Genomic DNA, 55,223 nt, shown 5'->3' on the forward strand with positions numbered 1-55,223 from the left:
TGCCGTTGGCCCGTGAGGATCCACCCCTCTTTACCCTCACGTGCGTGGGTGGGACGCGTTCATTTCATTCTCCTTCGCGATGTATCGTTCGCGCATGGTAGCCGACTCCACGACGCTTACGCGTCCAGGCGAGTCACCCGCACGCGCTTCGTACATCGCCGTCCGCGCGATGCGCATCCGCCCGGCCATGCGGCCGGGCGCAACACGACAATGCGATGCGGCCCGACGATCGTGCCGCAGCCGCCGGCTCAATCGCCGAGCGCGTCCATCACGCGCGCCGAATAGACGAGCGCCGCGCCTGCATTCAACGCAATCGCGACGCCGAGCGCTTCCGCCACTTCCTCCTTGGTCGCGCCATGCTTGGCCGCTTCGGCCGTATGCACGGCGATACAGCCGTCGCAGCGCGTCGTGACGGCCACCGCGAGTGCGATCAGTTCGCGTGTCTTCGCGTCGAGATGGCCGGTCTTGGCGCCTGCGCCGGACAGCGCCTTGTAGCCGGCTAGCGTATCGGGCGACAGCTTGGCGATGTCGCCGATACGCGTCGAGAGTTCCTTCCGGTATTCGTTCCAGTTCAGCATGATGCGTCCTTGTCGAGAAGAGTGAGGAGGGCGGCGGGTGCCGCGATCTCGTGCGATGCAAGGCTATTCTGATCGCTCCCGCTGATAGTTTCGATACGCTAGAGTGTCGATTTTTAGCGCGATCGTCTCATGGATGCAATGAGTCAACTGCTGTCGCTCGGTCGCAGCCATGTCGAGCTCGACGTGCGCTGCCTGCTCGACGGCCCGTTCGCGATGCCGCACGACCCGCTGCCGCCCGGCGAGGCGGCGTTCCATCTGGTGCTGGCCGGAACCTGTCGGCTGCGTGCCGCCGACGGGCGCACGCTGGAACTCGCGGACGGCGATTTCGTACTGCTGCCCGCCGGCGGCGCGCACGACCTGCTCGACGCGGCGGGCAGCCGGTCGAAGCCGCTCGTGCCGCTGCGCGATTCGAGTGCCGGCGACGGCGCGGTGCTGCCGGTCAAGTCGAATCTCGATCCGGCCGACCCGGGCAGCGCGAGCGTGGATCTGCTCTGCGGACGGTTCGTCTATGCGCGCGGCGCGGGCGAACTGCTGATGCGCACGCTGCCGCAGGTGTTGCACGTCGGCTTGCGCGACGCATCGGGCGCCGCGCCGCTTCAACTGCTGACGAGCGTGCTGCGTACCGAGGCGTCGAACATGCAGCCGGGTGCCGGCGCGATCGTGAACGCGCTCGGGCAGACGCTACTCGCGTATGCACTGCGTGCATACGGCCGCGGCGCGCGCGTGCCGTCCGGCTGGCTCGCGCTGGCGGCCGATGCGCGCCTCGGCCCGTCGGTCCGGGCCGTGCTGCAGGCGCCGGCGCAACAGTGGACGGTCGAATCGCTCGGCGCCGCGGCGGCGATGTCGCGCGCGACCTATGCGAGGCATTTCCGCGAGAAGGCCGGGATGAGCGTCGGCGCATTCGTCGCGCAGATCAGGATGATGCATGCGTGCGCGCTGCTGCAGGACACGCAGCGCGGGCAGGCGGAAATCGGGCAGGCGGTCGGTTACCAGTCCGAGGCCGCATTCGGCAAGGCGTTTCGCGCGGTGCTCGGCACGACGCCGGGGCGCTGGCGGCGCGCGCGGCGCGAAACGTGAACTTGCGAGCGCGCGCATCGTGACGCGCGCCAAAGCTGCTACCATGCGCAAAACGCAGTTCAACGAAAACGATTTCGAACAACAAGAAAGAGAGGGCAAAGCAATGAACCAGACCACCATCCAGCAACCGTCGTTCGCGTTCGTGGCCGCCTCGTGGGCCGCGCTGCTCGCCGGTTTCGCGGCATTCCTGATCGGGCTCTGGAACGCCGGCATGCAGCTCAACGAGAAGGGCTACTACTTCACCGTGCTGGTGTTCGGCCTCTATGCGGCGATCTCGCTGCAGAAAAGCGTGCGCGACCGCGCGGAAGGCATTCCCGTCACCGGCATCTACTACGGTCTCAGCTGGATCGCGCTGCTGCTGTCGATCGCGCTGCTGATCGTGGGCCTTTTCAACGCGACGCTTCAATTAAGCGAGAAGGGCTTTTACGCGATGTCGTTCGTACTCGCGCTGTTCGGCTCGGTGGCCGTGCAGAAGAACACGCGCGATTTGCAGAACGCGAAGCCGCGCTATACCGACGCCGATTCTTCATCATCCATTCAGGAGTGACGGCGCGTACGGCAGGTACCTGACCAGACTGCCTGCTATGCGACGAGGTTCGCGGCGGCCCGCTTTCATGGGCACGCCATAGACCTCGTTCCCGTCGTGTCAATCATATCGTCGCGCATGACGGTGGAGATATTCCGGGCCGAACTTCAACGAAACCGAACCCCGTACGTGCGCGGCTGCTCATTCCGCGGCGGCGAACGTCGCGCCCGTGCCGAAGACGAACCCCCGCGCGGCCCTCGCGCAGGCTGTCGACAGCCTGAAGCACCTCGTGTCGACGCTGTCGAAACAGGCCGTGCCGGCGGCAGCGCTGGCGTAGTGGATCATCTACGCACGATGGCGTGCCGCCGATGCGTGCGCTGAAATCATCGTGCTGTCCGGCCACCAGTCGACTTCGTTGAGATCGGCACGGCAACGCTGGCAGGCGACTGACTGATGGTTGCTGGGGCGTTCGCAGTTGGATCGTGATGCCGTATTCGTTCGGGTACGCGTGTGCAGCGATTGTGATCGCGCGCAGCCAGCTTGCGCTTGCGGTCATGGTGCACGAAGGCGCGCATGGATAGCTGGAGCGAAACCCGCGCGTTAACGACGTGTTCGGGAAACTGCTCTCGGCCGGTCCGCTGTGGTTACCGCTGCGCACATTTCGTGCGTGCCATCTGAAGCGCCATCGCGCGCCGATGCAGCCCGGACGACTCCGTCGCGCTGCTGTTTGGCGTGGACGGCTATTCAGTCAGGCTCGAGCAGTTGTCGGCCGCTTGCGCGCCTATGCGTGTGGGATCGGCTATGTAACGAGCGTCGTGAAGCTTGCACGCGGCAAGTTCGCTCATGCCTTGCCGAAGATCGAGAAATCGTGCGCGTATACGGCGAGGGAGGTCGCGTCGATGCTGGCCTGCAACGGCCTGCTGTTCGGCATGCTCGCGTTTGCCGGACATCTGCTGCTATATGTCTCATTGTGGATCGTGCCGTCCGTCACGCTGCTGCCACTTGCCGGGCAGGCGATCTTCGAGCGCGCGGGGCTGCTGGGTCGTGAGGACTGGAGCCGCAACGCGCGCACGATCGTTCGGCGTTCGTGGCGGACGTTTCTGTTCGGTCCGCGCGTGATTCATTTTCATATCGAACAGCACCCGTTCGAGCGGATGCCGTTTCATAGCCTGCTGATCGTGCACCGGCAACTCGCGCAGCGCCGTTTGCCGACCGAAGGCAATCTGCACTTCGGATATGGAGCGGTACTACCGGACGTGAGTGTGCGCCGATAGGTCGTTCGATCTGGCGAGCAGATTTTTGGGGAGCGGACACGAAAGTGATTTCACATAGACGACGTACTGGTGAATGATAGGTGCACGGTCGCACTGAGCATCTATGCCAACTTGAGTCAGTCGGCGAGATTGGAAAGACATTGATCAGCGATCCAACTCGACGGACGGGTTGCTGATTTGGTCCACTTGCGGGTCCGACTTAGATTCCGCGCGATGACTATTGTGCGCATTTTCATGCCGTAACCTCATGAGGCCGTGTTGCGGTATCGGATTGGGACTCAACGCTCGTATTGGCATCTGCAACACAAAATCTGCGATATCCATTGCCATTGTGCGATCTTCTGATGCATCAGAGTGTGCCAATGCTTTTGCGATCTCGTGCCAGGCGATAAGAGATCCTAAATGTATATTCCATAAGAATTGTTGAGTCTCTTCATTCGGCGCTGAAAGTGGAAATCGCAGGGGAGTTCCTTGTCGCACCATCCAGACAGCTCCGCGTTTCGGAAAGCGCTGAGTCTGACCGCGAGCCATCCTCGGCGTAGCGTTCGCGTCGACGCCGTATTCTCGCAGTCGTCGCGCGAATGTTTCTCGCCAATCGCGTAAGTCTTGATTGCGTGGATTGAGTCTTCGACCGTCCGGGCCACGTGTGTGGACACTCAGATGTACATGGGGATGTGCTTCGTCATCGTGTTCAGCGAAGACATAAAGGCGGCCATCACCAAAGATCTCATGAGCAAAGGCCCTGGCCGCATCTCGTACTGCTTGGCGATTGGTACCCGGTGGCATAGACAGCAGCACGTTAAGGGTCTCTCTGCGTTTGCTATCCTGGGGAATTCCCCAGCCACTCAAGTGCCATTGTTCAAGTAGGTCATTCAGCTCCAATTTACCGGCAATCATGTGCCCGTCCTGGTCCTCTAGCTCGACATTTCCGTTGCGCGAAATGTATTGAAGATGGCGACGAACAGTCCCCATCCCCTGCGCGCCTGTTGCTTTGTTGCTGATCTTAACCATCACCTCAGGCGCACGTCGAAGCGTCAAACCCAGCTTCTCGCGCAAAAGGGATGCATGCTGAGGCAATATTCCGCGTGCAAGCTGCGGTGCGCTGACATGCCTCAGCGGTTCACGAAATAGTCGATCGCCCCAGTTCACCAAAAGCGCGTCGACGTAAGTTTTGGCGAATGGCATTTCAGCGGCTCCATCGATCAAGGTTACTCTGTAGGAGCGTCGTTACGGTGCGCAGGTGTGTGTCAATCAAGGCGCGGGTGTGCTCCCAATCGAATCCTTCCAGGCGCTCGCTACAATTTGGCCCCCTTGCGAGTTCACCGAGCAACGTCCGAATCGTTGCTAGTTGTCGATTCGACTCCGCGAGAAGTGTCATTTCTCGGTTCCCAAGCTGTGGTTCGCGCGTAAGCCGCGCTCGAATTTGAGCGACGATCCATCTGTTAGCGGTGAAGCCGTTCATATAGGCGACGCCTCTGACGCCGTCGAGTTCGGCCTGAGTGAGTCCGATCTGGATTCGCACACATGGCCCGCTGCGGACCGGCAGTGATTGTTGCGAATTCGGACGATCCGCTGCAACTTCAACAGCTTCAACCACTAACTTCCGCAGCGCTTCGCTCGGCGTCACACCGCGTTGTGTGCACCACGACTCCCACTTTGACTTTAGTGCCCCTAAGTCGACACTCAGTCGGGACCGGGATTGCCCATTTGTTTGTCGTCGTACGCTCATCATCGTCGATGGACCTTTGCTATTCGTAAAGTCTGATACTTCGCCGTGAGGCGAGTACAGGGTGCTACGTCCGAGCTTTACTTTCTCGAATGGCATCGTCTCAAGTTTCGCGCTATCGGTGCGCCTAAAAGTAGTGTCGACCGCAGCAACCGACAGCTAAGTCGAAGCGCCAAAGTGAACGACGCCACAAATACGGTGTCCTTAGTAACTAGGTCGTGCGTGTGCAGCAGCTTGAGGCTGAACTATAGGTTGCAATCTAAGCCGGCGTCGAGAATGCGGCAACTCCCTAGGTAAGGGAGGGTGACTGGCGTTCGCAATCTCGTCATACTAATTGGTTGCGAGCCGTAAAAATGGGTGTCGGATGCTGTTGGTGGATACGGGCGTGCTCTGGTGCGCCAGTGGAAAGCAACGTTGGCGTTGTCCCAGATTTTAGTCTCTACCGGGGCAGTTCTATTACGCTAGCCCAAGGAAGACAAGGAGTGCGCGGTTCACAGTGACCATCGCCTCCTCTTCCAGCCGGCCGATGGTCTGGCCGATCTTTTCGCGCCGCACGGTGAACATTTTGTCGACAGCGACCTGCGACAGCGCGCGTAAGCCGTTCAGTTTTGACGGGGCTATAGTTATGCGGATCAAGGGGGCATCAACAATTTCGCTCGACATGAGTAGCAACGCGACACTCGGGTGATCGGCGAATAGATCGGTCTGTACCACGAGCGCTGGACGCGCTTTGCCAAAGTCACCCTGGAGTGCAACGGTGACGATGCTTCCGCGCTTCACAGTGGGGTGCCGACATCGGCGGCTTGTTCGATGAAATCGAGCAGGTCGTCTTCGTGAAGGCTCTCGCGAATCACGCCGGACTGTCGTACACATTCGCTTGCAAAGCCTGGCTGCCGGGTATCAGGTACCCAGATTTGGATCGGTCTTAGTCCAGCCGCACGCAGGTTTTCCCGATAGATTCGGACACGCTCCGAAGTTGTCGTTGCCATCATAACCTCCCGTTACATGTAACGAGCGTAGCACGTTACATGTAACGATTCAATTGAGTATTATCTTTAGGGTCAGGATTTTTGTGCTTCAGGTGACTCAATCGAGACGCACATAAGCGGCGCGCCATGTGTGGGAGAGTCGGGGGCTTCGATACGAAGAATGAAGTCGAAGTATCGATTCGACAGTTTCGCCAGTTGCTCTTGTACGGCTCCCAAGTGAATGAGGCATTGGGCATCCCAGTTCATTCCTACGATAAGTTCGCCCACTGTGCCATTCCAATCGCTAAGAAGAATGGCGGCAACGCGGGCATTTTCTTCAGCGAACCGCTCGATGCGCTGTTCGATATAGCGCACATCGTCGCGCATGAGCATTCCCGCCACGCGCAGAGAAACGGTATGCGCTACCTTGTCGTGTTTCAGATGTACCGTTGCGATTCCTGCCAGATGTCGTGACACACGATCGAGTTGCTCCTGTTCCAGATCGTCGTGAACCGACAAAGCTCCTGACAAAACATAATTTGCAGGTTCGAGCATCGCAATTCTCCTATGGCTCAATCCACAAAATGTTCACAGCGGTGAACTTCGCTATGCGGGCGCACTCCCTGTAACGGGGGTCTCACTAGAATCCGCAAGTTCTGATGCCGTTCTGCTTCTGGTCGTTGGTCAAGTCGTGATGGCCAGTTCGGTGAGCGATTTGATGTGTTCAGGCGGTCCAAGAAGAACGATCGACGCTTCTCCATAGCGACCGCGCCCGAAGACCGCTCCGCTTCGAGCCCATTTCTGGGAAAATTCTTTCAAGGTGTCCTCGATTGCTTCAACTTCGTCATCGCCCAGCGCCCCGCGAATCCGGATGAGGAGGGATCGAGTAATAGTGTCCACCGCGAAATAGATTCGCGCGGGTGGCGCGATGCAGCGAGCGAAGTTCCTAGCGTGGATATGGCGAAATCCGTTCAGGACGGGTAAGGCGCCGGAAATTTCATAAGTGAACGACATAACACCTCACACATTGCGGATTCGTGGTGAGCCGGGTGGCTATACAGCACCGCTGTGCTGCCAGCCACGTGTATCAAACAGATACCTTTACGGTTGATTGTAGATTCACATGATAGATTGTCAAGGGAAAAACATATCAAATGAATGATTTCGAGAGCCGCCTGAGAAGCGAGCGACTGCGTTTAGGGTTGAGCCAGGTCGAGTTTGCGACTGCAGGCGGTGTTCAAAAGCACGCACAATTCCAATATGAGAAGGGGATGAGGCGACCTAACTCGGACTACCTGAGCGCAATTGCCGCCGCTGGTGTCGATTTACACTATCTGTTGACCGGCGAGGTCGCCGCTCGGGTGACTGGCGAGGATGAGCGGAGGGTGCTTTCCGGATATAGGGCATTGGATGTGCGACAGCGCGCGGCAGTCGTGGCCCTAATCGAAGCACTCATTGATTCGGCCGCTCCTCAAGTGAAGGAGCGGCAGCCATCTCAGCCCGAGGGGAATGTCGATCCGCTTGAATGATTGAACGGGTGCAACGTAGGTCAATGTGCGGTGGGTGCCCGGCCTGGAGCGGCGGGTACTAGCTGGTTGGATGTCTGTGGAGGACGTGGCTACAAGAGCGTGGCCACGGCGGGGCGAGTATTCGTGGCCGCATCGATCTGCGGTGCGTAGTCGACCGACGAGCCGGCAAGGGCACCGGATGCTTTCATGCGCGGCCGGCAAGATGACGTCGAAATCCCGAATGCGGCAGACGCAAAAAAGCCTCCGCGAGGGAGGCTTTTTGCACTATCGAAGATAGTTGGTAGGGTGGGAGGGACTCGAACCCTCGACTCTCTGATTAAAAGTCAGATACTCTAACCAACTGAGTTACCACCCCACGTTCTTGAAACCTGTCGGTTCGTTGCTTCAGCAACTTGAGCAACGACCTAAAGAGCAAAAGATTATAGCGACGGGTTGCAGGGCTGTCAACAACCCGTCACGATAATTATTTGATCGTTTCGAGCTTGCCCTGCGCCGTCTGCGCCGCGTTCGACCCGGCGTACTGCGACACGACCTGCTCGAACGTCTTCTTCGCGGCCGCTTTCTGGCCTTGCTCGAGCTGGTTCGTGCCGATCGCCACGAGGGCGTCGGCCGCGCGCGGGTGCTGCGGGAACTTGCTGACGATCCCTTGCCACGTCGCCGTCGAACCGCGGTAGTCGCGTAGCGCGTATTGCGCGTTGCCGTACCAGTACTGCGCGGTCGGCTGATAGGGGCTCTGCGGATACTTCGCGATGAACGCGCGGAACGAAGCCGCCGCCGCCTTGAAGTTGCCGTTGCGGAACTGCTGCTGCGCCGCGCTGAGCGCATCCGTTTCACCCGGCTGCACGGTGCCTTCGACACCATCGATCGTCGCCTGCTGCGGCTCGAACTTCTTGAGCCGCGTGTCGAGATCCTGGTAGTACTCCTTCTGCTGCCGCTCGAGCGTCGTCAGCCGGTTCGTCAGATCCTCGTTCTCGCCGCGCAGCGTCGCGACCTGCTGATTCAGCTGGTCGATACGGCCGGATTGATCGAGGATCGTACGCTGGGCGGCCGACAACTGGCTCGACAGGTTGTCGCTCTTGCTGCGCAGATCGAGTACGGCACGGCGCGCTTCGTTGTCGTCGAACATGCCGGCGTGCGCCGGCGCGGCCGACCACGCCGCGCCCGCGACGCAGAATGCTGCGGCAACGCGCAGCCAGGTTAAACGGTGCGTCATACGGCGATTCTTCCGTTACTTACTGTTGGTAGACGAGGTCGGCGCGGCGGTTCTGCGCCCACGATGCTTCGTCGTGACCCGTTGCCTGCGGCTTTTCCTTGCCGAGACTCACGGCTTCCATTTGCGAATCGTTCACGCCGAGCAGGGCCATCGCACGGCGGACGGCTTCCGCACGCTTCTGGCCCAGCGCGAGGTTGTACTCGCTCGTGCCGCGTTCGTCGGTGTTGCCCTGGATCAGCACGTGGCGTTGCGGGTGGCTCTTCAGGTACTGCGCGTGCTGCTGCATCAGCGGCTGGTACTCGTCCTTCACCGAATAGCTGTCGAAGTCGAAGTAGATGCTGCGCTTCGCGAGCGGGCTGTTCGGGTCGTTCAGCGGATCGACGTTCACTTGCGCGACGTTGTCGGCGCTCGGCTGCGTGCTGACTGCGCCCGCGTTGTTTGCCTTGTCGTCGAGCTTCACGCCCGACTTGCACGCTGCGAGCGCGCTGATCATCATCACGGCCAGGGCCAGACGAGCTTTATTCGACATCATGGTTACTCTCCTTGTGGTCATTGCATGAAGGGCCCCCACGACGGCTCGCGAACGGAGCCGCCCTGGACGGACAGGATCTGCGGCGGCGCGCTGCCGTCGGAGGGCACTGCAGCCAGAACATTGCGACCGCCCGACTGGGTCGCGTACAGAAGGTACTGGCCGTTTGCCGCGAAGCTCGGCGATTCGTCGCGATTGGTATTCGTGATGGCGTTCGCCGCGCCGGTCTGCAGATCCTGAACGTACAGCTTGAAGCCCCCACCCGTGCGGGAGATGTATGCGAGCAGCTTGCCGTCCGGACTCACGCGCGGGCTCGTGTTGTAGCTGCCGGTGAAGGTCACGCGCTGTGCGGCGCCGGCGCTTTCACCCTGTGCGGGCATCCGGTAGATTTGCGGCGCGCCGCCACGGTCGCTCGTGAAGTAGATCCAGCGGCCGTCCGGCGAGTAGAACGGTTCGGTATCGATCGAGCTGCTCTGCGTGAGACGGCGCAGGCCGCCGCCGTTCGCGTTGACCGTATAGATTTGCGTATTGCCCGTCAGCGACAGCGCGACGGCGAGCGTGTTGCTGTCCGGCGACCACGCCGGTGCGCTGTTGTTGCCCTTCTGGTCGGAGACCATGTAGCGTTTGCCGGTCGGCAGGTCATGGATGTAGACGATCGGCTTCTTGCGCTCGAACGACACGTACGCGACCTTCGTACCGCTCGGCGACCAGGCCGGCGAGATGATCGGTTCGGTGCTCGACAGCGCGATGCGCGCGTTCTGGCCGTCCGAATCCGAAATCTGCAGCTGGTAGCGGTTACCGGTCTTGATCACGTACGACAGCCGCGTGGCGAACACACCGCGCACGCCGAGCAGCTTCTGGTAGATGTAGTCGGCGATCTTGTGGCCGGCCGTGCGCAGCGTGGTGTCGGTGGCCGTCAGCGACAGGCCGCCGAGGCTTTGCTGCTTCACGGTGTCGTACAGGATGAAGTTGACCTTGTACTGGCCGTTTGCGTCGCGGTTCACGCTGCCGGCGACGAACGCGTTCGCGCCCTTGGCCTTCCATGCGCCGAGATCGACCGATGCGGTCTCGGGCACGGGCGTGCTGCCGGCGTCGATGTTGGTGAATTTGCCACTGCGCGCGAGGTCGGCGCGAACGATCGACGTGACCTGTTGCGGCAGGTTCGCCTCGTTCGTGAAATTCGCGGTGGCGATGGGGAACTGGGTCGACCCGACACCGGTGATCAGCACGTTGACCTGGGCGTTAGCGGCGCTGCCGGCCGTAATCAGACACGAGGCCACGAGTGCCCTGAAACCTAGCTTTGTCATCAAACTCATGCTTCTTGCTTCCCGTATGGCTTGGATCGCTGCGCAACGGCAGAGACAGTAAAAATACCCGATTCGTTCCCATCTGACAGCGACGCCCGGAGTGTAAGCGCATTTCGTTTCACTCTGCCGCCTTGAAGGTGATCGTAATGTCAGACGGGGTACGACCGTTAGAATCGGGCGGCAACGGGACCGACGCGTGGATCGCGTTGACCACGGCTTGATCCCACCCCGGATTCCCGCTCGAGCGGGAGACCGATGCGTTCAATACGTCACCGGATGGCGTGCACCGAATCTTGACGACGGTGGTCAGGCCCGCCCGCTCGCCGCCCCAAACGATGTTCGGCTTGACGCGGCGGCGCACCTTGTCGGCATAGCCGGGCGTCGCGGCATTGCCGCCGGAGCCCGTGCCCGTGCCGCTTTTCGCGAGGCCTTCGCCGCCGCCTTCGCCGGCGCCGGACAGCCCCTGCAGCTGCGCGAGGCGCGCACTGCGCTCGCGGTCGAGCTTCGCGTTCGCCGCCGCATTGGCCTTCGCGCGCGCCGCGGCTTCGGCCTTCGCCTTGGCCTGCGCTTCCGCCTTTGCCTTCGCGGCTGCGTCGGCCTTCGCCTTCGCCGCCTGCTGCGCTTCGAGCTGAGCCTGCTTTTGCTGCTGGAGTTTCTGCTGTTCGAGCTTTTGCTGCTCGGCGAGTTGCTGTTGCCTAAGCTTGTCGGCCTGCTTCTGTTTGTCGCGTTCCGCGGCCCGCTGTGCGGCGAGCGCGGCGGCCTGTTGCGCGGCGAGCTGCGCGCGACGTGCCTCCTCTTCCTGCTGGGCCTTCAGTTGCTGCGCGCGGCGTTGCTGCTCGAGCTGCGCTTCGCGCGCGGCCGCTTCCTGCTGACGTTTCTTCTGCTGCAGCGCGATGTCGGCCTGTTCGTCGTGCACCGGGGGAGGGGGCGGCGCGACCTTCGCGGGCGGCGTGGGCGTGACCACGGGCCGTGGCGCGGGGACGTCGGGCACTTCGGTCCACAGCTCGGCTTCGGCGCCGGCCGGCGTGCTGTTCTGCCACTGCACGCCGTGATAGAGGAACAGCGCGAGCAGCACGTGCATCAGCGCGGCGAGCGCGAACGCGCGCCATGTTCCACGCTCGCGGGGAGGCTGGAGCGGGTACGCGGATCTGCGCGTGGATTGCTGCCGGTTCATTGCGATTTGACGAGGAGGCCGACGCGCTTGACGCCGCGCGCCTTCAGATCGGACATCACGGTCATGACGGCATCGTACTGCACGGTCTTGTCGGCTGCGATCACGACCGGCTGGTCAGGGTGATCGGCCTGCCGGGCCGAGATGAAGCTGTCGAGCTCGGCCTTCGTCATCGTGTCTTCCTGGGTCGCGCCCGAGTCGCCCTTGTACTTGACGCTCATCGTGCGGTCGGCCTTGATGTTGACGACGACGGGCGGCGTCTGCTCCTGCGGCGCGGCGTTGCCGACGGTCGGCAGGTTGATGATCGACGGCGCGACGAGCGGTGCGGTGACCATGAAGATCACGAGCAGCACCAGCATCACGTCGATGTACGGCACGACGTTGATGTCGGCCATCGCGCGGCGCGAACGGCCGCCGCGCATGCTGGATCGGATAGGGCTTCCTGCCATGGCGCGCTCCTTACTGGGCCTGACGCTGCAGGATGTTCGAGAACTCTTCGATGAAGGTCTCGAAGCGGATCGCGAGGCGGTCGATGTCGTGCGCGTAGCGGTTGTACGCGACCACCGCCGGAATCGCGGCGAACAGGCCGATCGCGGTGGCGACGAGCGCTTCGGCGATACCGGGCGCGACGTTCGCGAGCGTGGCCTGCTGCACGTTCGCGAGGCCGCGGAACGAGTTCATGATCCCCCAGACCGTGCCGAACAGACCGATGTACGGGCTGACCGAGCCGACCGACGCGAGGAACGCGAGGTTGGCTTCGAGCACGTCCATTTCACGCTGGAACGACGCACGCATCGCGCGGCGCGCACCGTCGAGCACGAGGCCCGGATCGCTGAGGCGTTTTTCCTTCGCCTTGAGGAATTCGCGCATCCCCGATTCGAAGATCCGCTCGAGTGCGCCGATCGTGTGGCGGTTGTTGGCTGCGCTCTGATACAGCGCCTGCAGGTCGCCGCCCGACCAGAAATCCTTCTCGAAGCGTTCGGTTTGCGCGCGCGCGCGACGGATCGCAAACCACTTGCGGAAGATGAAGGTCCACGACATCAGCGATAGCAGCAGCAGCAGTCCCATCACGGCCTGGGCCAGCACGCTCGCGTTGAGGACGAGGGAAATGATCGACAGGTCTTGAGCAGTATTCATAGAGGTTTGAGTAACGTCCCTTCGGGAGTGCCCGGCAAGGGCGTCCGGTGTGCGTGCGGCGCGGCGCGCCGGCCATGCCTGACGCCGAACCTTGCTTAGTATCGAATCAGAACGGCAAGTTCATAGGCTGTGTCTAAACGGCGCTCATGCGAGCTTCGTTGACAGGTCAGGCTGCCCGGCGTCGTCGATGACGGGCCCGCGTTGCAGCGCGTCGAGCACGGCCGGCGGGATGGCCGCGGGCCGGATGCCGTGACGGTCGACGCAGCCGAGGCGGATGTGCCCGGCCACGAGCAGCGTGTCGCCACACCAAGCTTCCTGCGTGAATTCCACCGACGCGCGGCCGATGCGTCCGGGCCGGCTCGTGATCGTCAGCGTGTCGTCGAGTCGCGCCGGCGCGCGGTAGTCGAGCGACGTGCTGCGCACGATGAAGATCGCGCCGGTATCGTCGGCGAGCCGGCGCTGGTCGACGCCGCATGCGCGAAGCCACTCGGTGCGGGCGCGCTCGAAGAACTTCAGGTAGTTGGCATAGAAGACGATGCCGCCTGCATCGGTATCCTCGTAGTACACGCGCACCGGCCAGGTAAAGCCGGACGGCGCTTCCGGGGAGCGGGTGGGCTGAGTCATGGCGCGCATTCTACCGGAACGCAGGAACCGGATTCGTAACGGTTTCGTAACGGAATGTAGTACGACGCGGCACGCCGCGGGCCGGCCGGAGGCCGCCGCGGCGGTGCGCGATGCGTCAGCCGCGATGGATCGCGAGGCCGGCCGGCGCCTGCGCGACCGGCATCATCTCGATCGTATTGATGTTCACGTGCGCCGGGCGCGTCGCGATCCAGTAGATCGTGTCGGCGATGTCCTCGGCCGTGAGCGGCTGGACGTTCTGGTACACGTTCGCCGCCTTCGCGTCGTCGCCGCGGAAGCGGACGTTCGAGAATTCCGTGCCGCCGCACAGGCCCGGCTCGATGTCGGTCACGCGCAACGGCGTGCCGATCAGATCGGCGCGCAGGTTCAGGCTGAATTGTCGGACAAAAGCCTTGGTTGCGCCGTATACGTTCCCGCCCGGATACGGATAGGTGCCGGCAACCGAGCCGAGATTGAAGATATGGCCACGGCCGCGCTCGATCATGCCGGGCAGCAGCGCATGCGTGACGGTCACGAGGCCCGAGCAGTTCGTGTCGATCATGGTCTGCCATTCGTCGAGGCTGGCCTTATGGGCAGGCTCGACGCCAAGCGCGAGGCCGGCGTTGTTCACGAGCACGTCGAGCGCCGCGAATTCGGCGGGAAGGGCGGCCGGCACGGCTTCGACGGCCGCGCGGTCGCGCACGTCGAGCTCGAGCGGCAGAAGGGCGTCGCCGAGCTCGGCGGCGAGCGCATCGAGACGATCCTTGCGGCGCGCGGTCGCGACCACGCGGTGGCCTCCCTTGACGAAGGCACGGGAGATGGCGGCGCCGAAACCGGCGGACGCGCCTGTGACGAACACGATCATTGCTGCTCCTGGTCGGTGACGTGATAGCGGGTGGAATCCCGCAAGCCTACTGAGAATGCCGCACCGCGGCAAGGCGACGAAGCGTTTCGGCACGGGCGCGTAAAACCTGGCCCCAATTGATTCGGGCGCCCCGCCGTGCGGTTGCCTATTCATGACGCATCCAATACACTAATGCGCTCATCACCCCTGCGTGACTGGCGATAGAACCCTTCGGGTTCAAGGTGGAGCATCCCACCGTGAAGCGCGGGGCGCTGTTTTTGCCGTTCGCCTGGGCAGCCGTTGTGCGCCGTCGCGTGCATCGCCGGTGGCTGTCCTGCCTCGCGTCATACGGATTCTTCCGCCACGTCGAGCTGGTCTCGCCAGCAGCGCACCGTACTTGGCCACTCCGGTCAACCTGTACACACTTAACGGAAACCGTATGTTTGACAGAGCCCAAAGCACCATCGCGAACGTCGATCCCGAAATCTTTGCAGCGATCGAGCAGGAAAACCGCCGCCAGGAAGATCACATCGAGCTGATCGCGTCGGAAAACTACACGAGCCCGGCCGTGATGGCCGCGCAGGGCTCGCAGCTCACGAACAAGTACGCGGAAGGGTATCCGGGCAAGCGCTACTACGGCGGCTGCGAGTACGTCGACGTGGTCGAGCAGCTGGCGATCGACCGTGTGAAGCAACTGTTCGGCGCGGAAGCGGCGAACGTGCAGCCGAACTCCGGTTCGCAGGCGAACCAGGGCGTGTTCTTCGCGATGCTCAAGCCGGGCGACACGATCATGGGCATGAGCCTCGCGCATGGCGGCCACCTGACGCACGGCTCGCCGGTGAACATGTCGGGCAAGTGGTTCAACGTAGTGAGCTACGGCCTGAACGAAAACGAAGACATCGACTATGACGCGGCCGAGCAGCTCGCGCAGGAACACAAGCCGAAGCTGATCGTCGCGGGCGCGTCGGCGTTTGCGCTGAAGATCGATTTCGAGCGTCTGGCGAAGATCGCGAAGTCGGTGGGCGCGTACCTGATGGTCGACATGGCGCACTACGCAGGCCTGATCGCGGCGGGCGTGTACCCGAACCCGGTGCCGCACGCCGATTTCGTGACGACGACGACGCACAAGAGCCTGCGCGGCCCGCGCGGCGGCGTGATCCTGATGAAGTCCGAGTACGAGAAGCCGATCAACTCGGCGATCTTCCCGGGGATCCAGGGCGGCCCGCTGATGCACGTGATCGCGGCGAAAGCCGTGGCGTTCAAGGAAGCGCTGTCGCCGGAGTTCAAGGAATACCAGCAGAAGGTCGTCGAGAACGCGCGCGTGCTGGCCGAAACGCTGGTGAAGCGCGGCCTGCGCATCGTGTCGGGCCGTACGGAAAGCCACGTGATGCTGGTCGATCTGCGCGCGAAGAACATCACGGGCAAGGCCGCGGAAGCGGCGCTCGGCGCGGCGCACATCACGGTGAACAAGAACGCGATCCCGAACGACCCGGAAAAGCCGTTCGTGACGAGCGGCATCCGTCTCGGTTCGCCGGCGATGACGACGCGCGGCTTCGGGCCGGCGGAAGCCGAGCAGGTGGGCAACCTGATTGCCGACGTGCTGGAGAACCCGGAAGACGCAGCGACGATCGAGCGCGTACGCGCGCAGGTCGCCGAGCTGACCAAGCGTTTCCCGGTCTACCGCTGATCGCCGATGCGCTGCCCGTTCTGCCGGCATGACGACACGCAGGTCGTTGACTCGCGCGTGTCCGAAGATGGCGCCGCGATTCGGCGGCGCCGTCGCTGCTCGGCTTGCGACAAGCGTTTCACGACGTACGAGCGGGTCGAGTTGTCCCTGCCGTTCGTCGTGAAGAAGGACGGCAGTCGCACGGAATTCGACCGTCGCAAGATCGTCGCCAGCATGCAACTCGCGCTGCGCAAGCGGCCGGTTGCCGCCGACGCGATTGACGCGGCGGTCGCCCGTATCGAATATCAACTGCTCGCGACTGGCGAGCGCGAAGTGCGTAGCGAGAAGCTGGGCGAACTCGTGATGAACGAGTTACGCGGCCTCGATACGATCGCCTATGTTCGCTTCGCATCGGTGTATCGCCAGTTCGAGGACGTTTCCGAATTTGCCGACGTGATCGAAGAGTTCCGTCGCGCCTCTCCTGCCAAGACCCCACGTAAGCGCTGACGCGCTGCGTTCGTTCATCGTCTGCTCCGTTGGTTCAATTCGCGCCGATTGTGTCGGTCGCGATCGCATGTCGCCAGTCGGTCGGCTGTTCGGCAAATGGTGCGTGCTTGCACGCGCCGCTACAGTCGTCGCATCACCGCGGCGGAGGACGATTGCGATGGAACGGGACGCTTAACCCCTGAAGAATGTCGTGCAACGACTGGGCGGATTCCCGTTCGTCGAGCTGATGGTCGCTATGTCGCCCACCATAGCCGACGGTTCCCCCCGCGGCATGCTCGCGCAGGCGCCGCCGGACTGGCATGCCGTGTATTGAATAACGTTCGGGCGGCCGGCGGCGACGATTCGCCGGTGAGCTATGAATAGGCAGCGATGCCGCCTGACACCGGTCCGATGCATGACGTTGCATGCGGCACGTTCACGCTGCGCTCGGACGGGACGAAGGGCAATGCAGGAAACGATGGCGCCGACGAACCGGGCGCTATCTGCTGGGGCGGGCGCTGAGTTCGCAAGGAAGGCGCGCAGCGGCCGTGGCCGTGCGCGCGGGGATGCCGACGGTCAGTCGTCGTGTGCGTCGAGCCCGCGCTCGTCGCGGGACTGTTTCCAAATCCGGTAGACCTCCCATGCGGCGAAGCCGAGCGTGCCCCACTTCAACGCGGGGCCTGCACTCGCGCGCAGCAAGGAGCGAATGGGCTTTGCCAGCACGAGCGACGCGAGCGAGCTCAGCATCGGATACTGGTTGACGAGTTGACCGAGGCTTGCGTTCAGGTTCTTGGCCGACTGGCCGAACTTGTGGGAGGACAGGCCGGGGATGAACACCTTGAGCCAGCTGAAGCGCGTGACGGCCTGACGCATTTCGGCGGCGGCTTCCGCGAGTTCGAGCCGCTCGACTTCGGATCGCAGGATCAGCAATTCCTTGCGGAGCGCGCGGTGTTGCGATGCGCTCCAGTTCGATCGCGACGAATGGGAGCGGGATGAATTGCCCGTGATGTTCTGGCTCATGGCGCGTCGGCGAGAGAGGTGGGAGGGATGAGCGCGAGGGCGTTCACGACTTGCCGCGGAACAGCTCGCGGTCTTTCTCGAGTTCGGCGAGCGTCGCCTCGAACACGGTCGGCGCGTCGCGCAGGCCAGAGCGCGCCTTCAGCGCGCACACGATGCCGCCAACGGCATACAGCGCGGTGATCGCGGCGAGCGCCTGCCAGCGGTAGGTATCCCAGAACGCGATCGCGACCAGCACGGTCAGGCTGATGAGCGCCATCGTCGCGAGCATCATCGCGGCGAGTCCGAGGAACAGCACGCCCATCAGGCGCTCCTTCTCCTCGGCGAGCTCGATGCCCACCAGTTCGAGGCGCGTCTGCAGAAGGCCGATGGCGGAGCCGACGAGGCGGCGCAGCGGTCCTTGACCGGACGGCTGCGAGGGGGTGTCTGTCGTCATGGATGAGGGGCTTGCGCGTGCAGTGAGCAGCTAGGACAAAGCCGGCCGGCGCAGCCGGCTGGCTTCGACGCCCGCGGGCCGCGCGACGCGGCCTGCGGGACGAAACGGCGCCAAGCGCGTTACTTGCGGTTGATCAGCAGGCCGATCAGCACGCCGACGCCGGCGGCCACGCCGATCGACGTCCACGGATGCTCGTGCACGTAGTCGTCGGTCGCGCGCGCGGCCTTCTTGCCTTTCTCGACCACCACGACCTGGACGTCGGCCGCCTTTTCTTTGGCCTGCTTCAGGCGCGACATGGCCTTCTCGCGCAGCTCGGCCGCACGGTCGCCCGTGCTGCTCGCCGCTTGCTTGAGCAGGTCTTCGGCGTCCGAGAGAACGGTTTTGATATCCGACATCAGTTTCTCCTTGTTGATTTCCGACATTGCAACTCCCTTCGTGCTGTCATGCTGCAGGTTCACATCGTAGCGAAACCCCTGCCTGCTGGCGAGCCGGGAAGACACACGGCGGCAGCGCAAGACTGCATGGTAAACGACTTGTAATCATGAACAGAGCGGCAAAGGATTGAAAAGTTTCCCTCGCGGCCCTCCGCCCCACGACGACGCCGGGTAAAAATGACAAAAAAGTATGAATATCAAACGGAATAATCGTTCGCACGGCCCATTGCTTCCCGTAAGCTGATGGACTGCCCCGCGCTGTCCGGCGCGCGGTTTCAACCAGCATCGTTCGAGGAGGGAACATCATGAGTCTGCGTCTTGGCGACATCGCACCGGATTTCGAGCAGGAATCGAGCCTGGGCACCATCAAGTTTCACGAGTGGCTCGGCAACAGCTGGGGTGTCCTGTTCTCCCATCCGGCCGACTACACGCCGGTGTGCACGACCGAACTCGGGCTGACCTCGAAGCTGAAGGGCGAATTCGAGAAACGCAACGTGAAGGTGATCGCGCTGTCGGTCGACGGCGTCGAATCGCACAAGGGCTGGATCAACGACATCAACGAAACGCAGTCGACGGTCGTGGGCTTTCCGATCATCGCCGACGCGGATCGCAAGGTCTCGCAGCTGTACGACATGATTCACCCGAACGCGAACGAAACGCTGACGGTGCGTTCGCTGTTCGTGATCGACCCGAACAAGAAGGTGCGGCTCACGATCACCTATCCGGCCAGCACGGGGCGCAACTTCGACGAAGTGCTGCGCGTGATCGATTCGTTGCAACTGACCGACAATTACAAGGTCGCGACGCCCGGCAACTGGAAGGACGGCGACGACGTCGTGATCGTGCCGTCGCTGCAGGATCCGGAAGAGTTGAAGAAGCGCTTCCCGAAGGGCTTCAACGCGGTGCGTCCGTATCTGCGCCTGACGCCGCAGCCGAACAAGTAAGCAGCGGCAGCCCGGAGCCGCGGCTGCGACGACGAAGGCCCGCCCGGCAGCGATGCCGGGCGGGCCTTTTCCGTGGCGGCGTGCGCGGGCGCGGCATCGCTGCCGCGGGCGTCATGGCCGGATCGTCAGAAGAATGCCTGGATACCCGTTTGCGCGCGGCCGAGGATCAGCGCGTGGATGTCGTGCGTGCCTTCGTACGTGTTGACCACCTCGAGGTTCACGAGGTGGCGCGCGACGCCGAATTCGTCGGAGATGCCGTTGCCGCCGAGCATGTCGCGCGCGAGGCGGGCGATGTCGAGCGCCTTGCCGCACGAATTGCGCTTCATGATCGACGTGATTTCGACGGCGGCCGTGCCTTCGTCCTTCATCCGGCCGAGGCGCAGCACGCCTTGCAGGCCGAGCGTGATTTCGGTCTGCATGTCGGCGAGTTTCTTCTGAATCAACTGGTTCGCGGCGAGCGGCCGGCCGAACTGCTGGCGGTCGAGCACGTACTGGCGCGCGGTGTGCCAGCACGACTCGGCGGCGCCGAGCGCGCCCCACGCGATCCCGTAGCGCGCCGAGTTCAGGCAGGTGAACGGGCCGCGCAGGCCGCTCACGTTCGGCATCAGGTTCTCTTCGGGCACGAACACCTCGTCGAGGACGATCTCGCCGGTGATCGATGCGCGCAGCCCGACCTTGCCGTGGATCGCCGGCGCCGACAGGCCCTTCCAGCCCTTCTCGAGGATGAAGCCGCGGATCGCGTCCTTGCCGTTTTCTTCCAGCTTCGCCCACACGACGAACACGTCGGCGATCGGCGAGTTGGTGATCCACATCTTCGCGCCGGACAGCGAGTAGCCGCCCGGCACCTTCTTCGCGCGCGTGACCATGCTGCCCGGATCGGAGCCGTGGTTCGGCTCGGTCAGGCCGAAGCAGCCGATCCATTCGCCGGTCGCGAGCTTCGGCAGGTATTTCTGCTTCTGCGCGTCGGAGCCGAATTCGTGGATCGGCACCATCACGAGCGACGACTGCACGGACATCATCGACCGGTAGCCCGAATCGACACGCTCGACTTCGCGCGCGATCAACCCGTAGCTCACGTAGTTGAGGCCGGGGCCGCCGTATTCCTCGGGAATCGTCGGGCCGAGCAGGCCGACCTCGCCCATCTCGCGAAAGATGGCCGCGTCGGTGCGTTCGTGGCGGAACGCTTCGGTGACGCGCGGCGCGAGCTTGTCCTGTGCGTACGCCTGCGCGGCATCGCGGACCATTCGCTCTTCCTCGGTCAGTTGCTGGTCGAGCAGCAGCGGATCGTCCCAATGAAAAGTTGCAGCACTCATCGTCTCATCTCCTGTCGGCCCGAGTGGCGCTGACTCGGCCCCATGCTTTGCGGTCGGTCGGAGCGGGCGCCTCGGCGTCGACTCCGCCCCCGTGTTTTTCGGTCGGGCAGAGGGGCCTTCGGTGCTTGCTCCGGGCTGATGCGTGAAGTTCGCTTGACTTGCGTTCCGCTGTGCGGAACAATGTTTTGCAAATCGAACTCAGTGTAGCACCGGATGACACTTTCAACCATCGACGACACCCCGATCGACGAGCGCAAGTTCGTCGTCGCGCTCGCGCGCGGGCTCGACCTGCTGCGCGCCTTCCGGCCCGGCGAGACGATGCTGGGCAATCGTGATTTCGCGGAACGCACGGGCCTGCCGAAGGCGACGGTGAACCGGCTCGCCTATACGCTGACGGTGCTCGGCTATCTGCGCTACGACGAGACGCTCGGAAAGTATGCGCTGGACGCCGGCGTGCTGTCGCTCGGCTACGCGCTGCTGTCGGGCTCGGGGACGATCGATCTCGCGCGGCCGCACATGCAGGCGCTGGCGCGCGAGATCGGCGCGGCCGTGTCGCTCGGTTGCCGCGACGGGCTCGACATGATCTACCTGGAGACGATCCGCAGCGAGACCGCGTTGACGCTCGGGCTCGCGCCCGGTTCGCGGCTGTCGATGCTGACGAGCTCGATGGGGCGCGCGTACCTGGCCGTGCAGCCGGAGGACGCGCGCCGCGCGCTCTATGCCGAACTGCACCGCGCGGCCGGCGGCGCGGCCGACGCCGATGCGCTCGTCGAGGCCGCGCAGCGCGCGGTGGCCGAGTTCTCGACGGGCGGTTGCTGCTATTCGTTCCGCGCGTGGCACATGGACGTGAACGCCGCGGCCGTGCCGTTTCGCGAGCCGCGCGAGGGGCGCTGGCTGATCCTGAGCTGCAGCGGCCCCGCATCGTCGATGGACGAGGGCGTGTTTCGCACGCAGGTCGGACCGCGACTGAAGGCGCTCGCGCAGCGGCTCGGGCCGACGAGCTGAGCAAGCGCGCGGGCGTTGCCGTCGCGCGGCAACCGGTTGGTTCGCGCTGGGGTGGCGTAGAGCGTAAGGCGTAGGGCGTAAGGCGTAGGGCGTAAGGCGTAGGACGTAGGGAGTAAAGCGTGGGGCGCGGAGGCGGCGCGCCGCCGTCGCGTATTGCGCGACGGGAGAACCGCGCTCATCATCGTTCGCGTGCTTCCCGACGACGAGGTTTGCAATGGCGCACGCCGAACCGATGGAAGGCGGATGCGCGTGCGGCGCGATCCGCTACCGTATCGCCGACGTTCCCGCCGACGCGGGCTTTTGCCACTGCCGGCTCTGCCAGCGCACGACCGGCGCGGCGGTCGTTGCGTCGGCATCGGTGCCGATCGGCGCATTCGAATACCTGCAGGGCGAACCGACCGTCTATGCATCGAGCGCGTGGGGCGAGCGGCGCTTCTGCGGCCGTTGCGGCGCGCAGCTCGAATACCGGCGCTCCGACGCGCCGCAGACGGTCGAGATCAATTCCGCGACGCTCGACGAACCGTCGCGGCTGCGTCCGGCGTGGCATGTCTGGTACGGGAATCGTTTCCCCGGCATCGAGATCGACGACGATCTACCGAAGTACGCCGACGGCGGACCAGAATAGGCGCACATCGGCGTCGCGGCACCGGCGTCGAGCGCGCGCAAGCGCGTCCGGCCTTGCTGCATGAACGAACCAGGAGCCGACCGGCGTCGCGCCACGCTGCGTGCCGAAACCCGATCCGCGAAGCGACACGACACCGGCGTCCGCCATCCGCAGCGCCGCTCCCGCGCGCCTTCCCCGCCGATCGCTCAGGCCGTCACGACCTTCGCGAACACCGGCCCCTGCATGAACCGCACGTCGTGCTGGCGCAGCAGCTCGCACTGCGTCTCGTCGACGACGCCGTCGAAGATGAGCGGAATGCGCACGCGCTGTGCGTAGGCGACGAGCGCCTTGACCATCCCGTCGCGCAACGCGATGCCCGCATCCATCTTGATGTAGTCGGGGCGCGCCATGTCCGATTCGACCGCGAGGATGCGGCCCGGGTCCGGCAGCTTGTCCGCGACCTTGAACCCGTGATGCTGGTAGCTGCGCGTCAGGTAGCCGAGGAACGTCTTGTGGGCGACCGCGACCGCCGGCAACTCGATCACGATCCGCTCGGGCGGCAGCCCGAAGCGCTGCAGCACCGACGAGAAATGCTTGCCGTGGTCGTATTTCACGCTCTTGAGCAGCCGCTCGTGCACGCGCAGGAACAACAGCCCGTGGCGCTGCGCCCCGAAGAAATTGATCGCGTGCAGCGCGCGCGACAGGCGGTCGATCGCGACCAGCGTCTGGTCGTCGACGGCTGCGTCGACCGGATCGTGCTGCGCACCCGTGACGAGCGTGACGGCCTGGAAGCCGAGCTCGTCGCCGTAGCGCTCGATCGCGTCGGCGAACGACGTCGATTGCGGCGAGCCGGGCATCGTCACGTCGTAGATCGGCTCGTACGCGCTGGCGAGCGTGCGCTCGGGCAGATTCGCGCACGCGGTGCCGCCCTCGGCAAGCGCGAGGTGTTCCCGCAGATACGGCAGTTGCCCGGCACGGGCGACCAGCTCGGGGATGGTAGGCGGAATCATCGGCGTGAGAAGGAAAAATGGCGGCCGAAAGGGCCGCCTCGTTGACTTGATATTAGCAGTGCGCGCCGCGCTCGGCTTGGCGTTTCGCTCATATGGTTATCCCGTCCTCGCGTCGATGCCTAGGGTTTACGTTGATTTCACTATTCGTAATTGGTTTTACTATTCGTAAATCCAGAATGTGCCGCCGATCAAGCAATGCGGCATGCGGGCGCCGCGAAACGGCGCCGTTCACGAATCAACAGGAAGCAAGGAGCGAGACGTGGCGGTTGACAGGACAGGCGGGCAGGCGCGCCGGCAGGAGAGGGGCGGGACGACGGGCGCGGCGGTGCGCGCACGGCGCGGTTGAGGAGCGGATGGCGACCATGAGCATCGATTACCAGACGCTGAAGTTCGAGTACCGCGCCCGCGCGCACGACGTGGCCGTCCACCCGGTAATCGTCGTCGGCGCGGGCCCGGTGGGCCTCGCGGCCGCGATCGACCTCGCGCAGCAGGGTGTGCCCGTCGTGCTGCTCGACGACGACGACACGCTGTCGACCGGCTCGCGCGCGATCTGCTTCGCGAAGCGCACGCTCGAGATCTTCGACCGGCTCGGCTGCGGCGAGCGCTTCGTCGACAAGGGCGTGAGCTGGCACGTCGGCAAGGTGTTCCTGCAGGACGAGCAGCTTTACGCGTTCGACCTGCTGCCCGAGGAAGGGCATGCGCGCCCCGCGTTCATCAACCTGCAGCAGTACTACGTCGAAGGCTATCTGGCCGATCGTGCGCTCGAGCTGCCGAACATCGACATCCGCTGGAAGCACAAGGTGACGGGTATCGAGCAGTCGGCCGAACACGCGGTGCTGACGGTCGAGACGCCGGACGGCGTCGCGACGCTGCGCGCGCAGTACGTGATCGCAGCCGACGGCTCGCGCAGCCCGATGCGCACGATGATGGGCCTGGAAAGCCGCGGCCGCACGTTCAAGGACCGCTTTCTGATCGCCGACGTGAAGATGAAGGCGGAGTTTCCGACCGAGCGCTGGTTCTGGTTCGATCCGCCGTTTCACCGCAACCAGTCGGTGCTGCTGCACCGCCAGCCCGACAACGTGTGGCGCATCGACTTCCAGCTCGGCTGGGATGCCGATCCCGTCGCCGAGAAGCAGCCGGAGCGCGTGATCCCGCGCGTGCGCGCGCTGCTCGGGCCGGACGTCGAGTTCGAGCTCGAGTGGGTGAGCGTCTATACGTTCCGCTGCCAGCGGATGGACACGTTCCGTCACGGCCGCGTGCTGTTCGCGGGCGATTCCGCGCACGGCGTGTCGCCGTTCGGCGCGCGCGGCGCGAACAGCGGCGTGCAGGACGCGGACAACCTCGCGTGGAAGCTGAAGCTGGTGCTCGACGGCCATTCCGCCGACAGCCTGCTCGATACGTATGCGAGCGAGCGCGAGTTCGCGGCCGACGAGAACATCCGCCACTCGACGCGCTCGACCGACTTCATCACGCCGAAGAGCGCGGTGTCGCGCGTGTTTCGCGATGCGACGCTGAAGCTTGCGCGCGACTGCGAGTTCGCGCGCAAGCTGGTGAACAGCGGGCGCCTGTCGGTGCCGGCCGTGCTGGCCGATTCGCCGCTCAACACGCCGGACCGCGGCGGCGACGCATTCGCGTGCGCGATGCGGCCGGGCGCGGCGGCGGCCGATGCGCCGGTGCGCGTGCAGGGTGCGCGGGGATGGCTGCTGCAGCATCTGCGCGGCGGCTTCACCGGCGTGCTGTTCGGCTTGCCGGGCGACGCGGCGGCGCTCGCGCAGGCCGTCGGCGGTCTCGCGCTGCCGGTGCGTCCCGTGCTCGTCGTGCCGGCCGGGCACGCGCAGCCGGTGGCCGGCGTCGACGTCGTGGAGGACGTCGACGGGCTCGCCGCGCGGCGCTACGACGCGCAGCCCGGCACGTTCTACCTGTTGCGCCCCGACCAGCACGTCTGCGCACGCACGCGCACGCTCGACCGTCAGGCGATTGCCGACGCACTGGCGCGCGCGACCTGCGCCCGCTGATACGACAAAGACACCGGAGACACCGTCATGCCCCCACTCGATACCCGCCCGCGCCTGGCCGACCCCGACGCGTTCTACGAAGCGCTGATCGACATGCATCGCGACCTGTCGGATGCCGACAGCCAGCTCGTCAACGCGAAGCTGATCCTGTTGCTCGCGAACCAGGTCGGCGACGCCGACGTGCTGCGCGAAGCGATGGCGCTCGCGCGCCAGGGCGTGACGCCGCCCGTGCATCCGGCCGCCGAGGTCGCGCAATGAGCGCGGCGCCGGCCGACGCGCGCGTGCTCGAAGTCGAGCGCGTGATCGACGAGACCCATCGCCCGGGTTTTCACTGGATGCTGCTGATGCTGTGCGGGCTATGCCTCGTGATCGACGGCTTCGATGCGCAGGCGATGGGTTACGTCGCACCGAGCGTGATCGCCGAATGGGGCGTGCCGAAGCAGGCGCTCGGGCCGGTGTTCAGCGCGAGCCTGTTCGGGATGCTGCTCGGCGCGCTCGGGCTGTCGGTGCTGGCCGACCGGATCGGCCGGCGCCCGGTGCTGATCGGCTCGACGCTGTTCTTCGCGGCGACGATGCTCGCGACGCCGTTCGCGAGCTCGATTCCCGTGCTGATGGCGCTGCGCTTCGTCACCGGCCTCGGCCTCGGCTGCATCATGCCGAACGCGATGGCGCTGGTCGGCGAGTTCAGCCCGGCCGCGCATCGCGTGAAGCGGATGATGATCGTGTCGTGCGGCTTCACGCTCGGCGCGGCGGTCGGCGGCTTCATCAGCGCGGCGCTGATTCCGGCGCTGGGCTGGCGTTCGGTGTTCTTCGTCGGCGGCGCGGTGCCGCTCGTGCTGACGATCGCGATGCTCGCGCAGCTGCCCGAGTCGCTGCAGTTCCTGGTGCTGAAAGGGCGTGTCGCGCAGGCGCGCGACTGGCTCGCGCGGTTCGCGCCGCAAGCCGGCATCGATGCGAATACGCGGCTCGTCGTGCGCGAGCGTGCCGCGAGCGGCGCGCCGGTCGCCGAGCTGTTCCGCCATGGCCGCCTGCCGGTCACGCTGCTGCTGTGGGCCATCAGCTTCATGAACCTGATCGACCTGTACTTCCTGTCGAACTGGCTGCCGACCGTGATGCGCGAAGCCGGTTATTCGCCGAGCACGGCGGTGATCGTCGGCACGGTGCTGCAGACGGGCGGCGTGATTGGCACGCTGTCGCTCGGCTGGTTCATCGAACGTCATGGTTTCGTGCGCGTGCTGTTCGCATGCTTCGCGTGCGCGGCCGTGTCGGTGGGGCTGATCGGCTCGGTCGCGCATGCGCTGCCGTGGCTGCTGGTCGTCGTGTTCGCCGGCGGGTTCTGCGTCGTCGGCGGGCAGCCGGCCGTGAACGCGCTCGCGGGCCAGTATTACCCGACGTCGCTGCGCTCGACCGGCATCGGCTGGAGCCTCGGCATCGGCCGGATCGGCTCGGTGCTCGGGCCGCTCGTCGGCGGGCAACTGATTGCGCTCAACTGGTCGAACGGCGCGCTGTTCCACGCGGCCGCGGTACCCGTGCTGTGCTCGGCGCTGTTCGTGCTGGGCCTGGCGGGCGTCACGCGGCGCAGCGGCGCGCAGGCGCCGGACGCCGCCCTGAATTGATGGAGAAAGGAAACGATGACGCTTGACCTGTCGAAACCGGCGACCGCCGGCTACCTGAGCGGTTTCGCGAACGAATTCGCGACCGAGGCGCTGCCCGGCGCGCTGCCGCACGGGCGCAACTCGCCGCAGCGCGCACCGTACGGGCTGTACGCGGAGCAGTTGTCGGGCACCGCGTTTACCGCGCCGCGCGGCCACAACCGCCGCGCCTGGCTGTACCGGATTCGCCCGGCCGCCGTGCACCGGCCGTTCGAGCCGTACGCGGGCCCGCAGCGGCTCGTGTCGGAATTCGGCGATTCGGCCGACGTGCCGCCGACGCCGCCGAACCAGTTGCGCTGGGATCCGCTGCCGATGCCGGTCGAGCCGACCGATTTCGTCGACGGGCTGGTCACGATGGCCGGCAACGGCTCGGCCGCCGCGATGAACGGCTGCGCGATCCACTTGTATGCGGCGAACCGCTCGATGCAGGACCGCTTCTTCTACAGCGCGGACGGCGAACTGCTGATCGTGCCGCAGCAGGGGCGCCTGTTCATCGCGACCGAATTGGGCCGGCTCGACGTCGAGCCGTTCGAGATCGCGGTGATTCCGCGCGGCGTGCGTTTTGCCGTCGCGCTGCCGGACGGCGACGCGCGCGGCTATATCTGCGAGAACTTCGGCGCGCTGCTGCGCCTGCCGGATCTCGGCCCGATCGGCTCGAACGGGCTCGCGAACCCGCGCGATTTCCTGACGCCGCAGGCCGCCTACGAAGACCGCGAAGGTGCGTTCGAACTGATCGCGAAGCTGAACGGGCGCCTCTGGCGCGCGGACATCGGCCATTCGCCGCTCGACGTCGTCGCATGGCACGGCAACTACGCACCGTATAAATACGACCTGCGCCTGTTCAACACGATTGGCTCGATCAGCTTCGACCATCCCGATCCGTCGATCTTCCTCGTGCTGCAGGCGCAGAGCGACACGCCGGGCGTCGACACGATCGACTTCGTGATCTTCCCGCCGCGCTGGCTCGCGGCCGAGGATACGTTCCGCCCGCCGTGGTTCCACCGCAACGTCGCGAGCGAGTTCATGGGGCTCGTGCACGGCGCGTACGACGCGAAGGCCGAGGGCTTCGTGCCGGGCGGCGCGAGCCTGCACAACTGCATGTCGGGCCACGGGCCCGATGCGGACACGTTCGAGAAGGCGTCCGCGAGCGACACGACGAAGCCGCACAAGGTCGACGCGACGATGGCGTTCATGTTCGAAACCCGCACGCTGATCCGGCCGACGCGCTACGCGCTCGACACCGCGCAGCTGCAGGCCGATTACTTCGAATGCTGGCAAGGCATCAAGAAACACTTCAATCCGGAGCAAAAGTGAGCGATACCCAAGACTGGCGCGCGACGCTCGACCCGGCTCGCAAGAGCTGGGTCGAGACCGCGAACGATCCCGCCTGCGATTTCCCGATCCAGAACCTGCCGTTCGGGATCTTCAGCGATGCGAAGCACCCGGCGCGCCGTGCCGGCGTCGCGCTGGGCGACCGGATCGTCGATCTCGCCGCGCTCGCGCGTGCGGGCCTCGTGACGCTGCCGGCCGGCGCCGATGCGTTCGCCGCGCCGACGCTCAACGCGTTCATCGCGCTCGGCCGCGACGCGTGGCGCAGCGTGCGCGTGCAGTTGTCGGACCTGTTCTCGCGCGACAACGCGCGGCTGCGCGACGATGCGGCGCTGCGTGCGCAGGTGCTCGTCGCGCAGCGCGATGCGACGCTGCATCTGCCGGTCGAGATTCCCGGCTACACCGATTTCTATTCGTCGAAAGAGCACGCGACCAACGTCGGCTCGATGTTCCGCGATCCGAAGAATGCGCTGCTGCCGAACTGGTCGGAGATGCCGATCGGCTACAACGGCCGCGCGTCGTCGGTGGTCGTGAGCGGCACGCCGGTGCGGCGCCCGAACGGGCAACTGAAGCTGCCCGACCAGGAGCGTCCGGTGTTCGGCGCATGCCGCAAGCTCGACATCGAACTGGAGACGGGCTTCATCGTCGGCCAAGGCAATGCGCTCGGCGAGCCGATCGCGTGCGAGGACGCGGAAGCGCATATCTTCGGGATGGTGCTGCTGAACGACTGGAGCGCGCGCGACATCCAGCAGTGGGAGTACGTGCCGCTCGGGCCATTCAACTCGAAGGGCTTCGCGACGACGATCTCGCCGTGGATCGTCACGCTCGACGCGCTCGAACCGTTCCGCGTCGCGCAGCCGGAGCAGTCGCCGCAGCCGCTCGCGTATCTGCGGCATGCGGGCAAGCATGCGTTCGACATCGCGCTCGAAGTGACGCTGCGCGCCGAAGGGGCGGCCGAAGCGACGTCGATCTGCCGCACGAATTTCAAGCACATGTACTGGACGATGGCGCAGCAGTTGGCGCATCACACGGTGGCCGGCTGCAACACGCGCGTGGGCGACCTGATGGGTTCGGGCACGATCAGCGGGCCGACCAAGGATTCGTTCGGCAGCCTGCTCGAACTGACGTGGAACGGCAAGGAGCCGGTCGCGCTGAACGGCGGCGGCAGCCGCACGTTCATCGAGGACGGCGACGAGCTGACACTGAAGGGATGGTGCCAGGGCGACGGCTATCGCGTCGGCTTCGGCACGTGTGCCGGCAAGATTTTGCCGGCGCGGCGTGCTTGACGAACCGCGGCGCGAGAATTCACGCGCAGGCCGGCCACGCTAGTACGGAATGACGGGACGGTCCGCATTGCGCGGACCGTTTTTCGTTGACCGGAGGATGGGTGCGAGCGGGCCGACGCGTATCGACGCATGATGTTGCGCGCCAACGCCAACGCCAACGCCAACGCCAACGCCAACGCCAACGCCAACGCCAACGCCAACGCCAACGCCAATCTGCATCAGACCGCGCGTTGCACCGCCGCGCGCCGTTCCCACAATGCGGCCACGACGAACGCGGCGACGCAGGCGACCAGCACGCCGATCAGCGCGTTGCTGCCCAGTTGCTCCATCAACGCGCCCGCAACCAGCGGGCCGCCGAAGCTCGCGGCGCTCCACGACGCCGACACGAGCGAGCTCGCGGTGACGAGCGCCGCGCCGCGGAAACGCTCGCCGCACGCGACGAGCGACAGCGTATAGATGCTGCCGGCCGCCGCGCCGAGGACGAACAGCAGCGGCCAGCACAGCCACGGGTTCGCGATCACGAACGGCAGCAGCGGCAGGCCCGCGAGCACGATCCAGCCGGCGCCGAGATGCACGCGTTCGCGGCCGAGCTTGTCCGCGAGCCAGCCGATCGGGAACTGCATCGCGGTATCGCCGAACAGCATGATCGACGCGAGCAGCACGGCGGTCGCGCTCGCGACGCCGTGATCCATCGCGTAGAGCGGCAGCAGCGACAGCGCGAGCGTATCGAACAGCGCGAAGAAGCCGGTGCCGATGATCAGCGCGGGCATGCGCGGCAGCACGTCGAGCCAGCGGCCGTGCGCGTCGTGATGCGCGTCGTCGCCGGCGAGCGGCGCACGGCGGATCGTCGCGAGCGTCGGCAGCGCGAGCAGGAACAGCGCGCCGCACAGCGCGAAGCGGATGCTCGTCGCGCCGGCGGTCTGGCTGACGAGCACGGGGCCCGCCATCTGGAACAGCGTGAAATTGGTCGCGTAGATCGCGACGACGCGGCCGCGCGTCGAATCGTCGGCGAGCTGGTTGACCCACGCCTCGCCGATCGTGAACAGCAACATCAGCGCGGCGCCGCACAGCACGCGCAGCACGCCCCACAGGACCAGGTTCGACGTGAACTGCATCAGCGCGGTGGCGGCCGCGAGCAGCACGACCGACGCGACGATCGCGCGGCGCGCGCCGATACGTCGCGCGAGCGCGGTGACGAACGGGACGATCGCGAGGCCGCCGAGGGCCTGTGCGGCCGTCAGCATGCCGACGACGTTGGTGCCGTGTCCGGCTTCGGTCAGTGCAAGTGCCGTGAGCGGCAGCGTGGCGCCGGTGCCGAGGCCGACGACCGCGACGCTCAGGATCAGCGCGAGGAAATCGCGATTGAGAATGGCTTTCATCGGCCGCGATGCTACACCGCGATCGTTGAAAGGTCCATGAAGGCCATCAGGTTCGGGTGGAGTTGTGTCCGCAACGATCGCGGCAGGGTCGCGTTACACGTATTCGGTCGGCACGGCCACCGGGCGACGTTCGAGCGACGCCGACCACAGCGTGAGCGCGAGCGCGGCGACGGCCATCGCAACGCCGACCCACGGCAGGTTCACGAGCGACACGCCGGAGCCGATTGCCATGCCGCCGAGCCACGCGCCGGTCGCGTTACCGAGGTTGAACGCGCCCTGGTTCAGCGTCGATGCGAGGTTCGGCGCGTCGCTCGCGCGATCGACGATCATGATCTGCAGCGGCGGCACGATCGCGAACGCGAGGATACCCCACACGAAAATCGTCGCGAGCGCGGCGAACGGCAGATGCATCGTGCCCGCGAACAGCGCGAGGACGATGCCGATCAGCGTGAGCGTCGCGATCAGCGACGGCATCCGGCGCCAGTCGGCGAGCTTGCCGCCGAGCGTGCCGCCGACCGTCAGGCCGAGGCCGAACAGCAGCAGCACGTAGGTGACCTGGCGTGGCGAGAAGCCCGTCACGTCCTCGAGGATCGGCGTGATGTACGTGAACACGCTGAACAGGCTCGCGGACGCGAGCACGCTGATGCCGAGCACCATCAGCACCTGCGGGTGCTTCAGCACGCTGAATTCGCGCGTGATGCTGGTGTCGGGCATCGCGAGATTTTTCGGCAGGCACACCGCGAGCGCGGCGGCCGCGGCGATGCCGATGCCGGTGACGGCCCAGAACGTCGCGCGCCAGCCGAACGCCTGGCCGAGCGCGGTGCCGAGCGGCACGCCGAGCACGTTCGCGAGCGTGAGGCCGGTGAACATCAGCGCGATCGCCTGCGCGCGGCGGTTCGGCGCGACGAGGTTGCTCGCGACCACCGAGCCGATGCCGAAGAACGCACCGTGGCAGAACGCGGTGACGACGCGCGCGGCCATCAGCACCGCGTAGCCGGGCGCGATCGCGCAGAACAGGTTGCCCGCGATGAACAGCCCGATCAGACCCATCAGCGCACGCTTGCGCGGCATCTTCGCGGTGACGATCGCGAGGATCGGCGCGCCGACCGTCACGCCGAGCGCATAGCCCGACACGAGCATTCCGGCGGCCGGGATCGATACGCCGAGGTCGCGCGCGACGTTCGGCAGCAGGCCCATGATCACGAATTCGGTGGTACCGATTCCAAATGCGGCGACGGCAAGGGCGAAAAGAGGCAGGGGCATCGCGGTAGGCTCGGGAAAGGATGCCGCTCGAGCCAGGCGCGGGATGCGCGGGACGGGCGGTCGGTCAGGCGAACGTCAGCCGCGATTCTACTTCAGTGAAAACCCCTACGCTTGGGGCCAAAACGGTTGTTGCCGGCGTGCGACGGGGCGGCGGGCGGGGAGCTTCCCCCCGTGGGATCGGCGGCGATTCGGTAGCGGCACGATGGTGGCTGCCGAACCGTGCATCAGGCGATGCGTTCGGGCGCCCCGTCGGGTATCGCGGCCGAGGTTTTTTCGATTTCAGCATCCGCCGGCGACGCAGCCGATCCGGCCCCGTCGATCGCCGCCGGCGCGTCCCAGCCGTTCTCGAACAGGCAGGCTTCGATCGGCATCCGCGCGGCCCAGCGTTCTGCTTCGAGCATCGGCTTCGCATAGAACGCATCGACGTGCCCGATGCACAGCACGGCGATCGGCTTCGCGCCGTCGGGCATCCGCAGCAGCGTGCGCAGCGCATCGACGTCGAACAGCGACACCCAGCCCATCCCGAGGCCTTCCGCGCGCGCCGCGAGCCACATGTTCTGGATCGCGCATGCGGCGGATGCCAGATCCATCTCCGGCAGCGTGCGGCGGCCGAACACATGGCGTTCGCGGCCGTCGGCGAGCGCGACGACCAGGAGCTCGCCGCATTCGCGCACGCCCTCGACCTTCAGCCGCATGAATTCGTCCTGACGCTCGCCGAGCGCGTCGGCGGTCGCGCGGCGCTCGGCCTCGACCAGCGCGTGAATGGCGGTGCGCAATGCGGGATCGGTGACGCGGATGAAGCGCCACGGCTGCATGAAGCCGACGCTCGGTGCATGGTGCGCCGCGCGCAGCAGCCGCGCGAGCACGGCCGGATCGACGGGCGCCGGCGTGAAGTGGCGCATGTCGCGCCGTTCGAAGATGGCGCGATAGACGGCGGCGATGTCGGAATCGTCGAAACGCATGAGCGGCAAAGGCAGGGAAGGACGTCGGCGCAACGATAACAGACGGCGCGCACGAAACGTTACTTCACGCGAAACAATGCACTCAATTGTTGACGAGGTTGGGTGCGGTGAGCGGCAATAGGCAGGAGCAAACGATTGCGGATGCGCTGCTGGCCGTCAAACGGGCTATTTCTCAACGGTTTGGCATGACGACGTTCTGCGGCGCGCCCGCGTGCCACGCCTCGATGTTCAGTAGCGTCGTATGCGCGATCTCGGCCAGCGCCTCGCGCGTGAAGAATGCCTGGTGTGACGTGACGATCACGTTCGGGAACGTCAGCAGGCGCGCGAGCACGTCGTCCTGCAGCGGCAGGTCGGAGTGATCCTCGAAGAAGAGCCCGCTTTCCTCTTCGTACACGTCGAGCCCGAGATGGCCGAGCTGGCCGCTCTTGAGCGCGTCGATCAGCGCCTGCGCATCGACGAGGCCGCCGCGCCCCGTGTTGATCAGCATCGCGCCGTGCTTCATCCGCGCGAGCGTTCGTTCGTCGATCAGGTGGTGTGTCGACGGCAGCAGCGGGCAATGCAGGCTGACGATGTCGGCGTGATGCAGCAACTCGTCGAGCTCGACGTAGCGCGCGCCGAACGCGATCAGTTCGTCGTTGTACGGCGGCACCGAGTGCGCGAGCACGTGCATCCCGAAACCCATCATGATCTTCGCGAACACGCTGCCAATGATGCCGGTGCCGATCACGCCGACGGTCTTGCCGTGCAGGTCGAAGCCGAGCAGCCCGTTCAGCGAGAAATCGCCTTCGCGCGTGCGTGCGACGGCGCGCGGCAGGCGGCGGTTGAGCGCGAGGATCAGTGCGACCGCGTGCTCGGCGACCGCGTGCGGCGAATACGCGGGCACGCGTACGACCGCGATGCCGAGCCGTTCGGCGGCGGCGAGGTCGACATGGTTGAAGCCCGCCGAGCGCAGCGCGATCAGCCGCGTGCCGCCGTCGGCGAGCCGCTCGAGCACGGCCGCATCGACGGTGTCGTTGACGAACGGGCAGACGACGTCATAGCCGTGCGCGAGGATCGCCGTTTCCGCGTCGAGGTGCGACGGCTGGAAGTGCAGCCGATAGCCGAACTGCCGGTTGGCGGCGGTGAATGAATCGTCGTCGTACTGCCGGCTGCTGAACAGGATCACGCGCACGCTGCACCTCCGATGGCTGACGCGCGCAGTTTACTGCAGGCCCGTGACGATATCGGCGTGTTCGGGCCCGCGCACCGGCCGCAGGAAGCCGTAGTCCGTCCGCTCGCGGGCGGCCGGCGCGCCGAAGTGCTCGAGTGCGTGCTCGACGAAGCTGCGCGTGCGGGCCGGCACGTACTGGCGGTTCGGATAGACGAGCGACAACTGCGCGTCGGGATCGTCGATCCGGTAGCCGGCCATCAGCCGCACGAGCGTGCCGTGGTTGAGCGCGTCGGCCACGCACGGCTCGGGCAGCACCGCGATGCCGGCGCCGGCCACGGCCGCCGCCTGCACGAGCGCGAGCTGGTTGACCGTGCAGGCCGGGCGCACCGTGACCGAATGGGCGACGCCGTCGTGACCGACCAGCTGCCACGTCGGTGCGTGCTGGTGCGGCGCGAGCGTGACCCAGTCGTGGCCCGGTAGATCGTCTGGCACGCGCGGCTCGCCGCGCCGGTCGAGATAGGCCGGCGCCGCGCACGCGACGAACGGGTTCGGCGCGAGCGCATGGCCGATCAGCGACGGGTTGCCGTCGAGCCGGGTGCCGGTGACGATGCCGACGTCGTAGCCCGAATCGAGTACGTCGAGCGGGCCTTCGGCGACGGTCAGCTGCACGCGCAGCTCCGGATAGCGGTGCCGGAAGCTGCTGACGAGCGGCGTCAGCGCCAGCGGCGACAGCAGCCCCGACGCGACGACGCGCAGCGTGCCGGCCGGTTCGCGCGCAGCATGCGCGACCGACGATTCGAGGTGGTCGAATTCCTCGAGCAGCGCGCGGCAACCATCGAGGTAGCGCACGCCGGCCTCGGTGAGCGACAGGTTGCGCGTGGTGCGATGGATCAGCCGTGTGTTCAGGTGGCCCTCGAGCATCGCGATCGAACGCGTGACGAGCGCATTGGACACGCCGAGATGGTGCGCCGCGCGCCGAAAGCTTTGCTGTTCGGCGACGCAGACGAATACACGCATGGTCTGAATCTGGTTCATGGCTTGCGTATTTCTGGCCCGGTTGATTGATTTTGGTTGTGATTTATCGCCGCACGACATCGAAAGCGCATTGTGCGGCCCCAGCTCTCCCTCGTATCGAAAATCGAATTTCGATTCCGCAGACGATTGTTCAATACGGAACCGATATCCGTCAACCTGAGAAAATGGGCGGCTTGCGTAAAATCGAAATCGCGAGTACCGGTTTAACGCTGCAATGCAGCAAGATCGTCCCGGGAAAAACGGTGCGGTATTGGAATAAGCGCCGAGGCGGCCGGGATTGCCTATTCCAATCAACGTGTTGAGCTAAATTCATGCGAACCGTGACAGGGCAATTTCGGAATCGCTCCCCAATACATGCCGCAATAGTGGATGTTTTTTCCACGTTCGGATTTTGTGTATCGAATTCGCTCCGCGATTTGTATCAGGTGACCGCTCCATTTCGTTCGAACCGAGAATCCGGCTGAACCGCCGGTGTCGGCGAATCGTTGCCGATATTGGCGGAGAAAATCGTGCGGGCGGAACTCGAATGGAACCGTTTCGGAACCGGCCGGCAATCCCTTTTTCAATCCGGCGGGTCGTGGCGCAACCGGCTGGCCCGGTCCGGCGACCGGCCGGCGTCGCGCTGTCCGGACGTGCGTGCCTCTTGCGCGGGGCGGCGGAACGCGGAATGATCGACCAGTTCGCCGTGCCATGTCACGGGCGTCCGAGCATTTTCCTTTCCTCACCTTTTTCCAGCCATGTCCATCGATTATTCGCCGATTCCCTGTCCCGTCGTCGTGCCGCTCGACGCGATCCTGCCCGAAGAACCGCTGCTGATGATGGGGGCCGGCCCGGTTCCGATCCCGGCCGCGGTGGCCAAGGCGAACACGATCGTGATCAATCATCTCGGCGCGACGATGGCGAAGATCATCGAGCAGGTGAAGGAGATGGCGCGCTACGTGTTCCAGACCCGCACGAAGTGGGTGCTCGGCGTTGCGGGCCCCGGCTCGGCCGCGATGGAAATGGCGATCTCGAACCTCGCGTGGCGCGGCACGCGCGTGCTGTCGATCCGCAACGGCTTCTTCAGCGCGCGGATGGCCGAGATGGCCACGCGCGTCGGCGCCGACGTCGCGACGCTCGAAGTCGCCGACCGCGCGGTCGCGAGCCTCGACGAGATCGCCGACGCGATCGCCCGCGAGCGGCCCGAGATCGTCACGATCGTGCAGGGCGAGACGTCGAACACCGTATGGAACCGCGACCTGCGCGACATCGCCGCGCTCGCGAAGGCGGCCGGCGCGCTGGTGGTCGTCGACGCGGTGTGCACGCTGTCGACGATGCCGCTCGAGATGGACGCGTGGGGCATCGACGCGGTGATCACCGGCGGCCAGAAGGGGTTGTCGTCGATTCCGGGCGTGTCGCTGATCGCGTTTTCCGATGCCGCGTGGGAACGCATGAAGAAGCGCCCCGAGCCGAATGCGCACTGGTGCCTCGACATGGCGCTCGCGGAGAACTTCTGGCACAACGCCGGCTATCACTACACGGCGCCCGTGTCGGGCGTGCTCGCGCTGCACGAGGCGCTGCGGCTCGTCTGCGCGGAGACGCTCGAAAGCCGCTTCGCGCGCCACCTGCGCTGCTCGCTGGCGCTGCAGGCGGGTGTCGAATCGATGGGGCTCAAGCTTTATGCGCCGAAGGACTGCCGGCTCAATTCGGTGGTCGGGATCGAGACGCCGGAGGGGCTCACGCCGGGAATGGTCTGCGGCCATATCTCGAAGCAGTACCAGGTCGAGATCTCGGGTTCGTTCGGGTTGCCCATCGTGCGGATCGGACAGATGGGCGAGCAGTGCCGCGAACACAACCTGTTCCGCACGCTGCATGCGTTCGGCCGCACGATGGTCGACCTGAAGGTGCCGGTCGACCTGCCGGCCGGCGTCGCCGCGCTCGAACAGGAACTGTCGCGGCGCGGCGCGTAAGCGCGGAACAGCGCCACGGGGCCGCGCTCAGCGGCCCTGCATCGCGCGCCGGTACGTATTCGGCGTCGTGCCGTGCGCGTCGCGAAAGCGATGGCTGAAGTGGCCGGCGTTCGCGTAGCCGCAGTCGGCCGCGATCTGCGCGAGCGGCAGCGCCGTCGTGCGCAGCAGCTCGCGGGCCCGAGCGAGCCGTTGCTCGGCCACCCATGCGTGCGGCGCACGGCCGAACGACAGCCGGAACATCCGCGAGAAATGGTATTCGGACAGCGCGGCGACCTCGGCGAGTTCGCCGAGCGTCAGCGGCTGCGTCAGGTACGTGTCGATGTAGTCGCGCACGCGGCGGCGCACGGCCGGCGCGAGCCCGCCGCGGTACGACGTGTCGGTGCGCGTCGTGCTCTGGCCGCGCAGCAGCAGGCTCAGCACGTCATGCGCGGTTTCGTTCGCGCGCAGCCGGTCGTCGGCATCGTCCCAGCCGTCGAGCGCGAGCGAGCGCAGCAGCGCGGCGACGCGCGCATCCTCGAAATAGGTGCGATCGGCCAGCTTCAGTTCGCGCGGTTCGCGGTCGAGCTCGCGGATCGCGCGCTGCGTGAAGTGTTCGGGCAGGAAATACAGGTGGATGAAATGCATTTCGCCGCGCACCCACCAGCGCGATTCATGGTCGCCCGGCAATGCGCACAGCAGGCTCGGCGCGCCGTAGCGCGGCACGCGCTGGCGCTCGGTCCGGTAGCCGCCGTCGAGGTAGCACGACAGCGTGTGGTGACCGGGCTGCTCGTAGATCGTCTCGCTTTCGTCGGTGATCCGCGTCCATTCGGCGATCGCGAGATGGTCGCCGAGCCACGCGAAGCGCTCGAGCGTCGCGTTCGCGTCGGCGAGCGTGCGGCAGACCGACTGCAGGCCGAACGGCAGATCGCCGCCGGCCAGGGCGGCGGCGCGGTCGACGGGCGGGGCGCAGAGGGAGGGACTCATGATGCGCCGAGTATAAGCGGCCGCGCGACCGCGTGTGCGGCGTCCCGAAAAAGACCGCAATTCCGGACAATCGGCACGCGCGGTGCGGCGGCATAGTCGGGATCCCGATTCACCCGATTTCCCGGATTGTCGCCATGAACCTGTCGCTTTATTTCGTCACCGTGCTGATCTGGGGCACTACCTGGATCGCGATCAAGTGGCAACTCGGCTCGGTGCCGCCGCCCGTGTCGATCGCGTGGCGCTTCTGGCTCGCGGCCGCCGTGCTGTTCGCCCTGCTGCGCGTGATGCGCCGACCGGTGCGCCCGCCGCGCGAAGCGTGGCGCTTTCTCGCCGCGCAGGGCTTCGCGCTGTTCTGCCTGAATTTCCTGTGCTTCTACTATGCGGAGCAGGTCGTGCCGAGCGGGCTCGTCGCGGTGATCTTCTCGACTGCGCCGCTGCTGAACTCGATCAACGGCCGGCTGTTCATGGGCCGCCCGCTGCGGCCGTCGGCGATCGCGGGCGCGCTGCTCGGTCTGACCGGCATCGCATGCCTGTTCTGGCAGCAGATGGCCGGCCATCTCGACGATCACGCGACGTGGATCGGGCTCGCGATCGCGTTCGCCGGCACGATGTGTTTCTCGGCGGGCAACCTGCTGTCGAGCCGGATGCAGTCGATGGGGCTGCATCCGCTCGCGACCAACGGCTGGGCGATGCTGATCGGCGCGGCGATCCTGACCGTCGGCAGCGCGGTGGCCGGAATGCCGTTCACGCTCGACATGAGCCCGCGCTATCTCGGCGCGCTCGTGTACCTGGCCGTGCCGGGCTCGGTGATCGGCTTCACCGCCTACCTGACGCTCGTCGGCCGGATCGGGCCGGAGCGCGCCGCGTACTGCACGGTGCTGTTCCCGATCGTCGCGCTGGCCGTGTCGACGGTGTTCGAGGGCTACCAATGGTCGCCGCTCGCGGTGATCGGGCTGCTGCTCGTGGTGGCCGGCAATCTCGTCGCGTTCGATCTCACGCGCCGGTTGTTTCTGCGGACGGCGTGACCGCGCCGGCCATCGCAACGGCCGCCATATAAGAAAACGCCTGCGCGATGCAGGCGTTTTCTTTTTGACGCGACGGCGCCGCGACTTTCGCAACTGGCCGCCGTGGGGCGAGCGACGTGATCAAGCCGCCGCGCCGCTTCCCGCCACACGGGCCTGCCGCTGATACAGCACCATCGAGAGCGTGACGCCCGCGGCGGCGGCCACCGCCGCGAACAGGAACACCTGCGGATAGCCGAACGCGCCCGCGACATAGCCGGCGAGCGGGCCGGTGATGCCGAGCGACAGGTCGAGGAACACCGAATACGCGGACAGCGCCGCGCCGCGGCTCGCGGGCGGCACGAGTGCGACGGCCTCGACGCCGAGCGCCGGGAAGATCAGCGCGAAGCCGAAGCCCGTCAGTGCCGCGCCGACGAGCGCGACGTGCGGCACCGGCGCGAGCCACAGCAGCACGAGGCCCGCGCATTCGAACGCGAACGACACGATCGCGACGCGGAAGCCGCCGTGGGTCTTGATCGTGTTCGCGAACAGCAGGCGCGCGCCGATGAACAGCGTGCCGAACACGGTCAGCGACAGCGCGGCGTTCGGCCAGTGGCGCGCCGCGTAGTACAGCGTGACGAACGTCGCGATCGAGCCGAAGCCGGCCGAGCCGAGCGCGAGGCCGAGGCCGTGCGGCAGCACGCGCGTGAACACGCTCGCATACGACATCCGTTCGCCGTGCACGAGCGGCACGGCAGCGATCAGGCGGGCGAGGTAGAAGCCGAGCGCGGCCAGCGCGATCACGATCACGCCGATCAGCGCCGGATTCAGCGTATGGGCGATCGCGACGCCGACCGGCGCGCCGAGCGCGAGCGCGCCGTAGGTCGCGATGCCGTTCCACGAGATCACCTTCGCGTTGTGCGCGACGCCGACCCGGCCGATGCCCCACAGGATCGCGCCGGTGCCGCACAGGCTTTCGCCGACGCCGAGCACGAGCCGGCTCGCGATCAGCAGCACGAGGCTCGCGACCGGCCAGTGTGCGAGCAGCAGCGCGACGAGCAGCAGCACGCCCGACACGCCGCAGCCGACCAGCCCGCGCAGCACCGTCTGCTTCGGCCCCAGCGTATCGGCGAGGCGCCCGGCGAGCGGCCGCGACGCGAGCGTCGCGAAATACTGGACGCTGATCGCGCCGCCCGCGACGATCGCGGAAAAGCCGAGGTCGTCGTGGACGAAGCCCGGCAGCACCGCGAGCGGCAGGCCGATGGTCAGGTAGCAGATGAACGTGAAGCAGACGACGGACACGATTTGCAGCGTGACCGCGAACCCGCTGTGCGGCGGTGTGGCGGAATCGGTTGACATGGGGTCGGAACGAATGACGAATCGAACGGAAAACGGCGGAGAAGGGAATCGGGATTTTCCCATGGAACCGGTTTTCACGCAGGTACCGTTTAGTTAACCGGGCCGCCGTTCGCGAAGACGACCGGCGGTCGCGGGCGCCGGGAACGGCAGAGCGCACGGTGCGGCAAAAGGCGCGGGCGGCCGGGCGCGCATATCGCGGCAGTTATATGAGCCGCATGCGCGATGGACTATGGGTTGCGGAATTTGACGGTGATAGCGTTCAAACTGTCGGAAAAACGTCGGTCGAGCGCTCCGCGCAGGCCGCCTTGCCCCCAATTTGAAGAAACACCGAGACATGAGTGAGCCGATTCGCTTCTACCATCGTCACGCGATCCGCGAAGTGAGCGGCGCGGACGTGACCCGCACCGTGCTGCAATACCTGCGCGAGGACGCGCATTGCACCGGCACCAAGGAAGGCTGCGCGGAAGGCGACTGCGGCGCGTGCACGGTCGTCGTCGGCGAACTGACCGACGCCGGCGCGGTCGAGTTCAAGGCCGTCAACGCGTGCATCCAGTTCTTGCCGACGCTCGACGGCAAGGCGCTCCTGACGGTCGAGGACCTGCGCCGGCCGGACGGCGCATTGCATCCGGTGCAGCAGGCGATGGTCGATTGCCACGGTTCGCAATGCGGGTTCTGCACGCCCGGCTTCGTGATGTCGATGTGGGCGCTGTACGAGAAGCACGGCCACGAAGGCTGCGGCAATGCGTGCGCGAAGGCGAAGGACGTGCCGACGCGCACCGAGATCGCCGATGCGCTGACGGGCAACCTGTGCCGCTGCACCGGTTATCGCCCGATCGTCGATGCGGCGGTGCGGATGTTCGATGCGGCCGGCGAAGCCTCGCCGGCGCCGTCGGCGGTGGTCGACACGGCGGCGCTTGCCCGCACGCTCGCATCGCTCAAGCGCGACGACACGTTCGACTACACGACGGCCAACGGCGCGCGCTTTGCCGCGCCGCGCACGCTCGACGCGCTGGCCGCGCTGAAGGCCGAGCGTCCCGACGCGCGCATCCTCGCGGGCAGCACCGACATCGGCCTGTGGGTCACCAAGCAGATGCGCCGCCTCGACGATCTGATCTACGTCGGCCAGATCGCCGAACTGCAGCAGGTCGTGGACGGCGACGACTGGATCGAGATCGGCGCGGGCGTGACGGTCGAGAAGGCCTATGCGGCACTCGCCCGCACCTACCCGGAGCTGACCGAGATGTGGAAGCGCTTCGCGTCGCTGCCGATCCGCAACGCGGGCACGATCGGCGGCAACGTCGCGAACGGCTCGCCGATCGGCGATTCGATGCCGGGCCTGATCGCGCTCGGCGCGCGGGTCGTACTGCGCGGCCGCGACACGGTGCGCGAGCTGCCGCTCGAAGCGCTCTACACGGGCTATCAGCAAAAGGACATGGCGCCGCATGAATTCGTCGTCGGCCTGAAGGTGCCGACTCGCATCGGCGCGCGCGCGAAGCTGCAGTTCCGCACCTACAAGCTGTCGAAGCGGTTCGACTCCGACATCTCGGCCGTGTGCGCGGCGTTCGCGTTCATCGCGGACGGCGACACGATCCGCGAGCCGCGCGTCGCGTTCGGCGGGATGGCGGCGACGCCGAAGCGCGCCACGCATACGGAAGCCGTGCTCGACGGCGCACAGTGGCACGAAGCCACCGCGCAGGCCGCGATGCAGGCGCTCGAGCGCGACTACCAGCCGCTGTCCGACATGCGCGCGACGAGCACGTATCGCCTCGATACCGCGAAGAACCTGATGTTCCGGTTCTGGCTGGAGACGCGTCCGCACGACCCGCTGCCGCCGCAGGCGCTGAACGTGCGCGAAGTAGCCGCCGAAGTTGCCAACGACGCGGCGCGCGTCTGAAGACGGAGAACACCGAACATGAACCAGCAAGCAGAACCGTTCCTCAGCACCGTCGACCCGCAGGCCGACGCCGCGCAAGTGCACGTGTCGCGCGCGCACGAGTCCGCCCACCTGCACGTGAGCGGGCGCGCCACCTACACCGACGACATCCCGCTCGTCGCGGGCACGCTGCACGCGGCGCTCGGGTTGTCGGCGAAGCCGCACGCGAGGATCGTGTCGATGAACTTCGACGCGGTGCGCGCGACGCCGGGCGTGGTCGCCGTGTTCACGGCCGACGACATCCCGGGCGTCAACGATTGCGGGCCGATCATCCACGACGATCCGGTGCTCGCGAAGGGCGTCGTGCAGTTCGTCGGCCAGCCGATGTTCATCGTCGTCGCGACGTCGCACGAAACCGCGCGGCTCGCCGCGCGCCGCGCGCAGGTCGACTACGAGGAGCTGCCCGCGATCCTGACCGCGCAGGAAGCGCGCAAGGCCGAAACCTACGTGATCCCGCCGCTGAAGCTCGCGCGCGGCGACGCAGCCGCGCGGCTCGCCGCCGCGCCGCACCGCGAGTCGGGCGAGATGCTGCTCGGCGGGCAGGAGCAGTTCTACCTGGAAGGGCAGATCGCGTACGCGGTGCCGAAGGACGATGACGGGATGCACGTGTACTGCTCGACGCAGCACCCGAGCGAGATGCAGCACCTCGTCGCGCACGTGCTCGGCGTCGCGTCGCACAACGTGCTGGTCGAATGCCGCCGGATGGGCGGCGGGTTCGGCGGCAAGGAATCGCAGTCGGGCCTGTTCGCGTGCTGCGCGGCGCTTGCCGCGTGGAAGCTGCTGTGCCCGGTGAAGCTGCGTCCGGACCGCGACGACGACATGATGATCACCGGCAAGCGGCACGATTTCCATTACCGCTTCGACGTCGGCTACGACGACGACGGCCGCATCGACGGCGTCGCGCTCGACATGACGTCGCGCTGCGGCTTCTCGGCCGACCTGTCGGGCCCGGTGATGACGCGCGCGGTGTGCCACTTCGACAACGCGTACTGGCTTGGCGACGTCGACATCGCCGGCTACTGCGGCAAGACCAACACGCAGTCGAACACCGCGTTCCGCGGCTTCGGCGGCCCGCAGGGCGCGTTCGCGATCGAATACATCCTCGACGACATCGCGCGCTCGCTCGGCCGCGATCCGCTCGACGTGCGCTACGCGAACCTGTACGGCAAGACCGAACGCAACGTGACGCCTTACGGGCAGACGGTCGAGGACAACGTCCTGCACGAGCTGCTCGGCGAACTCGAGACGACGAGCGACTACCGTGCGCGGCGCGCGGGCGTGCGCGCGTTCAACGCGCGCAACCCGGTGCTGAAGAAGGGCATCGCGCTCACGCCGGTGAAGTTCGGCATCGCGTTCAACGTCACGCACTTCAACCAGGCCGGCGCGCTGGTGCACATCTACACCGACGGCTCGGTGCTCGTGAACCACGGCGGCACGGAAATGGGGCAGGGGCTCAACACGAAGGTCGCGCAGGTGGTCGCGCACGAGCTCGGCATCCGCTTCGGCCGGATCCGCGTGACGGCGACCGATACGAGCAAGGTCGCGAACACGTCCGCGACCGCCGCGTCGACGGGCTCGGACCTGAACGGCAAGGCCGCGCAGGATGCGGCGCGCCAGTTGCGCGAGCGGCTCGCGGCGTTCGCGGCGAAGCAGTTCGGCGACGGCACGGTCGATGCGGCCGACGTGAAGTTCGGCAACGACTTCGTGTGGATCGGCGGCGCGAGCGTGCCGTTCGGCGAAGTGATCGCGAAGGCCTACCTCGCGCGCGTGCAGCTGTGGTCCGACGGCTTCTACGCGACGCCGAAGCTGCACTGGGATCAGTCGAAACTGCAGGGCCGCCCGTTCTACTACTACTCGTACGGCGCGGCCGTGTCGGAAGTCGTGATCGACACGCTGACGGGCGAGATGCGCACGCTGCGCGTCGATGCGCTGCACGACGTGGGCGCGTCGCTGAACCCGGCGCTCGACATCGGCCAGGTCGAAGGCGCGTTCATCCAGGGGATGGGGTGGCTGACGACCGAGGAGCTGTGGTGGAACCAGGGCGGCAAGCTGATGACGCATGCGCCGTCCACGTACAAGATCCCGACGGTGAACGACACGCCGCCCGAGTTCAACGTGCGGCTGTTCCAGAACCGCAACGTCGAGGACAGCATCCACCGCTCGAAGGCCGTCGGCGAGCCGCCGCTGCTGCTGCCGTTCTCGGTGTTCTTCGCGGTGCGCGACGCGATCGCGGCAGTCGGCGATTACCAGGTGAATCCGCCGCTCGACGCGCCGGCCACCGGCGAGTCGATCCTGCACGCGATCGGCGCGGTGCGTGCGGCCCGCGCGGGCCAGGCAGGCTGACATGAAACGCTCTTTGCGCGCGCTTCGTACGTTGCCCGCTCACGGCGGCACGGCCCGGCGGTGGCTGGCATGAACGGGCCGGCCCAGCCGTCGCGCGCCGCGTCGACCCCGGCGTTCGCGCAAGGCACCGGCCAGCGCAACCGCGCGACCGGCGCGCCGGCGCCGATGCACATCGTGCTGTTCGGCGCCGGGCACGTCGGCCACGCGCTCGTCACGCTGCTCGGCGCGCTGCCGTGCGTCGTGCAGTGGGTCGACACGCGCGACGAGCTGTTCCCGGACGAATGTCCGCCGAACGTGCAGCCGGAGCCGACCGACACGCCGGAGGCCGTCGTCGACGCGGCGCCGCCCGGTGCGTACTTCCTCGTGATGACGCACAACCACGCGCTCGACTTCTCGCTCGCCGCGCAGATCATGCGGCGGCGCGACTACGCGTACTTCGGGATGATCGGCTCGCGCACCAAGCGCGTGAAGTTCGAGCGCCGGCTCGTTGCGCGCGGCGTCGACCCGGCGCGGCTCGTCGAGATGGTGTGTCCGATCGGTGTCGCCGGCATCGTCGACAAGGCGCCGGGCGCGATCGCGGTGGCCGTCTGCGCGGAGCTGCTGCAGGCACGCTCGGGCATGCGGGTGGCCGATGCGAAGGCGGCGGTGGCCGGGCGCGCACGCGAAGACGTGTCCTGCGCGCGGTAAAACGCCGATGTCGCGCGGCCGGCGCACGGCCGCGCGTTTTTGCATACACTGCACGACGACGCGCGGCAGCGGGCCGTGCTTCACCTCACCGTGCACACCCATGTCCGATCACTCCGTCTATCTCGACGCGCTCGATGCGAGCCTCGTCGCCATCGAGCGCTGGCTGTCCGGCGTCGATACCGCGCCGGCGGCGCTCGATGCGCTGCTCGCGGCGTTTGCCGCCGATTTCACGATGACTCTGACCGACGGCCGCGTGGTCGACCGTGACGGCACGCGCGCGCTGTTCGCGAAGCTGGCCGGCGCGAAGCCGGGGCTGCGCATCACGCTGTCGGAGATCCGCGTGCTCGCGGCCGACGCATCGCATGCGGTGATTGCCTATCTCGAAGCGCAGCACGCGGCGGCGGGCGAGTTGCCCGCGCGCCGTGCGACCGCCGTGTTCGCGCGCGACGCGGCGGGCGTCGTGCGCTGGACCCATCTGCAGGAAACCTTCTGCACGGCCTGAGCGGCCGCGCTGTCGAACGGTCGCGCGGCGCGCCGGCCGCGCGTCAGCGCTTGCGCGTGCGGGCGACCGTCAGCTCGTCGGATACGCTCTGCATCAGCGCGCACAGCCACGCGATGTCGGTCGGCCGATCGGGCTGCGGATGCGTGAGCAGGTAGCTCTTGATACGCGGGAACGGCACGGGCGGCGCGACGACGACGAGCGGCAGCAGTTGCGCATAGTGCGTCGCGAAGCGGCGCGTCGTCGTGAAGATCAGGTCCGACTGCAGCAGCACCTGCGGCACGATCCCGAAGTACGGCAGCGTCGTCACGATGCGTCGCGTGAGGCGTGCGCGCGCCAGGCCGATCTCGATCGCGTTGCGCTTGTCGCCGGTGTACGGGGTGGGCGCGACGTGCGCGGCCGACGCATAAGCGTCGCGCGTGAGCGGCACGCGGGCGAGCGGATGCGCGTCGCGCATCAGGCACACGATCGTGTCGGAGAACAGATCCTGGCGCGCGAACTGCGGGTCGGGCTTCGGCCAGTTGCCGATCACGAGATCGAGCGCGCCCGATTCGAGCGCACCCGCGTGGTCGAGCGCGGGATTCAGCGAATCGATCTCCAGATGGGCATGCGGCGCCGCGTCGCGAAAGCGCTCGATCAGCGTCGGCATGAAGAAATCGTTCAGGTAGTCGGGCGCGGCGACGCGGAACGTGCGCCGCGCGGACGACGGATCGAAGTCGCCGTGCGGCGTCGCGATGAAATCGACCTCGCGCAGCGCGCGCGATGCGGCGTCGAGCAGCGACGCGCCGTATTCGGTCGGCACCATGCCGGATTTGCCGCGCACGAGGATCGGGTCGTTCAGCGTCTCGCGCAGCTTGCGCAGCGCGGTGCTGATCGCGGGCTGGGTCTGGTTCAGCCGCAGCGCGGCCTGCGTGACGCTGCGCTCGAGCAGCAGCGTGCGCAACACGCGCACGAGCCAGATGTCGAGCGAGGCGGTACGGTCGTCGTCTTCCATCGATTGGGGGTGATTCCGGTGACGCGTAACCTTACCGCAGCCGCGCGTTGCCGTGCGTGATACCGGCCATCACGCGCGGCCCTTCGGCAGCGTGCTGATCCGCTTGACCTCGCGCGATTCGAGCCAGTTCGGCGTGCGCGCGCAGTACAGCACCATCGGCAGCGCGTCCTCGCCCCAGAACAGCTGCTTGTTCATCCAGAAGGTGGGCACGCCGAACACGCCGAGCGAGATCGCGTCGGCCGTGTTGCGGGTCAGTTGTGCAGCAGTTTCCTCGAATTCGATCAGCTCGTCGCCGTGGCCGACGCCGACGCGTTCGCACAGCGCCGCGAAGCCTTCCGGCGTCGACGGATCGTTCCCTTCGCGCCAGATGAAGCGAAACATTTCCAGCACCGTCACGATATCGGCGCGCAGCGCGATCGCGAGGCGCAGGACCTTGTCGGAATCGAACGGATGCGCGGGCGGCATCTTGAAGCGGATGCCGAGCTGTTCCGCGCGAAACAGCGCATGCCGGTACGTGAACACGCGTTTGGCCGGCACGTCGGCGCTCGGGCGTTGGCCCCAGTGGCGCTGCAGGTCGGGCAGCGAGACGGCGACCGGGTTGAACGGCACGTCCGGCCATTTGTCGTGCTGTTCGAGCAGCAGATACGAGAACGGCGACACGAAGTCGAAGAACCAGGCGGGTTGGGCGGTGTCGAGGCCGGTTGTCATGTCGTTCTCCAGAAGGTGGGGCGTGCGGCGCCTGGCGGCGGCCTCCATGTTACGCGGCGGCGCGCGCATGCAGCAATGATCGCGGATCGTTCGCTTACGCGGAACCGGGAGTCGCCCGGGGGGCGTCGCCGGCCGGCGGCGGGTCGGTTTCCGTGCGTGCCGGCGGATTGCCGGCGCCGGGCGGGGCCGCCGGCGCATCCTGGTCGTGCGCGGTGAGCCGTTCGCGCACGAAGCCGATGTGCTCGCGCAGCACGTAGAACTGCCCCGCGTACGCGAGCGGCATCTTCATCCGGTTCACCGCTTCCTCGATGTCGTCGAGCTCGTCGAGCAGCTTGACGCGCTCCTCGGCCGTATGTTCGCCGAGCGCGCTGCGCTCGAGCGCGATCAGCGCGCCGTACCAGCGGTAGATGCGCGAGCGCACGCGCCAGCCGTACAGCGACGGCACGAGCCGCAACCCGGGAATCAGCACGACGATCAGCGGCACGACCACCACCAGCAGCCGGTCGACGAGGCTCGCGACCCAGAACGGCAGCCGTCGGTACAGGAAGGTCTTGCCCGACTTGTAGTAGCGGGCGGCATCGTCGGACAGCGGGAAGCCGCGCGTGACGGACGACGGGAATTCGCCTGCGTGCTGCAGGATCGTCGCGTGACCGTGCACTTCGCGCGCCGCCTCGATCAGCAGGTCGGACAGCGCGGGGTGCAGCGAGTCGCGCGCGACGAGTTCGATCGTCGGCGCGACCGTGTGGATGTCGGCGGGCGGCAGGTTGCGGCCGAGATCGTAGACGCCCATCGGCAGCGTGATCGCGGTCAGGTACGGAAAGCGCCGCGCATACGCGTCGGCCTGCGTGAACGAGTAGACGTGCACGCCCGGCGCGCGGAACAGCTTCGCCATCACCGGGATCTGCGTCGAGTCGCCCGACAGGAACGCGGCGTCGATCTTGCCGTCGAGCAGCGCGGTCGCGGCGTCCTCGCCGGCCGTCGGCAGGAGCTCGGTCGGGCCGCCCGGCACGATGCCGTTCATCTTCAGCAGCGCGAGGCTCAGTTCGCGCGCGCCGCTGCCTTGCGCGCCGAGCGCGAGCCGCTTGCCCTTGAAGTCGGACAGGCGCCCGACGACCGGGCCGCGGTACATGATCGCGAGCGGCACGTAGCCGATGCTGCCGAGCGACACGAGATGCTCGTCGCGCTCCTTCGGGCCGATGCCGCTCTGCACGAAGCCGACGTCGACCGGCGCGTTCGGGTTCGACAGCCGCGCGAGGTTCTGCGCGGAACCTTCGGACGATTGAACGTCGAGCGTGACGCCGTTTTTCGCGAGGATCGTCTTGTATTTCTGGGCGGCGTTCCAGTAGGTGCTGCCGGGCGGCCCGGACGAAATCACGAGCGTGGACGGCGGCGCCGGCTGGATCAGCTTGACCGCGAGCCAGACGGCCGCGCCGGCGAGCAGCACGGTCGGGCCGATCGACAGCGCGAGGTCGCGCCACGAGACGGCGACGAAGCGGGCGAGGATACGGCGCGGCGGGCGAGGGCGGGCTGGCTTCATGGGATCGGCGGATGACGCTGGCGTGACGCATCGGTGACGGTCGTCACCGGATGACACGGATGCTCGCGGCGATGGTACCCGGTTTCGCCGTGCATGCGCGAGTCGCGGCGGGATTGCACGGCGGCGCGGCGACAGCGGCGCGCGCCGTCGCGTCAAAAGCTTTGCGCTTCCGCGGGCGCTGGATTACATTGTGCGACGCAGCCGCGCCCGAATCGCGCGCGACCCGGCACGTCATCAGACCGGGCGCGTCCGGCCGGCGGCTGTCCGGCCCGGCCGGCCCGCTTTCGCGTGCGCCGGCCGCCGGCCCGTGACGCCTCTCTCGTATCGCCGTGGAAAACACCGGCTGTCCCGCCCGTTCGCGCGCGGGCCGGCTGTTTTTGGGGGTATCCGGCCGTACTGTGCACGGCCGTTCCGGAGTGATAAGGAGATAGCATGAAGTCGATCGTGTTGAGAGCGTTGGGTGTCGCCGCCGTGGCGGCCTGTCTGTCGGGCAGCGTGTATGCGCAGTCGAGCGATGCAGCGGCAACGGAAGCGCCGTCGGCCGCGGCGAGCGCGCCGAAGGCCGCCGCGAAAACCGCGAAGAAGGCGAACCGCAAGCTCGGCTACGCGGTGCGCAAGGCCATTACGAAGGCAGGCGGCATCGACGTGGCGAACCTCGTCGTGCGTTCGAAGGGCGGCGCGATCTCGCTGGAGGGCACGGTGCCCGACCAGGCACAGATCGACAAGGCGGAAGCGGCAGCCAAGAGCGTGAAGGGCGTGACGTCGGTCACGAACAAGCTGACGGTTCAGCAGCAGTAACGCCGGGCGGCGGCGCGCGAGCGCCGCGTGCGCCCGTTTCCAGGCGGGCCCCGGCATGCCGGGGCCCGTTTGCGCTTCAGACACCGAACGCCGTGCGCGGCGCGGCGGCGGACCGATAACGATATCGAGGGGGCGGCGATGACGAAGCTCGGGTGGGGCAGGCGGGTGGTGTGTGGGGCGGCGCTGGCCGCGGTCGCGATGCTCGGCGCCTGCAACGGCGACGAGTCGGCCGAGCGCAACCGGTTGCCCGGCTTCGTGTCCGGCAGCGTGCGCACGACGGCCTACGACGGCGCGAGCGACGACCTGCTGACGGCCGGCCTCGGCAAGACGGGCCTCGCCGCGGCGAGTGCGCCCGGCTTCGCGAACCCGTCGCGGCCGACGAGCGCCGAATTGCGTCGCCTCGCCATCTGGTCGAACTACCGCGCGCTCGTCGACATGAGCGCGAACGGCGGCTACGGCCGCTTCTGGGGGCCGAACGTCGACCTCGACGGCAACGATACGCTCGGCGAAGGCAAGATCCCCGGCACCGAATATCTCGCGTATGCCGACGACGGCAGCGGCGCGAAGAACGTGACGCTGCTCGTGCAGGTGCCCGCGAGCTTCGATCCCGCGCGGCCGTGCATCGTCACCGCGACGTCGTCCGGCTCGCGCGGCGTGTACGGCGCGATTTCCGCGGCCGGCGAGTGGGCGCTCAAGCGCGGCTGCGCGGTGGCCTACAACGACAAGGGCGGCGGCAACGGCGCGCACGAGCTCGGTTCCGACACCGTCACGCTGATCGACGGCACGCTCGCCAACGCGGTGCTGGCCGGCACCGCGAGCCTGTTCACCGCGAACGTGACGAGCGGCGATCTCGCCGCGTTCAACAGCCGCTTCCCGAACCGCTATGCGTTCAAGCACGCGCATTCGCAGCAGAATCCCGAGCAGGACTGGGGGCGCGTGACGCTGCAGTCGGTCGAGTTCGCGTACTGGGCGCTCAACGAGCAGTTCGGACCGCTGATCGACGGCGCGCGTCACGGCGTGCGCTATCGCGCGGGCGACATCACGACGATCGCCGCGTCGGTCAGCAACGGCGGCGGCGCCTCGCTCGCGGCGGCCGAGCAGGACGACCGCGGCTGGATTACCGCGGTCGTGGTCGGCGAGCCGCAGATCAACGTGCGGATGGCGCCGAATGCGGTCGTTCGCGCGGGCGGCCAGCCGGTGCCGTCGTTCGGCCGGCCGCTGGCCGATTACGCGACGCTCGCGAACCTGCTGGAACCGTGCGCGGCCGCATCGGCGTCGCTGGCCGGCGCGCCGTACCTGAGCGCGCTGCCGGCCGCGACCACGCAGTCGATCCGCGCGCAGCGCTGCGCGACGCTCGCCGCGGCCGGGCTGGTGGCGGGCGCCGACACGCAGAGCCAGGCGGCCGACGCGCTCGCGCAGCTCCATGCGGCCGGCTATCTGGCAGATTCCGACCTGCTGCAGGCGTCGATGTGGGATTCGCAGGCGATTCCCGCGATCGCGGTCACCTATGCGAACGCGTACACGCGCTCGCGCGTGACCGACAACCTGTGCAACTTCAGCTTCGCGACGACGAACCCGGCGACCGGCGCGGTCGCGGCGCCCGCCGCGTCGCCGATGCCGGCCGTGTTCGGCGCCGGCAACGGCGTACCGCCGACGGCCGGCATCAATCTCGTGTTCAACAACGGCGCGGGCGTCGACCACCGGCTCGCGACGCCCGACGCGAGCTTCGCGGGCGCGCTGTGCCTGCGCCAGCTGTGGACGAACGGGATGCTCGGCATGCCCGCGAACGTCGACGCGGTGCGCGTGAACGCGAACCTGCACGGCAAGCCGGCGATCATCGTGCAGGGCCGCAGCGACGCGCTCGTTCCCGTGAACCACGCGTCGCGCGCGTACGTCGCGCAGAACGGCATCAGCGAAGCCGGGCGCAGCCAGCTGGTGTTCTACGAAGTGACGAACGGCCAGCACTTCGACGCATTCCTGTCGGTTCCGGGCTTCGACACGCGCTTCGTGCCGGTTCACTACTACAACGTGCAGGCGCTGAACCTGATGTGGAAGCACCTGAAGAACGGCGCGCCGCTGCCGCCGTCGCAGGTGATCCGCACGGTGCCGCGCGGCGGCACGCCGGGCGCCGCACCCGCGCTGACGAGCGCGAACCTGCCGCCGATCTCGGCCGCGCCGGGCGCGAACGCGATCTCCGCCGGCGTCGGCACGATCGACGTGCCGCTCTGACGGCGGCCGTCGCGCCGCCTCCGAAGAAGCCGGACAGCCGTCCGGCTTTTTTTACGTCGCCTGGAATCGGTCCCGTACTGCCTTTTATCCGAATGGCGAGCGCCGTAACAAATTATTACTTTACGGCCATAAATCCGGAACCTATTATGCGCCGGTATTTTCACTTAATTTAATAAATTCCAGATACGAGAATATTCCTTTCCTTTTAGTTAATCGATCCTTTCGATTTTATTCAGTCGGCTCGCGTCGCGATTGATCGCCGTTTCGCGATTAATCGGTATCGCGCCGACCGGGATCGTTCGTCTGTTCGAAGTGAAGGCGCGTTGCCGGGCGGGCTTCGCAGGGCGTCCTTTGGACGTCGATTTCGTGCGCATGCGAATTCGCGAAATGCATTCGTATTGCTGCAAACCGTTGAATTGCCGTTCGCAATGGAATTGATTCCATTGTGCGGTTGCAAAAAACGTGGGTGGGGTAAATCGTGCCGATCGGTATTCGCCGATCCGGTAAAAAACTCGGAGTGCGTCGCATAACGAATGCATTCCCGGTGCGGAGCGCCGGCGCAAATGATCCTTTGCGGCCGGCGGTATTTATCGTTCTGTTCGAGAGGCAATAATGACGACACGCAAGTCCTTGAAAGACGGTTTCGCGCTATTTGGAACGACCCTGAGCGTACCGCTCGCCGCGGCAGCGGCCGCGGCGCTGCTCGTCACGGGGTGCGGCGGCGACGACGGGCCGAGCCCGAGTGCGGCGGCCGCCACCGCGGCCGCGACGTCCAGCGGCAGCACGTCGGCCAGCACCGACGCAACGGCCGCCGCCGCGGCCGACCAGCCGTACGTCGACACCGACGTGTACGGCACCGGGCCGAACGACGCGGTCACGGATTCGACCGAAGGCGCGGCAGTCGTGCACCGCCAGGTGACGATCGGCGGCAAGACGATCAAGTACACGGCCACCACGGGCCACCTGACGACGATCGATCCGATCACGTCGGCGCCGAACGCGAAGATGTTCTACGTCGCGTACACGCAGGACAATCCGGACCCGTCGAAGCCGCGCCCGGTCACGTTCTTCTACAACGGCGGCCCCGGTTCGTCGTCGGTCTACCTGCTGCTCGGCTCGTACGGGCCGAAGCGCCTGCAGTCGTCGTTCCCGAACTTCACCCCGCCCGCGCCGTACAAGCTGCTCGACAACCCGGACAGCCTGCTCGACCGCACCGACCTCGTGTTCATCAACCCGGTCGGCACCGGTTACTCGACGGCGATCGCGCCGGCGAAGAACAAGGACTTCTGGGGCACCGACCAGGACGCGCGCTCGATCGACCGCTTCATCCAGCGCTACCTGACCAAGTACTCGCGCTGGAATTCGCCGAAGTTCCTGTACGGCGAGTCGTACGGCACCGCGCGCAGCGCGGTCGTGTCGTGGGTGCTGCACGAGGACGGCATCGACCTGAACGGGATCACGCTGCAGTCGTCGATCCTCGACTACGCGAACGCGCTGTCCGCGCCGGGCACGTTCCCGACGCTCGCGGCCGACGCGTTCTACTGGAAGAAGACGACGCTCAACCCGACGCCGACCGATCTCGACGCGTACATGGTTCAGGCCCGCAACTACGCGGACAACACGCTCGCGCCGCTCGCGCAGAAGCCGAACCCGCAGGACGGCGGCTTCGTGAACGTGCGGCTGAACCTGAACCTGCAGACCGCGCAGCAGATGGGCGCGTACATCGGCACGGACCCGACGTCGCTGATCCAGACCTTCGGCAACCCGGCCGCGCTCGGCAACGTGCCGTCGTCGGACGACAACCCGCCGTACACGTTCTTCCTGACGCTCGTGCCGGGCACGCAGATCGGCCAGTACGACGGTCGCGCGAACTTCACGGGCAAGGGCATCGCGCCGTACATCCTGCCGAACTCGGGCAGCAACGATCCGTCGATCACGAACGTCGGCGGCGCATACACGGTGCTGTGGAACAGCTACATCAACACCGACCTCAAGTACACGTCGACGTCGTCGTTCGTGGACCTGAACGACCAGGTCTTCAACAACTGGGACTTCAGCCACACGGACCCGACCGGCGCGAACAAGGGCGGCGGCAATACGCTGTACACGGCCGGCGACCTGGCGTCGACGATGAGCGTGAACCCGGACCTGAAGGTGCTGTCGGCGAACGGCTATTTCGACGCCGTCACGCCGTTCCACCAGACGGAGCTGACGCTCGCGCAGATGCCGCTCGATCCGACGCTCAAGGCGCAGAACCTGACGATCAAGAACTACCCGTCGGGTCACATGATCTACCTGAACGACGCATCGCGGACCGCGTTGAAGGGCGATCTCGCCAACTTCTACGACGGCATCCTCGCGAATCGCACCGCGCTGCAGCGCGTGCTGAAGCTGCAGGCGCGCACGCAGCAGATGAAGCAGCAGAAACTGCAGCAGCAGGGGCAGTAAGCGGCGTGGGGCGGCGCGCGCCGCCCCGGATGGACGACAGCCCGATCGGCGCAGGCCGGTCGGGCTGTTTTTCTTGTGCAGCGAGCGCTGGGCCGGCGCGTCATGCGCCGGACGGGAAAAGGGTGTAACCGCGGAGGAAAGGGCGGCCTCGCCGCTTACGCCAGCACGAGCCGCACGCCGACCGCGACCAGCGTCGCGGCGAGCAGGTTGCGCAGCAGCCGCTCGGGCGCGCGCGCCGACAGCAGGCTGCCGAGCACGATGCCGGGCAGCGAACCGAGCAGCAGCGACA

Annotated in this window: 53 protein-coding genes, 1 tRNA gene and 1 riboswitch (1 of these 55 running past the window's edge); of the genes, 23 read left to right on the forward strand and 31 right to left on the reverse strand. The window is 66.5% G+C overall.

Annotated features, from left to right (window positions below; genetic code table 11):
- Positions 1-248: 248 nt before the first annotated feature.
- Complete coding sequence (locus WT97_RS02560; protein ID WP_006484989.1) at positions 249-578, reverse strand: carboxymuconolactone decarboxylase family protein; 330 nt, start codon at positions 576-578, stop codon at positions 249-251.
- Positions 579-707: 129 nt separating this feature from the next.
- On the opposite strand from WT97_RS02560, the gene WT97_RS02565 reads away from it, so the two are divergent.
- The 3 genes from WT97_RS02565 (at position 708) to WT97_RS32030 (ending at position 3,455) form a co-directional block, all read left to right on the forward strand.
- Positions 708-1,655, forward strand: a complete 948-nt coding sequence (locus WT97_RS02565; RefSeq protein ID WP_060352751.1) for an AraC family transcriptional regulator — start codon at positions 708-710, stop codon at positions 1,653-1,655.
- Between the two features lie 103 nt (positions 1,656-1,758).
- Positions 1,759-2,202, forward strand: coding sequence for an inner membrane protein YiaA (gene yiaA / locus WT97_RS02570; RefSeq protein ID WP_060352770.1), 444 nt, complete (start codon positions 1,759-1,761; stop codon positions 2,200-2,202).
- Between the two features lie 587 nt (positions 2,203-2,789).
- Positions 2,790-3,455: a fatty acid desaturase gene (locus WT97_RS32030; RefSeq protein ID WP_257128441.1), complete on the forward strand. Its 666-nt coding sequence runs from the start codon at positions 2,790-2,792 to the stop codon at positions 3,453-3,455.
- A 144-nt stretch (positions 3,456-3,599) separates the two neighbouring features.
- Here the strand turns inward: WT97_RS32030 and WT97_RS32035 are convergent, their stop codons facing one another.
- From WT97_RS32035 to WT97_RS33950, 5 genes are all read right to left on the reverse strand, one after another.
- Positions 3,600-4,640, reverse strand: a complete 1,041-nt coding sequence (locus tag WT97_RS32035) for a relaxase/mobilization nuclease domain-containing protein (RefSeq protein WP_082751308.1) — start codon at positions 4,638-4,640, stop codon at positions 3,600-3,602.
- A 997-nt stretch (positions 4,641-5,637) separates the two neighbouring features.
- Entirely contained in the window at positions 5,638-5,961 is a 324-nt protein-coding gene (locus tag WT97_RS02585; protein ID WP_060352754.1) for a type II toxin-antitoxin system PemK/MazF family toxin, read from the reverse strand.
- A complete protein-coding gene (locus tag WT97_RS32045) occupies positions 5,958-6,170 on the reverse strand; it encodes an antitoxin MazE family protein (RefSeq protein WP_082751311.1) in 213 nt (70 codons plus the stop codon). Before WT97_RS32045 ends, WT97_RS02585 begins: the two co-directional genes overlap by 4 nt.
- Before the next feature lie 72 nt (positions 6,171-6,242).
- Positions 6,243-6,704: a hypothetical protein gene (locus WT97_RS32050; protein WP_082751309.1), complete on the reverse strand. Its 462-nt coding sequence runs from the start codon at positions 6,702-6,704 to the stop codon at positions 6,243-6,245.
- Between the two features lie 129 nt (positions 6,705-6,833).
- Entirely contained in the window at positions 6,834-7,163 is a 330-nt protein-coding gene (locus tag WT97_RS33950; RefSeq protein WP_156440197.1) for a hypothetical protein, read from the reverse strand.
- 140 nt (positions 7,164-7,303) lie between these two features.
- Between WT97_RS33950 and WT97_RS02595 the strand changes: the two genes are divergently transcribed.
- Entirely contained in the window at positions 7,304-7,678 is a 375-nt protein-coding gene (locus tag WT97_RS02595; RefSeq protein WP_179949742.1) for a helix-turn-helix domain-containing protein, read from the forward strand.
- 278 nt (positions 7,679-7,956) lie between these two features.
- On the opposite strand, the gene WT97_RS02600 is transcribed toward WT97_RS02595, so the two are convergent.
- The 9 genes from WT97_RS02600 to WT97_RS02640 form a co-directional block, all read right to left on the reverse strand.
- Positions 7,957-8,033 (reverse strand) — tRNA-Lys (locus WT97_RS02600).
- Between the two features lie 108 nt (positions 8,034-8,141).
- Positions 8,142-8,891, reverse strand: a complete 750-nt coding sequence (gene ybgF, locus WT97_RS02605) for a tol-pal system protein YbgF (protein ID WP_011544679.1) — start codon at positions 8,889-8,891, stop codon at positions 8,142-8,144.
- A gap of 19 nt (positions 8,892-8,910) precedes the next feature.
- The gene (gene pal / locus WT97_RS02610) at positions 8,911-9,423 is read right to left on the reverse strand and encodes a peptidoglycan-associated lipoprotein Pal (RefSeq protein ID WP_006484980.1); all 513 of its coding nucleotides are present in this window, start codon (positions 9,421-9,423) and stop codon (positions 8,911-8,913) included.
- A gap of 17 nt (positions 9,424-9,440) precedes the next feature.
- A complete protein-coding gene (gene tolB, locus WT97_RS02615; protein WP_034206517.1) occupies positions 9,441-10,736 on the reverse strand; it encodes a Tol-Pal system beta propeller repeat protein TolB in 1,296 nt (431 codons plus the stop codon).
- A gap of 109 nt (positions 10,737-10,845) precedes the next feature.
- Positions 10,846-11,901 (reverse strand): cell envelope integrity protein TolA, encoded by a 1,056-nt coding sequence (gene tolA, locus WT97_RS02620; RefSeq protein WP_060352757.1) that lies wholly within the window; start codon positions 11,899-11,901, stop codon positions 10,846-10,848.
- Positions 11,898-12,347, reverse strand: a complete 450-nt coding sequence (tolR, locus tag WT97_RS02625; protein WP_006484943.1) for a protein TolR — start codon at positions 12,345-12,347, stop codon at positions 11,898-11,900. Before tolR ends, tolA begins: the two co-directional genes overlap by 4 nt.
- A 10-nt stretch (positions 12,348-12,357) precedes the next feature.
- Positions 12,358-13,035 carry a protein TolQ gene (gene tolQ, locus WT97_RS02630; protein ID WP_027783647.1) on the reverse strand — a complete coding sequence of 226 codons (678 nt, stop codon included), beginning with the start codon at positions 13,033-13,035 and terminating at the stop codon, positions 12,358-12,360.
- Between the two features lie 144 nt (positions 13,036-13,179).
- Positions 13,180-13,668, reverse strand: a complete 489-nt coding sequence (gene ybgC, locus WT97_RS02635) for a tol-pal system-associated acyl-CoA thioesterase (RefSeq protein WP_059779331.1) — start codon at positions 13,666-13,668, stop codon at positions 13,180-13,182.
- Positions 13,669-13,774: 106 nt separating this feature from the next.
- Complete coding sequence (locus tag WT97_RS02640; protein ID WP_059501073.1) at positions 13,775-14,521, reverse strand: SDR family NAD(P)-dependent oxidoreductase; 747 nt, start codon at positions 14,519-14,521, stop codon at positions 13,775-13,777.
- Positions 14,522-14,701: 180 nt separating this feature from the next.
- Positions 14,702-14,802: riboswitch (ZMP/ZTP riboswitch) on the forward strand.
- A 137-nt stretch (positions 14,803-14,939) separates the two neighbouring features.
- On the opposite strand from WT97_RS02640, the gene glyA reads away from it, so the two are divergent.
- Both glyA and nrdR read left to right on the forward strand, forming a co-directional pair.
- Positions 14,940-16,187 carry a serine hydroxymethyltransferase gene (glyA, locus tag WT97_RS02645; protein ID WP_060352758.1) on the forward strand — a complete coding sequence of 416 codons (1,248 nt, stop codon included), beginning with the start codon at positions 14,940-14,942 and terminating at the stop codon, positions 16,185-16,187.
- 6 nt (positions 16,188-16,193) lie between these two features.
- Positions 16,194-16,673, forward strand: coding sequence for a transcriptional regulator NrdR (gene nrdR / locus WT97_RS02650; RefSeq protein WP_050011738.1), 480 nt, complete (start codon positions 16,194-16,196; stop codon positions 16,671-16,673).
- A gap of 555 nt (positions 16,674-17,228) precedes the next feature.
- Here nrdR and WT97_RS02660 read toward each other — a convergent pair.
- The 3 genes from WT97_RS02660 to WT97_RS02670 all read right to left on the reverse strand — a co-directional run bounded on the left by WT97_RS02660 (position 17,229) and on the right by WT97_RS02670 (position 18,527).
- Complete coding sequence (locus tag WT97_RS02660) at positions 17,229-17,672, reverse strand: DUF3318 domain-containing protein (RefSeq protein WP_059791730.1); 444 nt, start codon at positions 17,670-17,672, stop codon at positions 17,229-17,231.
- A gap of 43 nt (positions 17,673-17,715) precedes the next feature.
- Positions 17,716-18,105, reverse strand: a complete 390-nt coding sequence (locus WT97_RS02665; protein WP_034206528.1) for a phage holin family protein — start codon at positions 18,103-18,105, stop codon at positions 17,716-17,718.
- Between the two features lie 119 nt (positions 18,106-18,224).
- The gene (locus WT97_RS02670) at positions 18,225-18,527 is read right to left on the reverse strand and encodes a YqjD family protein (protein WP_006494044.1); all 303 of its coding nucleotides are present in this window, start codon (positions 18,525-18,527) and stop codon (positions 18,225-18,227) included.
- A gap of 317 nt (positions 18,528-18,844) precedes the next feature.
- On the opposite strand from WT97_RS02670, the gene WT97_RS02675 reads away from it, so the two are divergent.
- Positions 18,845-19,483 (forward strand): peroxiredoxin, encoded by a 639-nt coding sequence (locus WT97_RS02675; protein WP_006476788.1) that lies wholly within the window; start codon positions 18,845-18,847, stop codon positions 19,481-19,483.
- A gap of 125 nt (positions 19,484-19,608) precedes the next feature.
- Here the strand turns inward: WT97_RS02675 and WT97_RS02680 are convergent, their stop codons facing one another.
- Positions 19,609-20,796 carry an acyl-CoA dehydrogenase gene (locus tag WT97_RS02680; protein ID WP_059779344.1) on the reverse strand — a complete coding sequence of 396 codons (1,188 nt, stop codon included), beginning with the start codon at positions 20,794-20,796 and terminating at the stop codon, positions 19,609-19,611.
- Positions 20,797-21,009: 213 nt separating this feature from the next.
- Between WT97_RS02680 and WT97_RS02685 the strand changes: the two genes are divergently transcribed.
- Both WT97_RS02685 and WT97_RS02690 read left to right on the forward strand, forming a co-directional pair.
- The gene (locus WT97_RS02685) at positions 21,010-21,801 is read left to right on the forward strand and encodes an IclR family transcriptional regulator (protein WP_060352759.1); all 792 of its coding nucleotides are present in this window, start codon (positions 21,010-21,012) and stop codon (positions 21,799-21,801) included.
- A gap of 214 nt (positions 21,802-22,015) precedes the next feature.
- On the forward strand, positions 22,016-22,426 hold the full coding sequence (locus tag WT97_RS02690) for a GFA family protein (RefSeq protein ID WP_034206531.1): 411 nt from the start codon (positions 22,016-22,018) through the stop codon (positions 22,424-22,426).
- Positions 22,427-22,611: 185 nt separating this feature from the next.
- Here WT97_RS02690 and WT97_RS02695 read toward each other — a convergent pair whose 3' ends face one another.
- Positions 22,612-23,415, reverse strand: coding sequence for an EAL domain-containing protein (locus tag WT97_RS02695; RefSeq protein ID WP_034206532.1), 804 nt, complete (start codon positions 23,413-23,415; stop codon positions 22,612-22,614).
- A 362-nt stretch (positions 23,416-23,777) separates the two neighbouring features.
- On the opposite strand from WT97_RS02695, the gene WT97_RS02700 reads away from it, so the two are divergent.
- Genes WT97_RS02700 through fahA form a run of 5 tightly spaced genes read left to right on the forward strand, consistent with a single transcriptional unit; the run spans position 23,778 to position 29,697 of the window.
- Positions 23,778-25,430, forward strand: a complete 1,653-nt coding sequence (locus WT97_RS02700; protein ID WP_060352771.1) for an FAD-dependent oxidoreductase — start codon at positions 23,778-23,780, stop codon at positions 25,428-25,430.
- A gap of 27 nt (positions 25,431-25,457) precedes the next feature.
- Positions 25,458-25,688 carry a DUF2783 domain-containing protein gene (locus WT97_RS02705; RefSeq protein ID WP_034206533.1) on the forward strand — a complete coding sequence of 77 codons (231 nt, stop codon included), beginning with the start codon at positions 25,458-25,460 and terminating at the stop codon, positions 25,686-25,688.
- Complete coding sequence (locus tag WT97_RS02710) at positions 25,685-27,046, forward strand: MFS transporter (RefSeq protein ID WP_060352760.1); 1,362 nt, start codon at positions 25,685-25,687, stop codon at positions 27,044-27,046. Before WT97_RS02705 ends, WT97_RS02710 begins: the two co-directional genes overlap by 4 nt.
- A 15-nt stretch (positions 27,047-27,061) precedes the next feature.
- Complete coding sequence (hmgA, locus tag WT97_RS02715; protein ID WP_034206535.1) at positions 27,062-28,396, forward strand: homogentisate 1,2-dioxygenase; 1,335 nt, start codon at positions 27,062-27,064, stop codon at positions 28,394-28,396.
- Positions 28,393-29,697, forward strand: coding sequence for a fumarylacetoacetase (gene fahA / locus WT97_RS02720; RefSeq protein WP_060352761.1), 1,305 nt, complete (start codon positions 28,393-28,395; stop codon positions 29,695-29,697). The genes hmgA and fahA overlap by 4 nt, the downstream gene beginning before the upstream one ends.
- A gap of 218 nt (positions 29,698-29,915) precedes the next feature.
- Here the strand turns inward: fahA and WT97_RS02725 are convergent, their stop codons facing one another.
- The 5 genes from WT97_RS02725 to WT97_RS02745 all read right to left on the reverse strand — a co-directional run bounded on the left by WT97_RS02725 (position 29,916) and on the right by WT97_RS02745 (position 35,486).
- Positions 29,916-31,076 (reverse strand): MFS transporter, encoded by a 1,161-nt coding sequence (locus tag WT97_RS02725; RefSeq protein ID WP_060352762.1) that lies wholly within the window; start codon positions 31,074-31,076, stop codon positions 29,916-29,918.
- 93 nt (positions 31,077-31,169) lie between these two features.
- Positions 31,170-32,339, reverse strand: coding sequence for an MFS transporter (locus tag WT97_RS02730; protein WP_060352763.1), 1,170 nt, complete (start codon positions 32,337-32,339; stop codon positions 31,170-31,172).
- Positions 32,340-32,563: 224 nt separating this feature from the next.
- A complete protein-coding gene (gene bluB, locus WT97_RS02735) occupies positions 32,564-33,301 on the reverse strand; it encodes a 5,6-dimethylbenzimidazole synthase (protein WP_059501088.1) in 738 nt (245 codons plus the stop codon).
- A gap of 172 nt (positions 33,302-33,473) precedes the next feature.
- The gene (locus WT97_RS02740) at positions 33,474-34,472 is read right to left on the reverse strand and encodes a 2-hydroxyacid dehydrogenase (RefSeq protein WP_060352764.1); all 999 of its coding nucleotides are present in this window, start codon (positions 34,470-34,472) and stop codon (positions 33,474-33,476) included.
- Positions 34,473-34,502: 30 nt separating this feature from the next.
- On the reverse strand, positions 34,503-35,486 hold the full coding sequence (locus WT97_RS02745) for a LysR family transcriptional regulator (RefSeq protein ID WP_059791716.1): 984 nt from the start codon (positions 35,484-35,486) through the stop codon (positions 34,503-34,505).
- A gap of 737 nt (positions 35,487-36,223) precedes the next feature.
- On the opposite strand from WT97_RS02745, the gene WT97_RS02750 reads away from it, so the two are divergent.
- Positions 36,224-37,435 (forward strand): alanine--glyoxylate aminotransferase family protein, encoded by a 1,212-nt coding sequence (locus WT97_RS02750; RefSeq protein WP_059791714.1) that lies wholly within the window; start codon positions 36,224-36,226, stop codon positions 37,433-37,435.
- Positions 37,436-37,462: 27 nt separating this feature from the next.
- Here the strand turns inward: WT97_RS02750 and WT97_RS02755 are convergent, their stop codons facing one another.
- Entirely contained in the window at positions 37,463-38,398 is a 936-nt protein-coding gene (locus WT97_RS02755) for an AraC family transcriptional regulator (RefSeq protein WP_059501092.1), read from the reverse strand.
- 134 nt (positions 38,399-38,532) lie between these two features.
- Between WT97_RS02755 and WT97_RS02760 the strand changes: the two genes are divergently transcribed.
- Complete coding sequence (locus WT97_RS02760) at positions 38,533-39,423, forward strand: DMT family transporter (RefSeq protein WP_059501093.1); 891 nt, start codon at positions 38,533-38,535, stop codon at positions 39,421-39,423.
- Positions 39,424-39,543: 120 nt separating this feature from the next.
- On the opposite strand, the gene WT97_RS02765 is transcribed toward WT97_RS02760, so the two are convergent.
- The gene (locus WT97_RS02765) at positions 39,544-40,758 is read right to left on the reverse strand and encodes an MFS transporter (protein WP_060352765.1); all 1,215 of its coding nucleotides are present in this window, start codon (positions 40,756-40,758) and stop codon (positions 39,544-39,546) included.
- A gap of 334 nt (positions 40,759-41,092) precedes the next feature.
- On the opposite strand from WT97_RS02765, the gene xdhA reads away from it, so the two are divergent.
- From xdhA to WT97_RS02785, 4 genes are all read left to right on the forward strand, one after another.
- Positions 41,093-42,652, forward strand: a complete 1,560-nt coding sequence (gene xdhA / locus WT97_RS02770; RefSeq protein WP_060352766.1) for a xanthine dehydrogenase small subunit — start codon at positions 41,093-41,095, stop codon at positions 42,650-42,652.
- An 18-nt stretch (positions 42,653-42,670) separates the two neighbouring features.
- On the forward strand, positions 42,671-45,034 hold the full coding sequence (gene xdhB / locus WT97_RS02775; protein ID WP_060352767.1) for a xanthine dehydrogenase molybdopterin binding subunit: 2,364 nt from the start codon (positions 42,671-42,673) through the stop codon (positions 45,032-45,034).
- A gap of 69 nt (positions 45,035-45,103) precedes the next feature.
- The gene (xdhC, locus tag WT97_RS02780; RefSeq protein ID WP_059791705.1) at positions 45,104-45,721 is read left to right on the forward strand and encodes a xanthine dehydrogenase accessory protein XdhC; all 618 of its coding nucleotides are present in this window, start codon (positions 45,104-45,106) and stop codon (positions 45,719-45,721) included.
- A gap of 100 nt (positions 45,722-45,821) precedes the next feature.
- Complete coding sequence (locus WT97_RS02785) at positions 45,822-46,223, forward strand: nuclear transport factor 2 family protein (protein WP_060352768.1); 402 nt, start codon at positions 45,822-45,824, stop codon at positions 46,221-46,223.
- 43 nt (positions 46,224-46,266) lie between these two features.
- Here the strand turns inward: WT97_RS02785 and WT97_RS02790 are convergent, their stop codons facing one another.
- The 3 genes from WT97_RS02790 to WT97_RS02800 all read right to left on the reverse strand — a co-directional run bounded on the left by WT97_RS02790 (position 46,267) and on the right by WT97_RS02800 (position 49,459).
- Entirely contained in the window at positions 46,267-47,214 is a 948-nt protein-coding gene (locus WT97_RS02790; RefSeq protein ID WP_034206550.1) for a LysR family transcriptional regulator, read from the reverse strand.
- Between the two features lie 69 nt (positions 47,215-47,283).
- The gene (locus WT97_RS02795; RefSeq protein ID WP_059501124.1) at positions 47,284-47,922 is read right to left on the reverse strand and encodes a 2-hydroxychromene-2-carboxylate isomerase; all 639 of its coding nucleotides are present in this window, start codon (positions 47,920-47,922) and stop codon (positions 47,284-47,286) included.
- Between the two features lie 94 nt (positions 47,923-48,016).
- The gene (locus WT97_RS02800; RefSeq protein ID WP_059501099.1) at positions 48,017-49,459 is read right to left on the reverse strand and encodes a TAXI family TRAP transporter solute-binding subunit; all 1,443 of its coding nucleotides are present in this window, start codon (positions 49,457-49,459) and stop codon (positions 48,017-48,019) included.
- A 432-nt stretch (positions 49,460-49,891) separates the two neighbouring features.
- Between WT97_RS02800 and WT97_RS02810 the strand changes: the two genes are divergently transcribed.
- The 3 genes from WT97_RS02810 (at position 49,892) to WT97_RS02820 (ending at position 54,934) form a co-directional block, all read left to right on the forward strand.
- A complete protein-coding gene (locus WT97_RS02810) occupies positions 49,892-50,257 on the forward strand; it encodes a BON domain-containing protein (protein WP_059501100.1) in 366 nt (121 codons plus the stop codon).
- A 138-nt stretch (positions 50,258-50,395) separates the two neighbouring features.
- Positions 50,396-52,486 (forward strand): D-(-)-3-hydroxybutyrate oligomer hydrolase, encoded by a 2,091-nt coding sequence (locus tag WT97_RS02815; RefSeq protein WP_060352769.1) that lies wholly within the window; start codon positions 50,396-50,398, stop codon positions 52,484-52,486.
- A 612-nt stretch (positions 52,487-53,098) separates the two neighbouring features.
- Entirely contained in the window at positions 53,099-54,934 is a 1,836-nt protein-coding gene (locus WT97_RS02820) for a S10 family peptidase (protein ID WP_059501102.1), read from the forward strand.
- Between the two features lie 155 nt (positions 54,935-55,089).
- On the opposite strand, the gene WT97_RS02825 is transcribed toward WT97_RS02820, so the two are convergent.
- Positions 55,090-55,223, reverse strand: the end of a protein-coding gene (locus tag WT97_RS02825) for a sulfite exporter TauE/SafE family protein (protein ID WP_043205476.1). 655 nt of this gene lie beyond the right edge of the window; 134 of the gene's 789 nt are visible here — the last part of the coding sequence; its start codon lies beyond the right edge, outside the window — the gene reads right to left on this strand; it ends in the stop codon at positions 55,090-55,092.

Origin of the sequence: Burkholderia sp. MSMB1459WGS (genome assembly GCF_001534535.1) — a bacterium.
GTDB lineage: Bacteria > Pseudomonadota > Gammaproteobacteria > Burkholderiales > Burkholderiaceae > Burkholderia.

What these genes read in the sequence shown, in the direction of transcription:
- WT97_RS02560 (WP_006484989.1), bottom strand. Translation starts at nt 578, where the DNA reads ATGCTGAACTGGAACGAATACCGGAAGGAACTCTCGACGCGTATCGGC.
- WT97_RS02565 (WP_060352751.1), top strand. Translation starts at nt 708, where the DNA reads ATGGATGCAATGAGTCAACTGCTGTCGCTCGGTCGCAGCCATGTCGAG.
- yiaA (WP_060352770.1), top strand. Translation starts at nt 1,759, where the DNA reads ATGAACCAGACCACCATCCAGCAACCGTCGTTCGCGTTCGTGGCCGCC.
- WT97_RS32035 (WP_082751308.1), bottom strand. Translation starts at nt 4,640, where the DNA reads ATGCCATTCGCCAAAACTTACGTCGACGCGCTTTTGGTGAACTGGGGC.
- WT97_RS32045 (WP_082751311.1), bottom strand. Translation starts at nt 6,170, where the DNA reads ATGGCAACGACAACTTCGGAGCGTGTCCGAATCTATCGGGAAAACCTG.
- WT97_RS32050 (WP_082751309.1), bottom strand. Translation starts at nt 6,704, where the DNA reads ATGCTCGAACCTGCAAATTATGTTTTGTCAGGAGCTTTGTCGGTTCAC.
- WT97_RS33950 (WP_156440197.1), bottom strand. Translation starts at nt 7,163, where the DNA reads ATGTCGTTCACTTATGAAATTTCCGGCGCCTTACCCGTCCTGAACGGA.
- WT97_RS02595 (WP_179949742.1), top strand. Translation starts at nt 7,304, where the DNA reads ATGAATGATTTCGAGAGCCGCCTGAGAAGCGAGCGACTGCGTTTAGGG.
- ybgF (WP_011544679.1), bottom strand. Translation starts at nt 8,891, where the DNA reads ATGACGCACCGTTTAACCTGGCTGCGCGTTGCCGCAGCATTCTGCGTC.
- pal (WP_006484980.1), bottom strand. Translation starts at nt 9,423, where the DNA reads ATGATGTCGAATAAAGCTCGTCTGGCCCTGGCCGTGATGATGATCAGC.
- tolB (WP_034206517.1), bottom strand. Translation starts at nt 10,736, where the DNA reads ATGAGTTTGATGACAAAGCTAGGTTTCAGGGCACTCGTGGCCTCGTGT.
- tolA (WP_060352757.1), bottom strand. Translation starts at nt 11,901, where the DNA reads ATGAACCGGCAGCAATCCACGCGCAGATCCGCGTACCCGCTCCAGCCT.
- tolR (WP_006484943.1), bottom strand. Translation starts at nt 12,347, where the DNA reads ATGGCAGGAAGCCCTATCCGATCCAGCATGCGCGGCGGCCGTTCGCGC.
- tolQ (WP_027783647.1), bottom strand. Translation starts at nt 13,035, where the DNA reads ATGAATACTGCTCAAGACCTGTCGATCATTTCCCTCGTCCTCAACGCG.
- ybgC (WP_059779331.1), bottom strand. Translation starts at nt 13,668, where the DNA reads ATGCGCGCCATGACTCAGCCCACCCGCTCCCCGGAAGCGCCGTCCGGC.
- WT97_RS02640 (WP_059501073.1), bottom strand. Translation starts at nt 14,521, where the DNA reads ATGATCGTGTTCGTCACAGGCGCGTCCGCCGGTTTCGGCGCCGCCATC.
- glyA (WP_060352758.1), top strand. Translation starts at nt 14,940, where the DNA reads ATGTTTGACAGAGCCCAAAGCACCATCGCGAACGTCGATCCCGAAATC.
- nrdR (WP_050011738.1), top strand. Translation starts at nt 16,194, where the DNA reads ATGCGCTGCCCGTTCTGCCGGCATGACGACACGCAGGTCGTTGACTCG.
- WT97_RS02660 (WP_059791730.1), bottom strand. Translation starts at nt 17,672, where the DNA reads ATGAGCCAGAACATCACGGGCAATTCATCCCGCTCCCATTCGTCGCGA.
- WT97_RS02665 (WP_034206528.1), bottom strand. Translation starts at nt 18,105, where the DNA reads ATGACGACAGACACCCCCTCGCAGCCGTCCGGTCAAGGACCGCTGCGC.
- WT97_RS02670 (WP_006494044.1), bottom strand. Translation starts at nt 18,527, where the DNA reads ATGTCGGAAATCAACAAGGAGAAACTGATGTCGGATATCAAAACCGTT.
- WT97_RS02675 (WP_006476788.1), top strand. Translation starts at nt 18,845, where the DNA reads ATGAGTCTGCGTCTTGGCGACATCGCACCGGATTTCGAGCAGGAATCG.
- WT97_RS02680 (WP_059779344.1), bottom strand. Translation starts at nt 20,796, where the DNA reads ATGAGTGCTGCAACTTTTCATTGGGACGATCCGCTGCTGCTCGACCAG.
- WT97_RS02685 (WP_060352759.1), top strand. Translation starts at nt 21,010, where the DNA reads ATGACACTTTCAACCATCGACGACACCCCGATCGACGAGCGCAAGTTC.
- WT97_RS02690 (WP_034206531.1), top strand. Translation starts at nt 22,016, where the DNA reads ATGGCGCACGCCGAACCGATGGAAGGCGGATGCGCGTGCGGCGCGATC.
- WT97_RS02695 (WP_034206532.1), bottom strand. Translation starts at nt 23,415, where the DNA reads ATGATTCCGCCTACCATCCCCGAGCTGGTCGCCCGTGCCGGGCAACTG.
- WT97_RS02700 (WP_060352771.1), top strand. Translation starts at nt 23,778, where the DNA reads ATGAGCATCGATTACCAGACGCTGAAGTTCGAGTACCGCGCCCGCGCG.
- WT97_RS02705 (WP_034206533.1), top strand. Translation starts at nt 25,458, where the DNA reads ATGCCCCCACTCGATACCCGCCCGCGCCTGGCCGACCCCGACGCGTTC.
- WT97_RS02710 (WP_060352760.1), top strand. Translation starts at nt 25,685, where the DNA reads ATGAGCGCGGCGCCGGCCGACGCGCGCGTGCTCGAAGTCGAGCGCGTG.
- hmgA (WP_034206535.1), top strand. Translation starts at nt 27,062, where the DNA reads ATGACGCTTGACCTGTCGAAACCGGCGACCGCCGGCTACCTGAGCGGT.
- WT97_RS02725 (WP_060352762.1), bottom strand. Translation starts at nt 31,076, where the DNA reads ATGAAAGCCATTCTCAATCGCGATTTCCTCGCGCTGATCCTGAGCGTC.
- WT97_RS02730 (WP_060352763.1), bottom strand. Translation starts at nt 32,339, where the DNA reads ATGCCCCTGCCTCTTTTCGCCCTTGCCGTCGCCGCATTTGGAATCGGT.
- bluB (WP_059501088.1), bottom strand. Translation starts at nt 33,301, where the DNA reads ATGCGTTTCGACGATTCCGACATCGCCGCCGTCTATCGCGCCATCTTC.
- WT97_RS02745 (WP_059791716.1), bottom strand. Translation starts at nt 35,486, where the DNA reads ATGAACCAGATTCAGACCATGCGTGTATTCGTCTGCGTCGCCGAACAG.
- WT97_RS02750 (WP_059791714.1), top strand. Translation starts at nt 36,224, where the DNA reads ATGTCCATCGATTATTCGCCGATTCCCTGTCCCGTCGTCGTGCCGCTC.
- WT97_RS02755 (WP_059501092.1), bottom strand. Translation starts at nt 38,398, where the DNA reads ATGAGTCCCTCCCTCTGCGCCCCGCCCGTCGACCGCGCCGCCGCCCTG.
- WT97_RS02760 (WP_059501093.1), top strand. Translation starts at nt 38,533, where the DNA reads ATGAACCTGTCGCTTTATTTCGTCACCGTGCTGATCTGGGGCACTACC.
- WT97_RS02765 (WP_060352765.1), bottom strand. Translation starts at nt 40,758, where the DNA reads ATGTCAACCGATTCCGCCACACCGCCGCACAGCGGGTTCGCGGTCACG.
- xdhA (WP_060352766.1), top strand. Translation starts at nt 41,093, where the DNA reads ATGAGTGAGCCGATTCGCTTCTACCATCGTCACGCGATCCGCGAAGTG.
- xdhB (WP_060352767.1), top strand. Translation starts at nt 42,671, where the DNA reads ATGAACCAGCAAGCAGAACCGTTCCTCAGCACCGTCGACCCGCAGGCC.
- xdhC (WP_059791705.1), top strand. Translation starts at nt 45,104, where the DNA reads ATGAACGGGCCGGCCCAGCCGTCGCGCGCCGCGTCGACCCCGGCGTTC.
- WT97_RS02785 (WP_060352768.1), top strand. Translation starts at nt 45,822, where the DNA reads ATGTCCGATCACTCCGTCTATCTCGACGCGCTCGATGCGAGCCTCGTC.
- WT97_RS02790 (WP_034206550.1), bottom strand. Translation starts at nt 47,214, where the DNA reads ATGGAAGACGACGACCGTACCGCCTCGCTCGACATCTGGCTCGTGCGC.
- WT97_RS02795 (WP_059501124.1), bottom strand. Translation starts at nt 47,922, where the DNA reads ATGACAACCGGCCTCGACACCGCCCAACCCGCCTGGTTCTTCGACTTC.
- WT97_RS02800 (WP_059501099.1), bottom strand. Translation starts at nt 49,459, where the DNA reads ATGAAGCCAGCCCGCCCTCGCCCGCCGCGCCGTATCCTCGCCCGCTTC.
- WT97_RS02810 (WP_059501100.1), top strand. Translation starts at nt 49,892, where the DNA reads ATGAAGTCGATCGTGTTGAGAGCGTTGGGTGTCGCCGCCGTGGCGGCC.
- WT97_RS02815 (WP_060352769.1), top strand. Translation starts at nt 50,396, where the DNA reads ATGACGAAGCTCGGGTGGGGCAGGCGGGTGGTGTGTGGGGCGGCGCTG.
- WT97_RS02820 (WP_059501102.1), top strand. Translation starts at nt 53,099, where the DNA reads ATGACGACACGCAAGTCCTTGAAAGACGGTTTCGCGCTATTTGGAACG.